This is a genomic window from Marinibaculum pumilum (assembly GCF_042646425.1).
Lineage (GTDB): Bacteria > Pseudomonadota > Alphaproteobacteria > Ferrovibrionales > Ferrovibrionaceae > Marinibaculum > Marinibaculum pumilum.
In genome coordinates this window covers 757-58427 of the sequence record NZ_JBHRTR010000046.1, presented here as the reverse complement: position 1 = coordinate 58427, position 57671 = coordinate 757, and the positions used below count along the sequence as shown (strand labels likewise).

The window sequence follows — 57671 nt, the reverse complement described above, 5'->3', positions numbered from 1 at the left end:
AGGGGCCGCTGCCACCGCTCTGGCGGAGTTCCAGGATCAGCCCTGGCGCCGCGGAGGCCGCCGGGCCTGCCGGTCCGCCGTCACCCTGCGCCGCCCGGATGTCCGCTGCCGGCTGGGCCAGGCCCCAGAGCATCGCGGTCGCAAATCCGGCAGCCAGATACAGCCTCGTCATCGTCGCTCTCCTAGCGTCCTACCGGGTCCCGCCCGGAGAATGCAAACCCGCGGGCCTCGCTTGCCGTTCCGGAGAGGGCCGGCGCTCCGGCAGAGGCCAGGGACCGATGACGGCACCGGCCCGCAGCGCCCACCAGATCACGAGCGGCTGAAAGGCCAGGCGCAGCCAGTAGTACCAGGCGGCCTGCGGCAGCCCGTCGACCGCCAGGCCATTGACGGCATTGGCGACGTTGGCGGGAAAGACGCAGACGAAATAGACCGCCAGCAGGATGGCCGCCGCACGCCGCGTGGCCGGCAGGAGGAGGCCGATCGCGCCCGCGATCTCGCAAAGCCCGGTGGCCGCCACCACGGCGGCCGGCCAGGGTACAAAGGCCTCGATCATCGGCAGGTACCGGCCGGGGCTGACCAGATGGTCGATGCCCGCCAGCAGCAGCGCGATGGCCAGGGCCGGCCGCATCCGCGCCGGCCAGGTGCGCAGGCCCGGCACCCCGATGCGCGACAATCCCCATGCGGCGAGCGCGATGCCGCCGAGCAGCGCAAAGAACATCATGGCCGCCTCCTCCGCTTGATGTTAGCGTTGCTTACATCTGCTCCTGAATGTAAGAAACGTCAACATGACGAAGCGCTATCATCACGGCGACCTGCGGCATGCCCTGGTCGCGGCCGCCATCGGGCTGCTGGACCAGCGGCCGGCGGCGGTGGTCGGCCTGCGCGAGGTGGCGCGCGCGGTCGGTGTCTCCAGCGCCGCGCCCTATCGCCATTTCCGAAGCCGCGAGGACCTGATGACCGCGGTCGCGGCAGAGGGCTTCGCCGCCCTGGCGGACCGGCTGCGGGCGATCGCCACCGGCGGGGCGGCCGCAGGATCGACGGCACAGCCGACAGCCCATCTGACAGCCCTGGGACGGGCCTATGTCGCGTTCGCGCTGGAGAACCGCAATCTGGCCGACCTGATGTTCCGGCAGCCCGGCCCGCACCCGGGTGCACCCGCCCTTGCGACCGCCGCGGAGGCGGCGTTCGCGCCGCTGCGCGCGGCCGTGACCGCGCTTTGCGGCCGGCCGGCCCGCGACGAGACAGTCGGGGCCTGGGCGCTGGTGCACGGCCTGTCGATGCTGGCCGCGGATGCGCGGCTGAGCGGCGATCTGCGCGAACCGGCACGGCTGGCGCAGATGGTCGACAGGGTCGTCGCCGCCTATGCGCGGGGCATTGCCGTCATGCCGGAAGCGGGCGGCGAAGACGCGGTGACCTGAGAATCGCCTATTCCGCCGCCTGCTTCTGGGTCATCTGCTTCGAGGCCGCGTCGCGGTCGGTATCGCCGATCCGCTTGCCGAAATTGCCCTTCGCCCGGTTGCCCAGCCAATGGCCGTAGGGCGGCTGCCAGTCCAGGAAGTCCGGGTCGGCGCCCAGCTTCTGCGCCGCGTGATGCGCCCAGTAGGGGTCGTAGAGCAGCTCCCGCGCCAGGGCGACGAGGTCGGCACAGCCGGCCCGCAGCACCGTCTCCGCCTGGCCGGGGTCGACGATCAGGCCGACCGCCTGGGTGGCGATTTCCGCCTCGCGGCGCACCTGGGCGGCGAAGCCGACCTGATAGCCCGGCGTCGGGCGCGGCATCGTGTTCTTCCCGTAGCCGGCAATGCCGCCGGAGGAGCAGTCGACAACGTCGACACCGAGGGACTTCAGCTCGCGCGCCAGGGCGACCGTATCCTCGATCTCCCAGCCGCCCTCCTTCCCGTCGCTGGAGGAGATCCGGTAGAACAGCGGCTTGCCCTCCGGCCAGGCGCCGCGCACCGCCTCCGTCAATTCCAGCGCGAAGCGCATCCGGTTCTCCCGGCTGCCGCCATAGGCGTCCTGGCGCTGGTTGGTGATCGGCGACAGGAAGGAATGGGTCAGGTAGCCGTGCGCGGAGTGGATCTCCAGCATGTCGTAGCCGGCGGCCTCGGCACGGCGGGCGGCGGCGGCCCAGCACTCGATCAGCTCCACGATCTCCGCCGGCGACAGTTCGTGCGGCACCAGCCAGCCATCGGCGAACGGGATCGGCGAGGGCGCGACGATGTCCCAGGGTATCTCGCCCTTGGCGAACTCGGTCTCGGTCAGCGCGGCATCGCCCTCCCAGGGGCGCTGGATGCTGGCCTTGCGTCCGGCATGGGCCAGCTGGACGCCGATCGCGGCACCGCCCAGCGCCTTCGCCGTCTGCACCACCCGGGCATGCGGCGCGATATGGTCGTCCGACCACAGGCCGCTGTCGCCATAGGTGATGCGGCCGCGCTTCTCCACCGCCGTCGCTTCGACGATGATCAGGCCGCAGCCGCCCATGGAGAACTGGCCCAGATGCACCAGGTGCCAGTCGTTCAGCATGCCCTCCACGGCGCTGTACTGGCACATCGGCGCGACCACGACCCGGTTCTTCAGGGTCAGGTCGCGGATCTGCATCGGCGTGAACAGCATCGGCGGCATGGGGGCTCCTCCTTCCGGTTCGGACAGATCCTGTCCATGCGGGCAAGTCTTCCGGGCGGCCCCCGGCCGGTCAATCGGCCCTGCGCCCCCGGCCGCTAAGTTGTGCGGCTGGCGCCTATCCGGACTTGTCCGCGCGCAGCCACAGCGCGGTCTCGGTGACCACGCCGTCGATCCGGTCGTCCAGCAGCGCCCGCACGCATTGCGCCGGGCTGTCGATGATCGGTTCCTCATGCGCGTTGAAGCTGGTGTTGACCAGCGCCTTCACGCCGGTCGCCGCGCCATAGCCATCGACGATGTCGTGATACAGCGGATTGTCGTCGCGGTGGATCAGCTGCGGCCGGGCGGTGCCGTCGACATGGACCACCGCCGGGATGCGGCTCCGCCAGTCCGGCTTCACGGCGCAGGTGATGGTCATGAAGCGCGCGGCATAGCGGGACTGCGGCGGCAGGTCGAACAGGTGATCGGCATCCGACGCCTTCGCCACCGGGGCGAAGGGCATGAATTCGGACCGGCCCAGCCGGTCGTTCAGGCTGTCGTTGATCTCCGCCCTGCCGGGTGCGGCCAGGATCGATCGCGCGCCCAGCGCCCTGGGCCCGTGCTCCATGCCGCGGGTGTAGATCGCGATGGCGCGGCCGGTCTGCAGGGCGGCGACGGTCGGTGCCACCGGCCCGCCCTCCTGGCGCACGACCCCGGGTGCGGCTGACAGCGCGGTATCGATGGCGGCGCCGTAGTCGCGGCCGAGATAGAGATGCTGCAGCCGCTGGCGCTGCGTCAGCCAGTGCGCCAGCCCGTCGCGTTCCAGCAGGTAGATCAGCACGCCGCCCGCGGCCAGGCCCTGGTCGGACATCGCCGGATAGACGAAGACCTCGTCGACCGGCAGTTCCTCCGCCAGCCGCTGGTTCAGCCGGACATTGGCGAAGACGCCGCCGGACAGGCCCAGCCGGCGGGAGCCGGAGACCCGCAGCAGCCGGCCCACCGCTTCCAGGATGTATTCCTCCAGCAGCGCCTGGGCGGAGGCGGCGACATCCTCCCGCTTCTGCCCCTGTGCCCAGTCCAGGACGAACTGCCGCAGGGCCGGATAGTCGGGGAAATCGGACTGGATGCGGCCCTCGCCGTCGACCCGGAAATGCGCCGCCAGCCGGTCCTTCAGCACCGGTTCGCCCAGCGCGGCGAGGCCGGTCAGCTTGCCCTCGTGGCGGTTGATGCGAAAGCCCAGCGCCTGGGTGGCGAAGCCGTAGACCAGGCCCAGGCTGTCGACGTTCGGCGGCAGCAGCAGCCCCTCGTCGCCGCCATAGAGGGTGGCGAGCTCGCCGTCGCGCAGGATGCGGTGGCTGTACTGCACATTGTCGCCGCCGCCATCCGCCGTGTAGAGCAGCGCGTCGTCCCAGTCGGTGTGGAACAGGGTCGCCATCGCATGGCTGCGATGGTGATTGTAGAAGGCCAGGTCGGCATCCGGCCGGAAGCCGTAATCGGCCAGGAAGCGGTCGCGGTCGAACATGGACAGGCTGTCGAGGCAGGCATAGCGCCGCGCCTCCCGCTCCATGCTCTTGTGCTTCTCCCGCCCCAGCAGGCGGCGCACCGCCTGTTCCGCCGCCCGCCCGCCGCGCAGATGGGTGAAGTAGCGCGACAGGAAGGCGCCGCGGCCCAGCACCACGGCGTCCACGTCCTGCAGGCCGACGCCGGCGATCGCCAGGCATTCGGCGATCGCCTCCACCGGCATGCGGCCGCCGTCGGTCTTGCGCCGGGTCATCCGCTCCTGCGCCACGGCAGCGAGGATGCGGTACTCGTCGGCCAGGACCGCGCCGGCATCGTGGTTGCCGGAATGGATGCCCAGGATCAGCATGGTGCTACGGCCAGCGGGGATACAGGCCTCATCCGCGCAGGGTGCCGCCGGTCGCCTTCGCCACCGCCGCGACCACCTTCTCCGACACGGCGGCGATCTCCGCCTCGGTCAGGGTGGCGGATTGCGGCTGCAGGCGGACCTCGATGGCGAGCGACTTCTGCCCCTCCGGGATCCCCTTGCCGGCATAGAGGTCGAACAGGCTGACCTGGTCGATCAGCACCTTGTCGGCACCGGCGGCCGCCCGCACCAGGTCCTGCGCGGCGACATCCTCGGCCACCAGGAAGGCGAAGTCGCGATGCACCGCCTGCAGGTCGGAGGCCTGCAGCGGGCCGCGGCTCTTCGTCTTGGCGCCCTTCGGCGCCGGCACCCGTTCCAGATAGACGGTGAAGCCGACCGCCGGGCCCGGCAGGTCCAGCGCCTGCAGGATCCGGGGATGGATCTCGCCGAACTCCGCCAGCACCAGCTTCGGCCCCAGGCGGAGGGTGCCGGAGCGGCCCGGGTGGAACCAGTCCGGCGCCTCGGTCCAGACCTGCAGGCTGGCGGCCGGCGCACCGGCCGCCTCCAGCGCGGCGATGGCATCGGCCTTGGCGGCGAAGACGTCCGGTGCCGGTGCCCGGCCCTGCCAGTGGCGCGGGCCGCCGGCACCGTGGCGCAGGCCGGACGCGACGATGGTCTGGCCGTCCACCGCGTCGCTGAAATATTGCGGCGCCACCTCCATCAGCATGGTGTCGGCATGGCCGCGATCGGCGTTGCGCTGTGCCGCCGCCAGCAGGCTGGGCAGCAGGCTGGGCCGCATCGTGTCCAGGCTGGGGCTCATCGGGTTGGCCAGCACCATCTCGTCCTGGCCGCCGCCGAACAGCATGGCGTGGTCGCGCGCGATGAAGGAGAAGCCGACCGTGTCGCAATAGCCGCGGCCCGCCAGGGCGCGGCGCACGTCGCGGCGGCGGCGCTGCGCCAGGGTCAGCGACGGCACCGGCACCGCGGATGCGGGCGGCAGGCTGACGGCGGGGATGCGGTCGTAGCCGTGCAGCCGCAGCACCTCCTCGATCAGGTCGTTTTCGCCGCCGATATCGGGGCGCCAGCTGGGCACCGAGACCTGCAGTCCGCCGGCTTCCTGGCGCACCTCGAAGCCCAGCCGCTCCAGGTAGCGCACGGCGTCGGCCTCCGGCAGGTCCAGCCCGCCGAAGGCATGCAGCCGGCCCGGCCGCAGGATGAAGCTGCGGCTGGTATCGGGGACCGCGCCGGAGACCACCAGTTCCGATGGCTCGCCGCCGCAGAGCTCCAGGATCAGGCGGGTCGCGGCTTCCATGCCCGGGATCGTGAATTCCGGGTCCAGGCCGCGCTCGAAGCGGTAGCGGGCGTCGGACAGGATGCCGAGCTGCCGGCCGCTGGCGGCCGTCCGCAGCGGGTCGAACAGGGCCGCCTCGACCAGCACGTTCACCGTGTCCGGGGTGCAGCCCGAGCTCTCGCCACCCATGATGCCGCCCAGCGAGAGCACGCCGTCATCGTCGCCGATCACGCAGATCCCCGGCGGCAGGTCGTAGGTCCGCTCGTCAAGGGCCAGCAGGCTCTCGCCGCCCTCCGACAGGCCGACCCAGAGGTCGCCGGCGATGGTATCGGCGTCGAACACGTGCAGCGGCCGGCCGAGCGCAAAGGTCGCCCAGTTGGTGATGTCCACCAGGACGGAGATCGGCCGCAGGCCGATGGCGCGCAGCCGGTCCTGCAGCCAGGCGGGACTGTCGCCGTTCTTCACGCCGCGGATCAGGCGGCCGACGAACAGCGGGCAGGGCGCCGGCCCGTCCTCGCCATGCGGCCGCAGGTGGATGCCGATCGGGCTGGCGAAGGCGCCCGGCACCGGGCTGGTGTCCAGCGGTTTCAGGGTGCCGAGCCCGGCGGCCGCGAGGTCGCGGGCGATGCCGCGCACGCCGAGGCAGTCGCCGCGGTTCGGCGTCACCGCGATCTCGATCACCGGATCGTCCAGGCCCATCACTGCGGCAAAGGGCGCCCCGACCGGGGCGCCCGCCGGCAGTTCGATGATCCCCTCATGCTCGTCCGACAGGCCCATCTCGCGCATCGAGCAGAGCATGCCGTTGCTCTCCACGCCGCGGATCTTCGCCTTCTTCAGCAGCATGCCGGTGCCCGGCACCGTGGTGCCGGCAGCGGCGAAGACGCCCTTCATGCCGGCGCGGGCATTGGGGGCGCCGCAGATCACCTGGACCGGCTGGCCGTCGTTCACACCCGGCCCGGCCTGCACCATGCAGACCTGGAGCTTGTCGGCATCCGGGTGCGGCGCGGCGGAGACCACGTCGCCCACGATGAACGGCGCCAGGTCGGCACCGCGATCCTCGACCCCTTCGACCTCCAGGCCGATGGCGGTCAGCCGCGCCGTCACCTCGGCGAGCCCGGCCTCGGTATCCAGATGTTCTTTCAGCCACTTGAGGGTGAACTTCATCGCGACAGCCCTCCGGCAAGGGTGGGCCAGTCGGTGGGCACGAAGCCGTAATGCTGCAGCCAGCGCTGGTCGGACTCGAAGAAGGCGCGCAGGTCCGGGATGCCGTATTTCAGCATCGCCAGCCGGTCGATGCCGATCCCCCAGGCAAAGCCCTGCCATTCCTCGGGGTCCAGGCCGCCATATTCCAGCACCTTCGGATGCACCATGCCGCAGCCCAGGATCTCCAGCCAGTCGTCGCCCTCGCCGATCTTCAGCTCGGCACCGTTGCGACGGCAGCCGATATCGACCTCGGCGCTGGGTTCGGTGAAGGGGAAGTAGGACGGGCGGAAGCGCATCTTCACCTCGTCCAGCTCGAAGAAGGCCTTGCAGAAATCCTCCAGCGCGCCCTTCAGATGGCCCATATGGATATGCCGGTCGATCACCAGCCCCTCGCACTGGTGGAACATCGGCGTGTGGGTCTGGTCGCTGTCGCAGCGATAGGTGCGGCCCGGCACGACGATGCGGTGCGGCGGCTTCTCCGACAGCATGGTGCGCACCTGCACCGGCGAGGTATGGGTGCGCAGCAGCTTCCGGCTGCCGTCCGCCTTCTCGTTGAAATAGAAGGTGTCGTGCATCTGCCGGGCGGGATGCTCCGGCGGGATGTTCAGGGCGGTGAAGTTGTAGAAGTCCTCTTCTATGTCGGGGCCTTCCACGATGTTGAAGCCCATGCCGGCGAAGATCTCGCCGATCTCGTCGATCACCTGGCTGACCGGATGGATGCTGCCCCTGGGCTCCGGCCGCACCGGCAGGGTGACGTCCACCCGCTCCGACGCCAGGCGCGCCGCCAGCGCAGCTTCGGCCAGATCGGCCCGGCGCATGTGCAGCGCCTCGGTCAGGCGGTCCTTCAGCAGGTTCAGTTCCTGCGCACGCTCCTTCCGAAGCTCGGGCGGCATCGCACCCAGCTCCTTCATCAGGAGGGTCAGCCGGCCCTTCTTGCCCAGCGCGCCGATCCGCGCCGCTTCCAGCGCCGCCTCGTCCTGCGCGGCCTCGACCGCCGCCATCAGGTCGGCCGAGAGCGCCGCAATATCGTCGCCGCCAGCCGCCGTGTCGCTTCCGCTCACCGTGTCATCCTCGCTGTCGCCTGCCGCCACCTTTTAGGGGGCGGGCTTGCGTTGCGCCAACAGAAACAGAAATGGCCGCCCCGCATCCTCCCGCAAGGGGAATCCGGGGCGGCCACGCATCGCGATGCGATGGGGAACAGACGCAGGCGCATGCCCGCGACTGCACGATTCTGGGAGGCAGCCGGCCGACCCCGAAGGTCGGCCCCGGCAGCTTGCCTGGACCGGATCGGTCCCGGACCCTACGCGACCTGAGAGGCCGGCGCGGGCTGGGCGTCGAGCGCGGTCTGGGCTTCCTGCGCCAGGGCCTTGAAGGCCTCCGGCTCACGCACGGCGAGATCGGCCAGGATCTTGCGGTCGACCTCGACGCCGGAGAGCCGGAGACCGCTCATAAATCGGGAATAGGTCAGGCCGTGTTCGCGGGCGGCGGCATTGATGCGCTGGATCCACAGCGCGCGGAAATTCCGCTTCTTCGTCCGCCGGTCGCGATAGGCGTATTGCAGCCCCTTCTCGACCTTCTCGATGGCGGTGCGGAAGGTACGGGAACCGGATCCCCGATAGCCCTTGGCCATCTTGAGGATCTTCTTGTGGCGGCGATGCGTGGTGACGCCGCGCTTCACGCGAGACATTGCGTCTTCTCCTGAACGATCGAAAGGCGGGACGGGACAGCCGGCCTCCTGCGGCGCAGGCAGGCCGCGGTCGTGGTCCCGGAGTTATCCGTTGGGCAGCAGGTGCCGTTTCACCCGGGGCTCGTCGGCCTCGGACATGATCTTGGTGCCGCGCAGGTCGCGGACCTGCTTCGGCGTGCGCTTGATCATGCAGTGACGCTTGCCGCTCTGCGTGTGCCGGACGCGTCCCTTCGACGTCAGGCCGAAGCGCTTCTTCGCGCTCGAATGGGTCTTCAGCTTGGGCATTTTGCTCTCTTCGACTGTCGGCGACCGTGTTGCTGCCGCCGGGGCGGCACACGGTTCGGTCGCGCTATGGGCTTTGCGGGCCGCCTCGGCATGCCCTGGCATCCTCCGGGAGACGTTCTCCACGGGAATGCCACGCCGGACCACCCATCCATCTGCTGCCTGCCGGGCCCCCGGCCGATATCCGGCCGGGCGTCACGGGCGCGCAGGGCCGCGAGATATAGCGACAGCGCGACCGGGATGCAAGCGGCAGCTTGGGACGGATCGGGACCTGGGCCCCTATCCGTAGAACAGCGACGGCAGCCAGAGCGACAGGCCGGGGATCAGGATGATGATCGCCAGGCGCACGATGTCGGCGCACCAGAACGGGGTGACGCCGCGGAAGATCGTGCCGGTGCCGACCTCCGGCAGGACGGAGCGCAGGACGAAGACGTTCAGCCCCACCGGCGGCGTGATCAGGCTGATCTCGGTCACCACCACCACCATGATGCCGAACCAGACCAGGTCGTAGCCCAGCCCGTCGACCAGGGGATAGAAGACCGGCACCGTCAGCAGGATCATCGACAGGCTCTCCAGCACGCAGCCGAGCACCAGATAGACGACCACCAGGAAGAAGATGACGAAGATCGGCGCCATCTCCAGCGACAGGGCGAAGGAGGTGAGTTCCTGCGCCATGCCGGTCATGTTGATGAAGTTGGCGAAGATCAGCGCGCCGATCAGGATCACGAACAGCATCGCGGTCGTCGCCGCGCTTTCGTAGAGCACGTCGAGGAAGCTGCGCCAGGTCAAGGAGCGGCGCAGGAGTGCCAGGACCAGGGCGCCGAAGGCACCGACCGCGGCCGATTCCGTCGGTGTCGCATAGCCGGTGTAGATCGCCCCCAGCACCACCAGGAACAGCACCAGCACGCCCCAGACGCCGAGCAGGGCGCGCGCCCGCTCGCCCCACGGCGTCTTTTCGCCGGGCGGGCCGGCCGCCGGGTTGCGCCAGGTGGTGAAGCGCACCGCCGCCATGTACAGCAGCACGCCCAGGATGCCGGGCAGGATGCCGGCGGCGAACAGGGAGGCGATGTCCTGTTCGGTCAGGATGCCGTAGATCACCAGGATCACGCTGGGTGGGATCAGGATGCCCAGCGTGCCGCCGGCGGCGATGGAGCCGGCCGCGAGCGAGGGGTCGTAGCCGTATTTCTTCATCTCCGGCATGGCCACCTTCGACATCGTCGCCGCGGTGGCCAGGCTGGAACCGCAGATGGCGCTGAAGCCGCCGCAGGCGACCACGGTCGACATCGCCAGCCCGCCGCTGCGATGACCGAGGAAGGAATAGGCCGCGCGATAGAGTTCCTGCGACATGCCGGAGCGGCTGACCAGGTTCCCCATCAGGATGAACATCGGCACGATGGAGAGGTTGTACTCGCTGCCGGTCTCGTAGGTGACGGCACGCACCATGGCGAGGGCCGCGCCGTAATTGTCGAGGAGGAAGGCGAAGCCGAAGAAGCCGACCAGGCCCATGGCAAAGGCGATGGGCACGCGCAGGAAGATCAGCGCGAGCATCACGGCGAAGGCGATGAGGGCGGTTACCATGGCCGGTCAGGTCCCGCCGCTGCCCATCCGTGCGGCCTGCTCCGCCGAGGCGCCGGTCGCTGCCAGGATGGCATTCACGAAAGAGATGAGGGCGGCAATCCCGGACAGGACCGCCATCGCGTAGGTGACCGGTCCCAGGGAGATCTCCAGCACCGAGGTGGTGTCGCCATAGCCGACCTGTTCCGCCGCCTTAACCCAGAGCTGCCAGCACAGCACCGCCAGCGCGATCGTGACCACCAGGTCGATGACGAGGTCGCCGGCGCGGCGCACCGCGCGACTGAGGAAGGGCTCGATCAGCTCGACCTGGACATGGCCGCGGCGCGCGGTGATCAGCGGCAGGCCGGCGAAGATGACCAGGGTCAGGCTCAGCTCCGTCAGTTCGAAGGCGGAGCCGATCGGCGAGGAAAACACCTTGCGCATGAAGGTGTCCACGACGGTCAGCGCCATCATGAAGAACAGAAGAAGGGAGGCGATATACTGCAGGAGCCGCCCGGACCAGATGGCCGGGCGGCTCCAACCTTTGGCATTCACAGCCGAACGTTCCGTGGATGTGCCTGTGTTGCGGCGATCACATGCCGCTCTCGTGCAGCTTCTTCGCCTCGGCCTGCATCTCCGACACGATCTTCATGCCGTCCAGGCCGTACTTCGCCTTCACCTCGTCCGCCCAGGCCTTCTGCAGCGGGTCGACCTTGCCCCGGATCTCACCGACGAAGGCGTCGTTGGCGGTGGTGACCTTGATGCCCTTCTCGTCCATCAGCGCCCAGCTGGCCTTGTCCGCCTTGTTCCAGGCCTCGCCCGCCAGCCGCGCCAGGGCCTCGCCCGAGACGCTCATGATCGCGTCCTGGTCTTCCTTCGGCAGGCCGTCGAACTTGGCCTGGTTCATGATCATCACGAAGGAGGTGTTGTACAGGCCGCCCGGCACCTTGGTGGCGAACTTGATCATGTCCTGCAGGTTGAAGCTCTTCACGCTCTCCGGCGGGAAGAAGACACCCTCGACCACGCCGTTCTTCAGCAACTCAAAGCTCTCCGGCGCCGGCTTCAGGAGGGAAGTCACGCCCATCGCCTTGGTGATGTCGTTCACCACGCCGCCGCCGACCCGGATCTTCAGGCCGTCGAAATCGGACAGGTCGTCGATCTCCCGGGTGGTGTTGAACATGGTGCCCGGGCCGTGGGTGAAGACGGACAGGACCTTCACGCCGTCATGCTCGCCGGCATCGGCCATGTATTTCTCGAACATCCGCTGATAGGCGATCGAGGTGGCGACCGCGTCATTGCCGAAGAACGGGAATTCCGCCGACTTGGTCAGCAGGAAGCGGCCGGGCGTGTAGCCGTGCACCACGAACGAGACGTCCATCACGCCGTTCTTCACCGCGTCGAAGGTCTGCGGAGGCTTCACCGGCGCCTTCGGCAGGACGTTCGCCTTCACACGGCCGTCGGTCGCCTTCTCCACCGCCTCGCCCCAGGGTACCAGCAGGTCCGCGGTCAGCGGATGGCTGGGCGGCACCCAGGACGACAGGGTCAGGGTCTCCGCCGCCTTCGCCGGGCCCGACAGGCCGAGCGCGAGCGCGGCAGGCAGCGCCACCGCCATGCCCGCCAGGACCGTGCGGCGGCCGATGCCGCGGAACGTCGCAAAACTCGTCATGATCTCTTGCCTCCCTCTAGGCCGGGCAGGTCGCCGCCTGCCCACGCAATGGTTTCCTGCATCTGGACCGCCCGCACGAGGCGGACCGCCATGGGCGCCAGCATGGTCGTTGTCATGCGCGGCGCCGGCGGTACCGGCGGACGGCTCCCCGGTCTTCGGCCGGGCTCCGGAAGCCGGGATGTTGCGCACTTTGCCTGCGCGGGGCAAGAGGGAACCCTTCCGCAGGCGCGAAGAGCGCGGCGCGGCAGGCGCAACGGGAAGGCAGGGAGAGAGGCGGCTGCGGCATCGCCTTGCAGCCGCCGGGACTGCTGCGGTCGGCCATGGCGGGGCATCGCGGACAGCCAGGGTTCCGCGATGAACGAGATCCGCCAAGAACGGGTGGCCGCCATGAAAGGGGGGCCGGTGGCACCGGGCCCCATGGAGCCACGATCGGTGCGACCGCAGTCCGCGCAGCCGCAATGTCCGCGCATCCGCAATCCGATCCGGCGGGGCGCCCCGCCCGGATCGGTCTACCCGGTCTTGGCCGCGCCGAAGCGGTTACTTCGGCGCGATCACCATGGTCATCTGGCGCCCTTCCATCTTCGGCGTCTGCTCGACCTTCACCCGGTCGGTCAGATCCTGCTGCACCCGGTCGAGGACGCGGCGGCCCAGATCCTGGTGCGCCATCTCGCGACCGCGGAAGCGCAATGTGACCTTGACCTTGTCGCCTTCGCCGAGGAACCGGTTCATCGACCGCATCTTCACGTCATAGTCGTGCTGGTCGATGTTGGGGCGCATCTTGATCTCCTTGACCTCGATGACCTTCTGCTTCTTGCGGGCCTCGGACGCCTTCTTCTGCGCCTCGTACTTGTACTTGCCGTAGTCGAGGAGCTTGCAGACCGGCGGGTCGGCGTTGGGGGAGATCTCCACCAGGTCCAGGCCGACCTGCATTGCGGTTTCCAGCGCAGCGTCGGTGGGCACAACACCGTGGTTGTTGCCTTCGTGATCGATCAGGCGAACCTTGGAGGAGGTAATGCGGTCGTTGACCCGGGGACCGTCGAATGACGGAGGTTGGGCGATCGGGGGACGGGCTATGTCATCAATCCTTCTGCTGCGGCGTGCGGAAGGTGTCGTGCGCCACAGTCAGAACCAGGAAACCGATGACCATGCGCCGAAACCTCCGTGCCGTTAACATACAAATCCGCGCCATCTGCAGGTGGTGTGTGCAACCGACTGGCTGCACCCCGAATACGGGCATGCCACGCCGCAGCTTGCGGATCTCCTGAATGTAACTCCGTTCCGGATCTGTGCAAGAGCGGCCGGCCGGGGCCCAGCGGCCGCCGGCAGCGCCCACAGGCGCGATCCGTACGGGGCCGGGTCCGCGGATTTGCTGGCATGTCCTGCCAGGATAGCGACCTCCGGTTACCGCTTGATGGCATCCAGGCCCATGCCGACCTCCGCCACTTCGAGTGACGAAAGCGCGGGTCGGCCGAGCACCGTGACCTTTCGGCCACGCGGCGCGCAGAGCGACGGGTCGGATTCGGCCGAGAACAGCACCACACTGGGGCAGCCGGCGGCGGCGATCAGATGCATCGGCCCGGTATCGTTGCCGACGGCGCCCCGCGCCGCCTGGGCCAGGCCGACAATGTCGCCCAGGTCGGTCTGGCCCGACAGGTCGAGGGCCGCCGGGCAGTCCGCGCAGATTTCGTGCGCCAGCTTCTGCTCCGCCACGCTGCCCAGCACCACCGGCCGCAGGCCGTCGGCGGCGAGCAGCCGCGCCAGCTTGGCATAGGATGCGGCGGGCCAGCGCTTGCCCGGCCGGTGGGCGGCGCCGCCCGGCACCAGCAGCACCGCATCCGGCCCGACGGCGAAATGGCGGATGTCGTGACGCAGCGGCCGCAGGTCCGGCGGCGGGACATGCGGGATGCCGGCCAGTTCCAGCTGCTCCGCCTGGCGGTCCAGGGTGTGCATGGAATCGCGGTCGGGATTGGCATGCGGGTGCGAGCAGCCGGCGGCGATCCCTGACCATTCCGGCCGCCCGCCGGGCGGCCAGAGCCGGAAATAGAAACCCGACCGGTCCGAGGTCTGCAGGTCGTAGACCCGGCGGAAGCCGGCCGCCAGCAGCCGGTTGCGCAGCGCCGCGATGCGGCCGAACTGCCACCATCTGGGCCGCCGGTCGAGCCAGATCTCATCGAAGATGTCGAGGTCCCGCGCCAGGCCCTCGAACGGCGCGGTGGTCAGCAGGGTCAGATGGGCATCCAGGTGATGCGCCCGGATCGCCTGGAACGGCCCGATCGCCTGGACCATGTCGCCCAGCGCGCCCAGCTTGATGACCAGGATGCGCTCGCTCATGCGCCCCGCTCGTCCCGGCCTCGCTCATTCCGGCGCCGCCGGTCATGGAGTTCGAGCACCTGGCGGTAGACCTGCAGGGTGGCGCCGGTCATGGACTCCAGGCTGCAGCGCTCCGCGACCCGCGACCGGGCGATCTCCGCGAGCCGGGCCAGGTGCCCGGCATCGAGCGCCAGGACCCGCTCGATCCCGGCAGCCAGGGCGGCCGGATCGTTCGGCGGCACCAGCCAGCCGGTGACCCCGTCGACCAGGTTCTCCGGCGTGGCGCCCAGCGACGTCGCCACCACCGGCCGGCCCATGGCCTGCGCCTCGGCCGTCACCCGGCCGAACGCCTCCGGCTCGGTGGAGGCGGAGACGACGACATCCGCCAGCAGGTAGGCCGCCGCCATGTCGTCGCAGCGGCCGGGCAGCAGGACCCGCTCGCCCAGCCCGGCCTGACGCACCGCCTCCTGCAGCTGCTGGCGGTAGGATTCGCGGCCCCGATCGTCCCCGGCCAGCACGCAGACCGCGCCCCTGTCGCGCAGCCGCGCCATCGCCTGCACCATCACCATCTGCCCTTTCCAGCCGGTCAGCCGGCCGGGGAGCAGGATCACCGGCACGCCTTCCGGCAGGCCCCAGTCCCGCGCCAGCGCCTCCTGGCGCACCCGGGCGACGGTCTGCGGGTCGTAGCGGTGCATGTCGATGCCGCGCGGGATCACGGTCATCGGCACCGGCGGGCGGCCGTAGACCGCCTCGATATGGCGGGCGGTGAAGGCGGAATTGGCGATCACATGGTCGGACCTCAGCATGACCGCGTTGTAGCGCCGCTTCAGGGCCGTGCGGGCGCCATAGGTGCCGTGGAAGGTCGTCACCAGCGGCAGGCCGGTCCGGCGGGCCGCGACCAGGGCGCTCCAGGCCGGGGCGCGGCTGCGCGCATGCAGAATCGAGATCCCCTCCGCCGCCGCGATCCGCGCCAGCCGGCGGCCGTTCAGCCAGATGCCCAGGGGATTCTTTCCCTCCAGCGGCAGGGTCAGGTGGCGGCTGCCGCCGGCCTCCAGGTCGCCCACCAGGCGGCCGCCGGCAGAGGCGACAAGGCTGCGCCAGCCGGCGGCGACCAGGGCCGCCGCCACGTCCACGGTGCCGGTCTCGACACCACCGGAATGCAAGGCCGGCAGGACCTGGAGTACGCCGGGCGGCGATCGGCCGGCAGCGTCCGGCACCGCTCCGGTCATGGCTGACCGGACAGAGTTGCCCTGACACCCCGGTCGGCGGCAGGCTGCGGGGCGGCCGCGGCCCTGTGCCGAGGCACCGGCGGACGCCGCACGACCGACTGATTGGGACGACAGGATTTCTTCATGGCAGAGACGGATGCACCGGCCTTTCTGGAAAGGCCCGACGGGACCGCCATCGCCTATCACAGGGCCGTGCCGGCGTCACCCGCGCCCGGGCCGGGCGTGATCTTCTGCGGCGGCTTCAAGTCCGATATGACCGGCACCAAGGCGACCGCCCTGGACGCGCATTGCCGCGCCGCCAACCGGCCGTTCCTGCGCTTCGACTATTTCGGCCACGGCCGGTCCGGCGGCGCCTTCGCGGACGGCACCATCGGCCGCTGGGCAGAGGATGCCGTCGCCGTGCTGGACGCGCTGACCGCCGGGCCGCAGGTGATCGTCGGCTCGTCGATGGGCGGCTGGATCATGCTGCTGGCGGCCCTGGCACGGCCGCAGCGGGTGGCCGGCCTGGTCGGCATCGCCCCGGCACCCGACTTCACCCAGCGGCTGATGTGGGAGCGCTTCTCCGACGCGCAGCGGGCGGCCCTGCGGCGCGAGGGAGAGTTGCGGGAACCATCCGAGTATGACGAGGAGCCCTATATCATCACCGCCCGCCTGATCGAGGAGGGGCGCCGCCACCTGCTGCTCGACGACGGCATCGGCCTGCACTGCCCGGTGCGCATCCTGCAGGGCATGCAGGATCCCGACGTGCCATGGCGCCATGCACTGCAACTGGTCGCCGCGCTGGCGACGGCGGATGTCCGCCTGACCCTGGTGAAGGACGGCGATCACCGGCTGTCGAAGCCGGAGGAGATCGCCCTGATGCTGGATACGGTCGAAGGTCTCTGCCGCCATACCGCGCCGGTCTAGCCGCCGCCCGCCTCAGTCGGCCGCCTCGCCCCGCTCTGCCGCCAGCACCGCGGCGAGCCCCTCGCGATAGGTGGGATAGGCCAGTTCCGGCAGCAGTTCCTGCTTGAGCCGGTCGTTGCGGACCCGGCGGTTGTCGGCCCAGAAGCTGCGCGCCATCGGGCTCATCTCCGCCGCCGCCGCCGCATAGTCCTGCAGCGGCGGGGGAGGCAGGCCCAGCAGACGGGCCGCATGGGCGGTGACGGCGGCCGGCTCCACCGGTTCGTCGTCGCAGAGATTGTAGATCCGCCCGGGCACCGGCCGCTCGATCGCGGCCTCCAGCGCGGCAGCGATATCGTCGACATGGATGCGGGAGAACATGTGCCCCGGCCGGTCGATGCGGCGGCCGCGACCCTGCCGCAGCGCATCGAAGCTGGAGCGGCCCGGACCGTAGATCCCGGCCAGGCGGAACACCTGCACCGGCAGGAAATGGTCGCTGCAGGCGGCGAGCCATTCCCCTTCCGCGGCCAGCCGGCGCTGGCTGCGGGCCTGGGTCGGCCGGCAGGGTGTCTCCTCGTCCACCCAGGCACCGCCGCTGTCGCCGTATACGCCGGTGGTGGAGAGATAGCCGAACCAGGCCGGCGCCTGGGCCAGGATCTGCGGCAGGCAGGCGGCGTGGACCGGATCGCCCTCCTCGCCCGGCGGGATGCTGTGCAGGATATGGGTGGCGCCCTGCAGCGCGCCCTCCGGCAGCGGCAGGCCGGGCCCGAAGGCATGGGCCTCGATCCCGGCTGCCGCCATCTCCTGCCGCTTCTCCGCCGACCGGCTGGTACCGGCGATGCGCCAGTCGCCCGCTTCCTGCAGCCGCCGCGCGAGCGCGGCGGCCGAGAAGCCGAAGCCGAAGCAGAACAGGCGGCGTGTCATGACGACTCCGGTACGCCGGCTCAGTCCTTGTCCCCGGCGTCGTCGGTGCCGGAACGGATGAACACCAGCGCCCGGACGGTGATCCGGTCCGACACGTTCATGCCGCCGCCGCCGGAGGAATCGGCGGCCTCCGCCATCATCATGCGCGGCGACGCCATCGCCTTCTCGCGCAGCATCACCGGTGCAACGGCGTCCGGCACGAAGTTGATCTGGCCGATGCTGAACTTCTGCTCCGGGAAGACCCGCTGCAGCTCCTTCAGCTCCGTCGCGGCGGCGGCGTAGATCTTGCGCCGCAACTCGGTGCGCAGGCGTTCCCGGTCGGCCAGCACCGGCGAGAAGTCGATATGGTCGATGGTGACTTTCATGCCAGGCTTGCTGACCGTCTCGGCACGGTCGCGCAGGCCCTCCAGCGCGTCCTGCTTCATCCGCGCCTCGGCCGAGATCTGCCAGCGGTCCAGACCGGCGGAATCCCGCACCTGGCCGAAATGCGTGAGCTTCCAGTCGGCGCCAGGCGCCAGACTCTCCAGCGCGCCGAGCACGGTGCCGCGCATGTTCTGGCCCGCCGTCTCGCCAGAGAAGGCGGCATCGACGGAGGCATGCACGGTCGCCAGGTCGGTCTCCGCCCAGCCTTCCTCCGACAGGTTCAGCACGATGGCGTCCAGCAGTTCGCCGCCATCGCCGTCCTGCGCCTGCGCCGTGCGGAGCCCGGCCGGCGCCAGCAGCAGCGCCGCCGCCAGGGCGAGAACGGCCAGGATGGGAAAGGTCCGGGCCGGGGTCGCCAGACCCGGAAACGCTCGACCCTGAATCGTCGGGGATATCGCTTGCATCGTCTCTCTCCGTCCAGTTCCGCCGTCTGCCGCCGGCAGGCAGCCCGGCCTGCCAACACCCTGCCTGGGCTGGCGTTCCGGCAGGACATGCCGGACTTTCGATACCGACATTGTCTCGACCAGGAGGGCAGGCTATCGCAAGGCTATGACCCCAGCATCATCCAGAATATGCCGAGATCGTGGCAGGCCGCGGACGAAACCATGGCAGGGCCGCCGCGGCAGCGCCTTTATCCTCGCCGTCGCGGCGGCATCGGCCGCCCTGTCCCTGCCGCCCGCAGCCATGGCGGTCGCCCAGGAAGGCCCGGCGGAACCGGCGGTGATGGCGCGCTATGCCGATTGCCTGGACGAGGCGGCGCGCAGTCCCGTGACCGCCGCCGACCGTGCCCGCGCCTGGCGCGAGGCGGCCGGCGACGGGGTGCCGGGCGCGCTGGCCGGCCATTGCATGGCGGTCGCCCTGACCGGCAGCGGCAGCTATGCGCAGGCGGCCACCATGCTGAAGACCCTGCTGGACGACCTGCCGCCGCCGCTGGCGCAGGACCCCGCGCTGCGGACGGAGCTGCAGGTGCAGACCGGCCATGCCTGGCTGCTGTCGCGCCAGCCGGACCTGGCGGAGGAGATGTTCGCCCGCGCCCTGGACGCCGACCCGCAGAACCCGGCCCGCTGGACCGACCGGGCCCGCGCCCGGGCCGATCAGGGCGACTGGGCCGGCGCCCGGGCCGACCTGGACCAGGCGCTGCGGCTGGACCCGGAGGATGCCGCGATCTATGCGCTGCGCGCCAGCGCCTGGCGGCACGGCGGCAATGGGGATCGCGCGATGGAGGATGTGCAGCTGGCCCTGGCCCTGGCACCGCGCCTGCCGGAGGCGCTGCTGGAGCGCGGCATCCTGCGCCGCGCCGCGGGCGACCTGGCCGGCGCCCGGGACGACTGGCTGCAGATCCGCATGGGCGCCCCCGACAGCGTGGCGGCGGAAACCGCCGGCCGGCTGCTGGAGCAGATGGATCTCAACACGTCGAAGTAGCGCCGCCCAGGGAATGAGTATCACCGAGGGCATCGGCCCATTCGGCCCTGACCATCGGCTCGGGATCCCGTGCCCGGACGGCAGCCTCTGCCGCCATGCCGGCGGCGCCGAGATGCTCTGCCAGCGCCCAGACCGCCATCGCGCGCACCGGCGCCGCGGCATCGTCCAGCAGCCGCCGCAGGGCGGCGATCGCGGCCGGCCGGTCGGCGCTGTCGGCGCGCATATTGCCCAGCGCCACCGCCACGTTGCGCACGAAGCGGTCGCGGCCGATGCGCTTCACCGCGGTCTTGCGGAACAGCGCGCGGAAGCCGGCATCGTCCAGCGTCGCGAGTTCGGTCAGCCGCGGCGCATGCAGCGCCGTGCGCGCCTGCAGCGCGGCTTCCGAGGCCTGCTGCGCAAAGCGGTTCCAGGGGCAGACCGCCAGGCAATCGTCGCAGCCGTAGATCCGGTTGCCCATCGCCCGCCGGTAGCGGCGGGGAATCGGGCCGTCCTGCTCGATCGTCAGGTAGGACAGGCAGGCCCTGGCATCGAGCTGGTAGGGCGCCGGGAAGGCGTCGGTCGGACAGACCTCCAGGCAGCGGCGGCAGGAGCCGCAGGCATCGCGGTGGCTCTCGTCGGGCGGCAGGTCCAGGTCGGTATAGAGCGCACCCAGGAACAGCCAGGAGCCGAAGCGGCGGCTGACCAGGTTGGTATGCTTGCCCTGCCAGCCGATGCCGGCCGCCGCCGCCAGCGGCTTTTCCAGCACCGCGGCGGTATCCACGAAGACCTTCAGGTCGCAGTCGAAGCGGCCGGCCATCCAGCGGCCGAGCCGCTTCAGCCGCTTCTTCAGCACGTCGTGGTAATCGTCGCCCTGGGCATAGACCGAGATCGCGGCCTGCTCGCTGTGCTGCAGGCGTGCCAGCGGATCCTCCGCCGGGCCGTAATTGGCACCCACCATGACGATGCTGCGCACCTGCGGCCACATCGCCCGCGGCGCCGCCCGCCAGTCCGCCTTGGCGGCAAGCCAGTCCATCCGGCCGTGGCGGCCGAGCGCCAGGAAGCTGCGGAAGCGGTCGCCGGCGGCGCCGAGCGCCTCTGGCCGGGTGACGCCGAAGGCTTCGAAGCCTTCGGCAGCCGCCCGGGCGGCGATCTCCTGCCGGATGGCATCCGGCACCCGGTCGGTACGGCTGGCTGCCCGGCTGTCGGCGGCCTCAGAAGTCCAGGTCGGCATAATGCGCCGGCGGCGACAGGCCGGGGAGCTGGTCGGACAGGAGCGACCGCATGCTGGGCCGCGACTTGAAGCGGGCGTACCAGTCCTTTGCCGCGGGGAAGTCCTCCCAGGGCACGTCGCCCAGATAGTCGAGGCAGGACAGGTGCGCGGCGGCGGAGATGTCCGCCACCGAAAGCTCGTCGCCGGCCAGCCAGCTGCGCCGTTCGCTGAGCCAGCCGACATAGTCCAGGTGGTAGCGGATGTTGTGGCGCGCCGCGCGCAATGCGCCGCTGTCGGGCTGGCCGCGGCGGGTGATGCGCTTCACGACCTTCTCTTCCAGCAGTAGCTCGCTCACCTCATGCGCGAACTTGTGCTCGAACCAGGACAGCAGCCGCCGCGCCTCGGCGCGGGCATAGGGGTCGGTGCCGATCAGCGGACGCTCGGGAAAGACTTCCTCCAGGAACTCGCAGATCGGCCAGAGTTCGGCGACCGGCAGGCCCTGATCGTCCTCCAGCACCGGCAGGGTGCCGGCGGGGTTCATGGCCAGGAAAGCCTCCCGCCGCTCCCACGCCTTCTCTTCCTGCAGGACGGCCTCGATACCCTTCTCGGCCAGCATGATTCGCACTGTGCGGCAGGGCGGGGACAGGGGGCTGTGATAAAGAGTCATCATGGCAGGCGCGGCGGATGCTAGCGGATCGGTGGAAGGGACGACAGCCCGCCGCTGGGGCGGAAGCGGCTGGCGGCTGCATTCTTGCCGTCGACGCAGCGCTGTGCCACACAAGAAATAGCCAAGCGGTCGGCCAACCGACCGCCCCCTCTCGTGCTGCGCCCTCTCCTGCTGTGCCGGCACATCCCATATCCAGGGCCCCGCCCGGGGCCCGAAACGGCCCTCCCGGCCCTCCCCCGCCAGGCGCGTCCCGCCCGGACCCGGCGGGCAGGGCGGCCGGCATGGCGCCCCCGGCCCGAAGGGATCGGTAGGTGACACTCCTGCAACTGCTCGTGCTGGCCCTGGTCCAGGGCATCACCGAGTTCCTGCCGATCTCCTCCTCGGGGCATCTGATCCTGATCCCGCTGCTGGCGGACTGGCCGGACCAGGGTCTGGCACTGGATGTCGCGGTTCATGTCGGCACCCTGCTGGCGGTGATGCTGTATTTCTGGCGCGACATGATCGCCATGCTTCTGGGGCTGCTTAACCTGCTGCGCGGCCGCCGTACCGACGGCGCCCGGCTGGTGGCGATGATCCTGGTCGCCACCCTGCCCGTCCTGATCGCCGGCTTCCTGCTGCAGCGCGCCGGCATGATGCAGGAACTGCGCAGCGTCCTTGTCATCGGCTGGGCGACCCTGGTGTTCGGCATCCTGCTGTGGCTGGCCGACTGGCTGGGCATGACGATCCGCCGGGTCGAGCATATGAGCCTGGGCGCCGCGCTGTTCATCGGCTGCGCCCAGGTGCTGGCGCTGGTTCCCGGCACCAGCCGCGCCGGGGTGACGATGACCGCGGCGCGGATCATGGGCTTCGAGCGCGACGACACCGCTCGCTTCTCCATGCTGCTGTCGATCCCGACGATCCTGGCGGCCGGGGCGCTGGCCGGCCTCGACCTGGCGGAGAGCGGCGACAGCCAGCTCGGCTTCAGTGCCATCCTGGCCGCCCTGCTGGCGTTCGGCGCGGCCCTGCTGTCGATCTGGGGCCTGATGTGGTGGCTGCGGCGTGCGACCTACGCGCCGTTCGTCGTCTACCGGGTGCTGCTCGGCGCCGGCCTGCTCGCCTGGGGCTACGGCCTGCTGTGAGCCGCGACGCGTCCGGCGAGCCGCTTCCGGGCGAGGAGCGCCTCAGGAGAAGCGGGGCGCCACCTTCCGGCCGCCGCGGCGGTAGCGGTACATGTAGGATTCGACCGTGCCCTCCACCGGGGTCAGCGCGGCCATCCCCAGCGCCTCGAAGCCCTTCGCGCCCTCGGGCACGACATTGTCGGTCTTCAGCAGGGTCACCTGGTCCGCGGTGATCGGCGGCTTCGGCAGCAGGCCCGCGAAGGTGCCGATCATGGACGCCAGGCCGAACGGCAGCGGCAGCAGCACGGGATGGCGCGCCGTCACCTCGCGCACGATCTCCATCAGTTCGCGGAAGGTGTAGACCCGCGGGCCGCCCAGGGAATAGGTTTCCCCGCGCAAGCTGGGATCGGCGATCGCGGCCATCACGGCATCGGCGACATCGCCGACATAGACCGGCTGGAAGCGGGTCTCGCCGCCGCCGATCAGCGGCAGGAAGGGGAAGGTCCGCGCCATCCAGCCGAAGCGATTGAAGAAGTCGTCCTCCGGCCCGAACACCACCGATGGACGGAAGATCGTGGCCTCCGGATAGACCTCGCGCACCGCCTGCTCGCCCACCGCCTTGGTGCGGGCGTAGCGCGATTCCGAGTCCGGATCGGCACCCAGCGCCGACATGTGCACGAAGGTGCGCACCCCCGCGGCCCGGGCGGCTTCGGCGACCGCGTGGGCGCCGCGCGCATGCACCGCCTCGAAGCTCTGCGCGCCCGACGGGTTGAGGATACCGACATAGTTCACGACGATGTCGGCGCTCTGCACCGCATGGGCGATCGAGCGCGGGTAGCGGATGTTGGTCTGCACCAGGTCGATCTGGCCGACCGCACCCAGCGGCTTCAGGAACAGGCCCTCGTCCGGCCGGCGTATCGCGACCCGCACCCGGGCGCCCTCATGCGCCAGGCGCTGGACCAGATAGCGTCCCAGGAAGCCGGCGCCGCCGAACACCGTCACCAGTTTGTCGCGCATCGGATGGGTCATCTCTTTCGGCCGCTCTGTTTGGTCATGCCGCTTCGGCGCGGCGGCAGCCATCGGCCGCCAGCGCCACGTTCGGGCGGACTATACCGGCGCTGCCGGCCGAGCCAAAGCGCGGATCGCCGCAGCGGCAGCCGGACCGCCGGCCGATGCCGCGTCCCGCCGCCGGGCGCGGCAGCGAATCGCGATGGCCGGCTTCGAAAAACGCCGATTGACAACCGTCGTCGCGGGAATTAAAAGCCGGCCTCCATCACGCCCCGATGCCCAGGTGGCGGAATTGGTAGACGCGCTGGCTTCAGGTGCCAGTGGCCGCAAGGCCGTGGAAGTTCGAGTCTTCTCCTGGGCACCACCGATCGCCGCGTTCCCCCGGCAGCCGCACCTTCCGGTCTGCGCCCCAGCGGAACCTGCGATCCCTCCGGCAGCATGGCCCCGCGGCAGGCCGCGGCCTTCGGGAAGCGCCGCAGCATGAGCGACACCTCCAAGTCCCCATCCAACAAGTCCGAGCCCAACAAGTCCGAGCCGGTGATCCACCTGCATCGCGGCGACCTGCCGGAAGGCCTGTCGTTCCCCGACGGGGTGGCGATCGATACGGAGACCATGGGGCTGAACCCGCATCGCGACCGGCTCTGCCTGGTGCAGCTGTCCGGCGGCGACGGCGTCTGCCACCTGGTGCAGTTCCCCGTCGGCGGCGGCTTCGATGCGCCGAACCTGCGGGCGCTGCTGACCGACCCCGCGGTGCGCAAGCTGTTCCACTATGGCCGCTTCGACATCGCGATGCTCTACACCTTCCTGGGCGTGCTGACGCAGCCGGTCTACTGCACCAAGATCGCATCCCGCCTGGTGCGGACCTATACCGACCGGCATAGCCTGAAGGAGCTGTGCCGGGAAGTGCTCGGCATCGACCTGTCGAAGCAGGAGCAGAGCTCCGACTGGGGCGCGGAGTTCCTGAGCGACAGCCAGCGCAGCTATGCCGCCTCCGACGTGCTGTACCTGCACCGGCTGGCGGCGGAGCTGGACCGCCGGCTGGCGCGCGAGGGCCGCACCGCGATCGCCGAATCGTGCTTCGCCTTCCTGCCGACCCGCGCGATCCTCGACGTCTCCGGCTGGCCGGACTTCGACATCTTCTCGCACTGAGCCCTCCGGCGCCGGGACCGCTCCGGCGGTGCCCGCGCCGCCGCGCGGCGCGCTTGCGTCAGGATAACGCAGGCCGCCCGCCTGCGTTGCCCGCCGGCCACGGATTGCAATTTCCGTCCAATCGGGCCATATCTGGCACGATTTTTGTTAGAGGATGCGCCTGAGCGCGCAGGACCGCCCTATGAGCTTGCGCGGCACCAGCACCAGACAGACAACCGGCCAGGCCGGCGATGACATCGCCTCCGCCCGCAGGGTCCTGCGCATGGAGGCGGAGGCCCTGCAGGGCCTCGCCGACAGCCTGGATGAAAGCTTCACCAAGGCGGTGGAGATCCTGGCCGCGGTGCGCGGCCGTGTGATCGTCTCCGGCATCGGCAAGAGCGGCCATGTCGCGCGCAAGATCGCGGCGACCATGGCCTCCACCGGCACGCCGGCGCAGTACGTCCACCCGAACGAGGCCAGCCACGGCGACCTGGGCATGATCACCCAGCAGGATGCCGTGCTCTGCCTGTCGAATTCCGGCGAGAGCCGCGAGCTGACCGACATGATCAGCCACGCCCGGCGCTTCCGGATCCCGCTGATCGGCATGGTGCGCCGGTCCGGCTCGACCCTGGCGCAGGAGGCCGACCACTACCTGCTGGTGCCCGAATATCCGGAGGCCTGCCCGCTGGGCCTGGCGCCGACCACCTCCACCACCATGATGCTGGCGCTGGGCGATGCGCTGGCGATCGCCCTGCTGGAACGGCGGGGCTTCACTTCCGACGATTTCCGCGTGCTGCATCCCGGCGGCCGGCTCGGCACCTCGCTGATCCGGGTGTCCGACATCATGCATGGCGGCGAGGAAATGCCCCTGATTCACAGCGGCGCGGCGATGGGCGAAGCGATCCTGACGATGACCGCAAAGAAGTTCGGCTGCGTTGGCGTTACCGGCGCGGGCGGCGCGCTGATCGGCATCGTCACTGACGGCGACCTGCGGCGTGCCATGGGCGACGACCTGCTGCAGCGCCCGGTCGACGAGGTGATGACCCGCAACCCGCTGGTGATCCGGCAGCGTGCCCTTGCCGTCGAGGCAATCAACCTGATGAACAGCAAGCCCTGCACCTGTCTGTTCGTCGTCGATGACAGCGCCGCCCCCCGGACGCCGGTCGGCTTCCTGGAGATCCACGACTGCCTGCGTGCAGGGGTCAGCTGACCGGGTCGGGAGGAATGCGACCGCAATGACCTATCCCGAGCTCCGCGCCGACCCAGGCAGCGAACCGGCGGGCTCCGGACAGGCCGGCCCTGCGCCCGCGGGGGAAGGCGGCGGCCTTCTGCGGCGGTCCCGGGCAGGCGGCGACTGGGCCGCACGCGGCGGCGCCGCGGCCCTGCAGGTGGCCACGCGGCGCAGCCGTTTCGTCAACCTGATGAAGGTGGCATTGCCGGTGCTGGCGGTCCTGCTGACGGTGGCGGTCCTGGCCTGGCCGCAGCTGCGGCGCACCACCGACGAGTTCCGGCTGTCCTTCAGCTCGCTGGAAACCGACAGCGGCGCCCTGACGATGGCGAAGGCGCGCTATCACGGCATCGACGACAAGGGGCAGCCCTATGTCGTCACCGCCGACAGCGCGACCCAGAGCCTGACCGACCGCGACCGCATCGACCTGGTCAACCTGACCGCCGACATCACAACCAAGAAGGGCGAGTGGTTCACCCTGTCGAGCGACAAGGGGATCTACCGCGAGGATACGCAGCGGCTGTTCCTGTCCGGCAATATCGCGATCTTCACGGACCTGGGCTACGAGTTCCACGGCGAGACGGCGGATGTCGACCTGGACGCCGGCACCGTGACCAGCGACGACATGGTCTGGGGGCAGGGCCCCTTCGGCCTGATGCAGGCGCATGGCCTGCGCGGCTATGACGGCGGCGACCGTATACGCTTCATCAACGGTGTTCACACCACCCTGTATCCAGGTTCCCGGAGCTGACGAGCCGACGATGCCTTCCTTCCGTCCAGAGTACAGACCTTCGACCGGCCCACGAGCCGCCGCCCTGGCCATGACCCTGGCCGCCGCGCTGGCCGTGGCGCTGGCCCTGCTGCCGTTGGCGCCGCCGGCGGTGGCGCAGCTGGGCACCGGCAGCCATGACAGCTCGCAGCCGATCGAGGTGATCTCCGACGAGCTGGAGGTGCAGCAGGCGAACAACCTGGCGATCTTCAGCGGCAATGTGGACGCCATCCAGGGCGAGATGCGGCTGCGCGCCGACAAGCTGACCGTCCACTATCGCAACAACGACCAGGCGGAGGCGCAGGCCGAGGCCGCCGGCGCCGAGGCGGGCGGGGCGATCACGAAGATCGTCGCCGAGGGCCAGGTCTTCGTCTCCTCGCCGAAGGAGACGGGACAGGGCGATGTCGGGGTCTATGACGTCGAGGGGCAGACCATCGTGCTGGAAGGCAAGGAAGTGGTGCTGACCCAGGGCGACAACGTGATCCGCGGTGCCCGCGCCGTGATGGACCTGGAGACCGGCCGCAGCGTCGTGCAGACCAAGCCGGGCGGCCGGGTCCGCGGCCTGTTCATCCCCAACCAGAACCAGGGGCAGACGCAGTAGCCATGGCCGACCGTCAGGACATCGGCGGCGGGCCACCCCAGGAACCGCCCCACGGTCAGGACCTCCGGGGCGGGCGAGAGGGCCCGGGGCCGCAGCTGGTGGCGAGCAATCCGGGCCTGCAGGCCTTCAACCTGGGCAAGACCTTCAAGAAGCGGCCCGTGGTACGCGATGTCAGCCTGACCGTACGGCGCGGCGAGGCGGTGGGCCTGCTGGGCCCGAACGGTGCCGGCAAGACCACCTGCTTCTACATGATCACCGGCCTGATCCGGGCGGATGTCGGGTCCATCATGCTGGACGGGCACGACATCACCGGCCTGCCGATGTACCGGCGGTCACGGCTGGGCCTGGGCTATCTGCCGCAGGAGCCGTCGATCTTCCGCGGCATGACGGTGGAGAACAACATCCGTTCGGTCCTGGAGGTGGCGGAGCCGCATCCGGAACGGCGGGAACAGCGTCTGGACGACCTGCTGGCGGAGTTCTCCATCACCCACCTGCGGCGCGCCCCGGCGATGGCCCTGTCCGGCGGCGAGCGCCGCCGGGTGGAGATCGCCCGCGCCCTTGCCGGGCAGCCCTCCTTCATGCTGCTGGACGAGCCGCTGGCCGGCATCGACCCGATCGCGGTGGGCGAGATCCGCGAGCTGGTCGCGCATCTGAAACATCGCGGCATCGGCGTGCTGATCACCGAGCATAACGTGCGCGAGACCCTGGACATCATCGACCGGGCCTACATCCTGCACGAGGGCCAGGTGCTGATGGAGGGCCGTCCGGACGAGGTGGTGGCGCATGACGATGTGCGCCGCGTCTATCTCGGCGAACGGTTCAGCCTCTAGGGCGGCGGGCGCAGGTCATGGCTCTTTCCCCCCGCCTGGAGCTTCGCCAGAGTCAGACTCTGGTCATGACCCCGCAGCTGCAGCAGGCGATCAAGCTGCTGCAGCTGAACAACCTGGAACTCACCGCCTTCGTCGAGCAGGAGCTGGAGCGCAACCCGCTGCTGGAGCGCGGCGCCGGTGACGAAGCCGGCCGCGGCGACGACCTGGACCGGATGGTCAATGGCGGCGAGCCCGAGGATGCGGGCCCGGCGCGCGAGGTGCGGCTGGAGAGCCTGCGCCTGGAAGACGACAAGCCGCCGTCGCAGGACGCCCGCAACGCGCTCGACACCGACTACGACAACACCTTCACCTCCGACGGCGGCGCCGATGCGGCACCCGGCCCGGGGGGCGGTGGCGAGGGCGACCCGGTCGGCTATGGCGCCGGCACCGTCTACGGCAGCGGCGGCTCGTCCCGCTTCGACGACCCGGACCTGCGGCTGGAGAACGCCCTGGGCGAGCAGCTGGGGCTGACCGAGCATGTGCTGCAGCAGCTGCATCTGCTGTCGCTGGACAATGTCGATCGCGCTGTGGCGATGCAGCTGATCGGCGCCCTGGACGAGGCCGGCTATATCCGCGAACCGCTGGACGACCTGGCGGCGCGGCTGAACTGTCCCCTGGAGCGGGTGGAGGCGGTGCTGGGCAGCCTGCAGACCCTCGACCCCGCCGGCCTGTTCGCGCGCTCCCTGCAGGAATGCCTGGCGCTGCAGCTGAAGGAGCTGGACCGGCTGGACCCGGCGATGGCCTGCCTGGTGGACAATCTGGAACTGCTGGCCCGGCACGACCTGGCGCAGCTGATGCGGCTGTGCGGCGTCGATGCCGAGGACATGGCCGACATGATCCAGGAGCTGCGCCGGCTGAACCCGAAGCCGGGGCTGGCCTTCGAGACCGAGACCGTGCAGACCGTGGTGCCCGACATCTTCGTGCGCCGCGGTCGCGACGGCGCCTGGGTGGTCGAGCTGAACAGCGACACCCTGCCGAAGGTCCTGGTCAACATGCGCTATTTCAAGCGGGTGAGCACCGGCACCGCCGACCGCGAGCAGAAGGCCTGGATCTCCGACCAGCTGAATTCCGCCAACTGGCTGGTGAAGTCGCTGGACCAGCGGGCCAACACGATCCTGAAGGTGGCGAGCGAGATCGTCCGCCAGCAGGACGCCTTCCTGGCGCACGGGGTGGAGCATCTGCGGCCGCTGAACCTGAAGGCGGTGGCAGAGGCGATCAGCATGCACGAGAGCACCGTCAGCCGAGTCACCGCGAACAAGTACCTGGCGACGCCGCGCGGCATCTACGAGCTGAAATATTTCTTCACGGCTGCGATCCAGGCGGTGGATGGCGGCGCCGCCCTGTCGGCGGAAGCGGTGCGCCACAGGATCCGCTCCCTGATCGATACGGAGCCGCCGACCGAGATCCTCTCCGACGACCGCATCGTGGAGCTGCTGCGCGATGCCGGAATCGATATCGCCCGGCGGACGGTGGCCAAGTACCGCGAGGCGATGGGAATAGCGTCCTCCGTCCAGCGTCGACGCCAGAAACGCATGCGTGCCTGAGCGGAAAAGCCCCCGAATGCCCCGCCGCGCATTGACCCTTTGGACGGTCCCCCATACTGTCCCGCGCGCTTGATCGCCTGGGCGGGCCGGCTCATCATCGATCCCGGCCGCACGGCGCAACCGGTGCCAGGTGCGGCCGATCGCCGACCAGCCTGGTAGGTAGGGAATGAAAGTTACGGTTACCGGTCGTCATATCGACCTGGGCGACGCGCTCCGCGAGCATGTCGACGGACGCCTTCAGAATGGGGTGGCCAAGTATTTCGACAAGGCCATAGAGGCCCAGGTGGTGGTCCGCAAGGAAGGGCCGCTCTATCACACCGAGATCTCGGTTCATGTCGGGAGCGACATCGACCATCAGTCCAAGGCGGAGGACGCAGATATCTACGCCAGCGTCGACCAGGCGGCGGCGCGGATGGAGAAACAGCTTCGTCGGGACAAGCGAAAGCGACGCAACCATCACGCCGGTCCGGCTTCGCCGGACCTGCGGTAGACGCGGCCTTGCCGGACCCGCACAGGCGGGCCGGCGAGAATGTCGGGCATGACCGGGGCCGGCACGGCGGCCCCATCGGCAGGAAAGACGCGCAGGACGGCGGCGGCAGCCGGGGGTGGGCCGCTGCGCAGGATGTCCGGCGCCGGCGCCACGACAGGTGACGCACACGACAGGTGATGCGGCGGAAAGTGATGTGGCGGCATGTGACGCGGTGGAAGACCGTCGCCGGCCCTGGCCGCCGGCGGGCCGCATCGACGGGATGGCGGCCCCCGATGCACGAACCGAACGAACAATGGGCAGGTGGCCGGTCGAAGGCCCGCCCGGACAAGATCAAGACCTGATGAGGTGGCGCGGATGGAACTGACAGATATTCTGACGCCCGAGGGCGTCATTCCGTCCCTGAAAGCGAAAAGCAAGAAACACGCTCTGCAGGAGATCTCCCATCACGCGGCGGAGGTGACGGGGATTGCCGACCGGCAGATCCTGGAGACCCTGCTGAAGCGGGAGAAGCTTGGCTCGACGGGAATCGGCAAGGGTGTCGGAATCCCGCACGGCAAGCTGGCCGGACTGGACCGGCTGCATGCCATGGTGGCCCGCCTCGACCATCCGGTGGAGTTCGACTCCGCCGACGATGTCCCCGTCGACGTCATCATCGTCCTGCTCGCCCCCGAGGAGGCCAGCGGCGACCATCTCAAGGCACTTGCCAAGTTCTCCCGCCTGCTGCGCGACCCGCCCCTGCTGGAGAAGCTGCGGTCGCAGACCACCGCCGACGGGATCATCTCGGTCCTGACGACGGAACGCGCCTCCAACGCCGCCTGAGCGCGACCATGACGGGCCCGCGGACAGGTGCTTCGGCCGGGCTCCCGCGCCGGGCCGCCCGCCTCGCCGCAGGGCTGCTCGCCGTCGCGCTGCTGGCCGGTCCCGCGGCCGGCCAGGACGGCACCGGCCCCTGGCTGTCCTTCCCCGTCGGCTGCACCCTGGGCAGCGACTGCTACATCCAGAACTATGTCGACCGCGATCCCGGCCCGGGCTGGCAGGACGTCGCCTGCCAGCATCTGGGCTATGACGGGCACAAGGGCACCGACATCGCACTGATCGACGAGGACAGCATTGCCCGCGGCATTCCCGTCCTGGCCGCCGCCGACGGCGTGGTCCTGCGGGTGCGCGACGGGATGGAAGACGCCCGCTACGGCGCGCCCGGCACCCCGGACGTGGCCGGCCGGCAATGCGGCAACGGCCTTGTGATCGACCATGGCGGCGGCTGGGAAACCCAGTACTGCCACCTGCGCAAGGACAGCCTGATCGTGCAGCCCGGCGCCCGGGTGAAGGCGGGCGACCCGCTGGGACAGGTTGGCGAGTCCGGCCAGGCCGCCTTCCCCCATGTGCATTTCGAGCTGCGCCACGATGGCCAGACCATCGACCCGATGGACGGGCGGCCGATGGGCGCGGCCTGCGAACCGGAAGCCGGCCGGGGCACGGCCCTGCCGGCCACCCTGTGGCGCGATGACGTCCCCTACAGCGCGACCGGCGTCATCGCGGCCGGATTTGCCGACCGGGAGCTGAGCCAGGACGACCTGCGCCGTGACAGCAGCGGCATCCCGGCCACCTCCGCCTGGGCACCGCTGCTGGTCTTCTGGGTACGGACCTACGGGCTGCGGGCCGGCGATATCCAGGACATCGAGATCCGCGGGCCGGACGGCGAAGTGGTCGCCCGTTCCCGCACCGAGCCGCTGGACGGCAACAAGGTGATGTCCTTCATCTTCGCCGGCCGCCGGCGCCCGGGCGACGCCTTTCCGCCCGGTCCCTATACCGGGATCTTCAAGCTGCTGCGCGACGGCGATGGCGGGCTGCAGACCGTGGCGTCGGCGGAGGCGCGGACGGAGATCGTCGCCCTGCGCAGCAGCGAGCCGCTGACACCGGGCCAGGAAGCGGCACCGCAACGCGGCGGCTCGGGGACCGATCCGGGCGGCAGCCGCTAGAGGGTTCCCGGAACAGATGGAAGCGGCGCCACATACCCAATCGTCATCCCCGACTTGATCGGGGTTCCATTCCGCCAGCCTCCCGGCTGCTGATCAGGTTGCGGAATGGGTTTTCGGGTCAAGCCCGAGAACGACAACGCTTCTACCAAAGATGGGAACGCTCTAGGCCGGCCCGCCGTCGCGCGGCTGCGGCACAGGTCCCGCCGGGGCGGCAGCTTCCGAAGGCGCACCGACATGATGGATCGTGCGGGTCGGGAACGGGATGCCGATGCCGGTCCGGTCGAAGGCCTCCTTCAGGCCCTTGGTGAGGTCCCACTGCACCGCCAGGAGATCGCCGCTCGCCACCCAGAAGCGGGCGGTCAGGGCGACGGCGCTGTCGCCCAGCGCGCCGACGAAGACCTGCGGCGCGGGATCGGCCAGGATGCGGCCGTCGGCAGCCACCATGTCGCGCATCACCGCCATCGCACGGTCCAGATCCGCGTCATAGTCGATGCCGATGGTGACATCCGCGCGACGGGTCGGCGAACGGGAATAGTTCTTCAGCACCTGGCCCCAGATCCGGCCGTTCGGCACCACCGTCTGGATGCCGTCGAAGGACCGCATTTCCGTGGCGAACAGGTCGATTCCCTGCACCGTGCCCGCGGTGCCGCCGGCATCGATATACTCCCCCACCCGGAACGGCCGCAGGAACAGCAGCATCACACCGGCCGCCACATGGCTGAGCGTGCCCTGCAGCGCCAGGCCGATCGCCAGGCCGGCAGAGGCCAGGACCGCAAGCAGGCTGGCCGTCTCCACGCCGAACTGCGAGAGGACGATCAACGCAGTCAGCGCCAGCACGCCATAGCGCGCCAGACCCGACAGGAAACCTTCCAGGGTCGAATCCACCCGGCCGCTGCGGCGCAGCAGCCAGGCTACCTTGCCCCGCGCCCAGCCGGCGATGACGATGCCGGCCACCAGGATGAGCAGGGCCGCCAGCAGGTTGCTGCCATAGACCACGGCAAGGTCCAGCGCCCGCGCCTGGAAGGCGTCCGCCCCGTCGATGATGTCGTCCATCCGTCCGTCCCTGTGCTGTTTCCGATTGTGCGACGCCCGATGCGGCGCCCCGGAGCCGCCGCCGGCAGCGCCTGCCTCGCCGGTTTGTCCCCCGCCGGCTGCGTGCTAGCGTCGGCCGGTCCGGCTCATCATGGGGGAAATAATATGTCGAAACGCGTCGCGTTCCTTGGCCTGGGTGTGATGGGCTATCCGATGGCCGGTCACCTGGCCTCGGCCGGCCATGAGGTCACGGTCTACAACCGCACGACGGAGAAGGCGGAGGCCTGGGTGAAGCAGCATGGCGGCCGCCATGCCGCCACGCCGGCCGCTGCCGCCGATGGCGCGGAATATGTCTTCGCCTGTGTCGGCAATGACGACGATGTGCGGACGGTCACCCTGGGCGACGACGGCGCCTTCGCCGGCATGGCCGGGGGCTCGGTCTTCGTCGATCACACCACCGCCTCGGCCGACCTGGCGATGGAACTGGACGGCATCGCCCAGGCCGCCGGCCTGCATTTCATCGACGCGCCCGTGTCCGGCGGCCAGGCCGGTGCCGAGAACGGCGCCCTGACCGTGATGTGCGGCGGCGAGCAGGCGGTGTTCGACAAGGCGAGGCCGGTGATGGACGCCTATGGCAAGGCGGTGACCCTGATGGGCGCGGCCGGCGCCGGCCAGCTGACCAAGATGGTCAACCAGATCTGCATTGCCGGCATCGTCCAGGGCCTGGCGGAGGGCATGAACTTCGCGCAGCGGGCCGGCCTGGACCCGATGCAGGTGGCGGATGTCATCGGCAAGGGCGCCGCCCAGTCCTGGCAGCTGGACAACCGCCACAAGACGATGATCGAGGACAAGTTCGACTTCGGCTTCGCGGTCAACTGGATGCGCAAGGATCTGGGCATCGCGCTGGGCGAGGGCTCGCGCCGCGGCGTGCCGCTGCCGCTGACCGCCCTGGTCGACCAGTTCTACGGCGAGGTGCAGCGCATGGGCGGCGGCCGCTGGGACACCTCAAGCCTGATACGCCGGCTGCGCCATGCGGAGAAGCCCTACGGCTGAGCGGGCGGCGCGCCGCCCTCCCCCGGCCCTGTATCGGCCGGCTGCGGGTCGGCTGCGGCCATCCGGTCGAGCACGCGGCCCAGGCCATGGGCGACCCGCATCATCGCCGAGGGGGGGCAACTGAGGGCCCGCTCCTCGCCGTCGCGGCGCACCGAGATCTCGAAGCCGGTGACGCCGAAGCGCAGCCGCAGGGCCACCAGTTCCTCGGCCACGACCTCGTCAAGACCGCGGAAATAGGCGTCGACCATCAGCCGGAACAGGGTCTCCGCCTCGTCGCGATGGATCACCGCGAACAGCGGATCGGCACCCGACGCCGGATCGGCATAGCCCGCCTCGATCCGCAGCAGCCCCTCCGGCGTGCCGACGAGGCACAAATGGGCCAGCGGCGCGATGCCGGACAAGCCTCCGGGACGGGCGAAGCTGCGTTCGTCGAGCACCACCGAGACGCGCGGCTCGGGTAGCGGCGGGGGGGAGACGTCCGCAGACGGCGCAGGCGAAGGCTTTGCTCCCGCCGCCGTCTCTGCCTCCGTCCTGCCGCCCTCAGTCCCGGCCATCTTCGTCCTCTCCGTGCAGGCGCCGCAGCGCGGGGCTCCGCCCCGCCTCCCTCGTCCGGAGGGCGGGCTTCGCAGCCGGGGCTCCCGGCGATACACTCGATGGGATCGACAAGCCGAAGGACCCGAGCGGCATGAGCGCTACCAAGCTGGTTGCCTTCCTCCGCGCGCTGCCGGAAAAGCAGCGGGAGGAGATGATTGCGCGGATGCAGCCGCAGGAACAGGCCATGATCCGGTCCCTGCTGATATCCGCGAAGGACAGCAACGCAGCGGACATCGACGAGGTCGCGCAGGAACTCGGCGGCGCCGGAAAGGGCCGTTAGGGCACCGCCCCCGCGGCGTGCCTTTCCGGACCCCGCCGTTCCCGGCGCCTGTCTTCAGGCCTTCTCCCGCATTGCATCCAGGTAGATCGAGTTCCGCGGCGCCGCGAACAGCCGCCGTACCATCGGCTCGAATGCGGACAACGGCATGATCTCCGCCTCCGGGTCGAAGGCCGGGCTGTCGTACTTCTCGCAGAATTCCGCGGTTGCCGCGAACCAGGGATGGCCGCGGAACTGCTCCCGCATGTTCCGGTCCAGGCCGATATGGTGGAAGAAGTAGTAGCCCTGGAAGATGCCGTGCTTCTCCACGATCCAGTGGTTCTGCTCCGACACGAAGGGCTTCAGCACGGCGGCGGCGATGTCGGGATGGTTGTAGGTGCCCAGCAGGTCGCCCATGTCGTGCAGCAGGGCGCAGACGACATATTCCTCGTCGCGGCCGTCCCGGTGCGCCCGGGTCGCGGTCTGCAGGCTGTGCTGCAGGCGGTCGATCCGCATGCCGCCATAATCGCCGGCGAGCTTCCCCAGTTCCCCCAGGACGCGATCGGGCAGGCCGGCCGCGAGCTGCTTGAAATGGGCGCCGATGACCTCCCAGTCCGCGCGGGTGCTCTTCGCCATGTCCGTGAAGCCGGCATGGCCCTCGCCGACGGTGTCGTGGGCGGCCGTCTCGCGAACGTCTTCCAGGGTGCTGCTCATCTTCCCGTCTCCTTCCCCTGCTGTGCCCGGAAGCCGGCCCCTGCAGGCCCTTCCGGGGCCCCCGCGGCCCGCATCCCCTCAGTGCATCGAGGCGACGGCGCGGGAGCGCGAGGGATGGATTTCCAGGATCCGCGAGAAGCCGCTGACGTCGAACACCTCGCGGATCGTGTCGCCCAGGGCACAAAGGGCCAGCCGGCCATGCGCGCTGTGCAGCCGCTTGGCGGCCATCAGCACCACCCGCAGGCAGGAACTGTTGATGTAGTCGACGCCGCCCATGTCCAGGACCAGCATCTCCTCGCCCTCGTCGAGATGCTGCAGCACGGAAATCTCGAACGGCTTTGTCGCTTCCGTGTCCAGCCGGCCGCTGATCTCCAGGATCATCACGTTGCCCTGCCGCGACTCGCTGATCTGCATATTCCGGAAACTCTGTCGCATTCCGCCGAACGGTTCTGACCACCGACAGCTTGCATAGCAGATCGCCGTAACGGTAGGAAGATCGTGCCGGACGCAAGCCGCTTTCCCTCCCCGACGGCGGCACGGCCGGCACTTCCTGGACAGGTGCGGGGCGACAGCAGCGATGGGCGGAAGGATCCGGACACGCATCGCCGTCTTCATCCTGGTGCTGCTGGCGCTGAGCGCGGCATCCTCCTGCTATGTCATAGCGCTGAATGCGCAAGCCGCCGTGGAGGCGGCGACCCGCGCCCGCCTGGTCGTCCTGGCAGGGTTCCTGCGGGACACGGTGGAGCGCAATGTCCGGCTTGGCGCCTCGCTCCGCGGGCCGGCGAGCCTGCAGGGCGTCCTGGACGCGGCTGTGGCGCGCGACCCCGACATCGACATGGTCTCCGTTCTGGGCCGCAACGGCACCGTCCTGCTGTCCGCCGGACGCGGCGAGACGGGCGGCCTTCTGAGCCCGGCGATGGCGGCCAGCGCGCCGCCGCCCGAGGCGCCGGAAATCCGGCAGACACCGGACGGGATCGTGATCAGGGTCGGCCTGAAGCTCGATCCGAACTCGCCGCTGAGCGAGATCGTGATCAAGGTGCCGAACGACCGCCTGGCCCCGGATGTGGAGCGGCTGATCGCCCTGCTCCTGCGGGGCGCGCTGATCCTGGTGCTGGTCCTGGCCCCGGTAATCCTTGCCGGGGCTTGGCTGATGCTGCATCCGGCGACCCGGAGCATCGGCATCGTGGCATCCGCCCTGCGCGCCATCGGTCAGGGCGAGCAGCCGCGATTCCCGAACGCCCTCGCCGGCCGCGGCGATCCCTACTGGGACCACGCCGATCCCGGCGAACTGGCCAGCCTTCAAGTGCGGATGATCGAGTGCCTGCAGGCCGCGCGCGGCGGCTACCGGGAGGCGGAGCGGCTTCTGGGCGATCTGGAGCGCCGGGTGATCCTGCTGGACACCGAAGGCCCGGCCGCGTTGGCGAAGGCGGAATCCAGCGGCAGATCCAGATCGGCAAGCGACGCCGCATCGGGGACGGACGCCGCCATGGCAGCGGACCGGACATCGTGACGGCGGCGGAACGACGGCGCATCCTCTGGCCGCTGGTCGGCTTCGCGGTGGTGCTGATGATGCTGCCGCCGCTGCTCCTGGGCGGTCTGACCCGTGTCACGCGGATCGAGATCGGCAACGACTCCCAGATCCGCCAGGCCAGCGCCGTCGCCGGCGACCTTGCCACCGAGCTGGGCCGCGCGGCGCAGGCCGGCATCCCGCTGGACCGGATCCCCGGCCTGGAAAAGCATCTTGCCGAGCTGCGCGCGCAATATCCGAGCATCCGCTTCTTTGCCCTGATATCCCCCAAGGGCGAGGTGATGCATTTCAGCGGCCCCCAGGACAGCCGCAAGTCGCTTGTCGGGCGGCTGGCCAGACTTGCGCTGGGGCCAGGGGACGATACGGCGGACCGCCCGATCGAGCGACGCACAGGGGGCGTCGCGATCAACCGGATCGCGGTGGAGACACAGGACGGCGATGCCACATTGCTGTTCGGCGTGGAACCGGCGATCCAGGCGCCGACCGTGACGCCGGAATACTTCATGCTCGCCTCTATGATGGCGGTGCTGTTCCTGCTGGGCCTGCCGATCCTGTACGACCTTTGCCGACGGTTCCTGTTCCGGCCGATCCGGCAGCTCGATTTCCTGTTCGCCGAGGCCGCCGCCGGCCGCTTCCACACCATGCCACTGCGAGAGGTGCATCCGGAGCTGCACGGCCTGCTGCGGCTCTGGAACAACGAGGTGCTGAGCCTGGAGGAACGCAACGCCCAGTTCGAAGCCTTTGCCGGCGAGGCGCGCGCCGCCGCCGACGACCCGGCGGTCGCCCGGGCGATCGAACGCCTGCAGCGGCCGGCGCTGCGGCCGTTCCGGGTGGAGAGCGGCCTTGACCTCGCCGACATCAGGTTCGGGGCCGAGATGCGCGTGCCGGCAATGATGCTGGCCTTCCTGGCCGCCGTGACGTTCGGCAACTGGCCGGGGGCAATCTCTGGCATCGTGATGGTCGCCAGCCTGCTTGCCGGCGGCCTGGGCGGGTATGTCCTTGCACAGCGCCACCGGATGCTGGTGCGCGGCCTGCTGTCTGGCGGCTGTGTCGCGATGGCGATCGTGATGCTGGTCAGCGCGGTGATGCCGTTCCTGCTGCAGGCCGACGATGTCCCGGGCGCCGTCTGGATCCTGCCGAACGCCCTGCTTCTGGGCTTCCTCCTCGGCGCCACCGTCCGTCAGCCGCCGTCGGGGGAGGGAGGCGATGGCGGGCCGGTCGGCATCACCGGCAACACCGTCAGCGCCACCTGGCACGAGATGCCGCGCCTGCTCGTCCACGTCGCTGCCGGCATCTGCGCCGCCGCAATCTGGTCCGTCAGCGGCCCGTCGATGGTCGCCGACACGCTGGAAGCCTGGATCGCCGCCGCCGCCCTGCCGATGATCGCCGCCAGACTGCAGTCAAAGCCATGATCCGGCGGGCCATCACCCTGAAGAACCGTATCGCCGCCTTCGTGCTGGTGACGATGGTGCTGCTGGGCGCCGGCATCTATATCGTCGGCAGCGAGCGGCTGCGGCTGCTGAGCGATGGCTATGTCCATCAGCTGCTGGAACATCAGGAGCGCCATTGGAGCGCCACCCTGAACATGCTGTCGCTGCGCCTGAACGACATCGCCGACATCCTGATCGAAGACCATGCCATGCAGGATGCAGTCTCCAGCCTGGACAGCGCCCGGGTCGCCGGGGCGGTGAAGGAGAAGCTCGAGACCCTGCGCCGCTATGTCCCGGTCTCGACGGTGGAGGTGATCGGCAGCAACGGCGCCGTCCTGTACCGCGAAGGCACCGGCCAGGAGACGCCGCTGATCACCGGCTGGCCAGCCACCAATGTGCTGCGCTTCGGCGTCTCACTGCACGGCCTGCACCGCTTCCCCAGCGGCGAGTACCGCCTGCTGTTCATCCTGCCGATCCCCGCCAGGGATTCCGAACTGCTGACGGAATCCCGCTGGGCGCAGCGTGCGGAAGATCCCGATCTCAGCCACCGCATCAGCGGTGCCGTGGTGTTCGGGATCCCTCTGGACGAGGGGATCAGCAGCCTGCGCTACCAGCTCGGCCGGGATGCAGTCCTCACCGCTCCCGGCAGCAAGGAGATCCTGAGCGATCCGCTCAACCAGGACCTCTGGCCGGTCCTGCTGGAAAAGATCGATACCAACAGCCCCGGCGACCGCATCGTGAGCTATGGCACGCGCAGCTACGAGATCACGAGCTTTCCCGTTCACCGGGTCGACGGGGAGGTGTCGGCCTGGCTGCATTCGATGCGCGACGTCACCGTGTTCGCCCTGCGCCGCGACCTTATGAACCTCGCCACCCTTGTGGTCTCCATCGTCATCGGTTCGCTGATGGTCTGGCTGCTCTACGGCTATCTCCGCCGCGCCTTCGAACCGCTGGACGCCGCCGTGACGGTCCTGGACCGCCTTGCCCGCGGCGATACCAGCCTGGGCCTGACAACGGATCGCAGGGACGAGGTCGGCCGCATCGCCATGGCGATCGAAGTGTTCCGCGCCCGCCTGCTGGAACTGCGGCGGGTGGACAAGACCCTGCGGCGGCAGCAACGCCGCCAGCAGGCCTTCATCCGGCGCCAGATGGAGACATTGGCCGCCACCCTGGAGAGCGAGGCCCGGCAGGCGGTGCTCGCCGACCTGGCCAGCATCGTCGAGCCGGACGGCCGGCACGGCGAGACCGGCGACACCCTGGCGCGGGAGCTGGGCCTGCTGGCCGTCGCCTTCCGCCAGATGAGCGAGCGGGTCCGGGACCAGCAGGTGAAGCTGGAGGAACTGGTGCGCGAACTGCGGGACGCGCTGGAGCACAAGACACGGCTGATCGCCCTGGAGCAGGAGCTGGAGATCGCGCGCAACATCCAGCTCTCGATCCTGCCGGCCGGCATGCCGCCCGAGGGCGGCTTCGAGGTCGCCGCCAACATGATCCCCGCGCGCGAGGTGGGCGGCGACTTCTACGACTTCTTCGAGATCGACGAGCGGCGTGTCGGCTTCGTGGTCGCGGACGTGTCCGGCAAGGGGGTGCCGGCGGCCTTCTTCATGCTGATCGCCCGGACATTGCTGCGGGCGACCGCGCTGTTCGGCATGTCGCCCGGCACCTGCCTGGCACGGGTGAACGAGCTGCTTGCGGCCGAGAACGAGGAGATGATGTTCGTCACCCTGTTCTATGGCATCCTCGACCGGTCCACATGGCGGCTGTCCTATGCCAATGGCGGCCACAATCCGCCCCTGCTGCGCCGGCGCGACGGCACCACGGCGGAACTGCCCTCGACCGGGGGGATCGCCCTGGCGGTAATTCCGGGCGCCGCCTACCAGGAGGCCGAGGTCGAGCTGGCGGAGGGGGACTGCCTGCTGATGTACACCGACGGCATCACCGAGGCGTTCGCCGGGGATGGCAGCGACTTCGGCGTGCAGCGCCTGCATGCCGCCCTGCCGGTGACGGGGACGGCGGAGGAGGTGCTGCGGAGCGTCCTGGCTCATGTGGAGGCATTCGTCGCCGGTGCCGAGCAGTCCGACGACATGACCGCCATGGTCCTGCGGCGGGGGCCGGCGACCGCACCGGATGCCGCCGGCGGAAAGCCGCCGGCATGACCCGGCTGTCGCGGCGAGCCGTGCTGGCGTCGGTCCTGATGGCTGGCGCGCTGCCGGCGCAGGCAAAGGCCCTGGCGCAGGCAGTGACCGGGGGCCAGACAGGGGCCACGGGGCGAACCGCTACTGCCGGACAGGTACCGATCGCCGAACAGCATCTTCCGGTGCGGATCGCGATGGTGCTGCCGGGACGGGAGGGGATCCAGGAAGCGGCGTTCCGGCAATACCTTCTGCATCTGGGCCTGCAGGTCACATTCGACGTCTACAGCACCGGCGACGACCCCAGCCGCCTGCCTGCCATCCTGGAGCGGCTGAAGGCGGACCGGCCCGACCTGATCTACACCACCGGTACACCCACGACCCTTGGCATCGCCGGCCGGTTCGATGCCGGCAGCGACAGCGGCTTCGTAGAGGACATCCCCATCGTCTTCACCACCGTCGCGGAGCCGATCGCGGCCGGCATCGTCGGGCCTGGCGACCCGCCGGTGCGCGACAATGTTACCGGGTCCAGCCATATCCCCCCTTTGGACCGCCAGGTCGAGACGATCCTGGCCTACCGCCCCGTCAGCACCATCGGCACCGTCTACAATCCGGCGGAACTGAACTCCGCCCTGACTGTGAAGGCGCTGGGATCCCTGATGGCGGACCGGGGCCTGGACCTGATCGCCGTCCCCGTGCCGCTGGACGCCGACGGCCTGCCGCAGGCGGAGCCGGTGGCGGACATGGTCCGCGGGCTGGCCCGCGACGGTGCCGAATTCCTCTATATCGGCCCGGATACCTTCATCGCCGCCCGGCTCGGGCCGATCGTCACGGCCGCCGCGCTCGACGCCGGACTGCCCAGCTTCTCCACCGAGGAGGTCTGCTTCCAGACCGCCCCCGGCGCCCTTGTCGGGCTGGTGAGCCGCCGCGCCGATCAGGGGACCGCCGCCGGCTACAAGGCGGAGCAGATCCTGCTGCATGGTGCCGAGCCGTCGCAGCTGCCGATCGATGCGCTGGCCCATTTCTCGCTGCTGGTGAATGTCACCGTGGCGGATGCGCTGGGGATCTATCCGCCGATGGGCCTGATCCAGGTCGCGGAATTCGTCAGGACCTGAACCTGCCGCGGCGCAGGCCGTCGGCCGGCATGCCGTCAGTGGCCGGGACATCGGCCGCCGTGTGTGGCGGCGGCAGCGCGGGCAGGGCCAGCGGGGCCGGCTCCGGGCCGGACGGCGCGGCAGCGGGGGATGCGGCAGCGGGGGATCCGGCAGCGGGGGATCCGGCAGCGGGGGATCCGGCAGCGGGGGATGTGACGGCTTCCCGCCATGCCGCGCGCCACTTCGCGGGATCCGGCAGCAGCAGGATCATCACCGCCCCGAAGCCGCTCGCCACTGCAGCGGCGATCAGCGGCAGCTTGTAGCTGGTCAGGATGTCATAGGCGAGCCCGGCGAGCGGCGGCCCCAGCAGCACGGCGAAGGTCACCGAGGAATAGAGCCAGCCCAGGATGCTGCTGATGCGGCGACCGCCGAAATAGTCGGCGGCCATGGCCGGGGACAGGGCGACGAAGGCGCCATATCCGGTTCCGAACATCAGCGCGAAGACATAGAGCTGCCAGGGTTCCTGCGCGAACAGCCAGACCAGGAAGGACAGGCCCGTCGCGATATAGGTGCCCGCATAGCCGACCCGGCGGCCGACGAGGTCGGCGACGAAGCCGACCAGGAACCGGCCGGCAATGCTGCCGATGGCGATCATCTGCAGCACCTGCACCCCGACATCCTTGTCGAAGCCCATGTCCTGCACCGCCGGCACGATATGGACATAGGGGATGAACAGCCCGACGGAGAGCAGGAATGCTGCCAGGTACATGAACCAGTAGGGGCTGGTCCGCACGGCCTGGCGCACCGTCAGGTCCACCGGCGGCAGGGCAGGCGCGGCGCGTGCGGGATCCTCCTCATCCCCGTCGCCCGCAGCGCGCCGCGGCGGCGGCAGGGGGCGCGCGGTATCGGGCGAGAGGCCGCGCCGGTCCGGCCGGTTCTCCATCAGCATGGCCGCCAGCAGGCCGACCACCAGGGCGGCGCCGGCCAGACCCAAATAGGTCACCCGCCAGCCGCCCCATTCGATCAGCCAGGCCGCGATCGGCGGCACCACCAGGGTGCCGACGCCGATGCCCGACACGGCAAGGCCGGAGGCGATGCCCCGACGCTTCTCGAACCAGGGCTGCACGGCGGCCACGGCCGGCACATAGACGAAGCCGACCCCGATGCCGAGGCCGACGCCGATCGCCAGGAAAAGCTGCCACAGGGTGCCGGAAAATGCGGCCAGGCAGAGGCCCGCGGCGATCACCACCACGCCGAAGCCGGTGACCACCCGCGGCCCGACGGAATCGGAGAGCGGGCCGCTGAGCATGCCCAGCCCGAAAAAGCCCGCCGTGGCGATCGAGAAGATCAGCGAGGTCTCTGCCCGGGTGGCGCCGAACTCGCTCTGCAGGGAATCGAAGAATGTGGTGAAGCTGTAGGCACAGCCGAATGCCGCCGTCATCAGGACGAAGGACCCGAGTACGACGAACCAACCGTAGAAGATGCCGCGATGCGGGGACCGGTAGATGCCGAGCCCGTCAAGTCCGGTGGTCATCGGACAGCCTGCAGCATGGCCATGCCGGCATCACAGCCGCCGGGTCGCGATGCCGGGCGGAAGGGCCGGTCCTGCCGCACCACGCGGCGCCCTGGCGGCCTGCAGGCCGCCACGGGGAGGATCTGGGGCATTCGGGCGTTCTTTCCTCCCGCTGGCCGGCGGACCGGACGGCATTGCGTCAGGCCATCGGCCGCGCTTCCGGCAGAGCTTTCCGCCGGTCTCCGCCCGCCCGGCAAGGCGGGCGCCATGGCGCTATTTCAGCTCGACCTCGACGAAGACGAACTCGAACGGGTTCGGATTGATGACGTCATGCTCGACGCCGACATTGCGGAAATAGGGCTGGCCGGTGGTGAGCTGGGCCTCGCTCTCTTCCCCGCCGGGGCCGACGAGCTTCAGCGGGCCCGTGGTCTGCGGCACCACCACATAGTCATAGTCGTGGCGATGCCAGCCGGTGGCCGCACCGGGCGGGAACCGCCATTCCGTCACCCTGGCTCTGTCATTGTCGATCAGGACCGTCGGTATCGCACTCTCGCTCACGCCATTTCCCTTCCCTCGCATGCCGGCGCCGGGCGCCGGGCGGCCGCTTGCACGGTCCGGTCGCGCGACTATGCCGGAAGCCGGGACGCAGGTGCAATCGGTGCATGGCAAGCCATGCGGAGGGCTCATGCCGCCTTGCGCGTATCGAGTTCCTGGGTGATCGACAGGATGATGGCATTGCCCTGGGCGGCCAGCTTCTTCTTGCCGGCGCGCGGCACCGGGATCCGGCGGAAGCGGCAATAATTGATCAGGATCGCCGCCACCTGGGCCATGGTCAGATCCATCGGCTGCGGCCCCAGCGGCGGCGGCTGCTTCAGCATCACCCGCAGCATCACCCCTTCCACGTCGGGGATTTCGTAGCGGACCACCGGCACCCGCGGCCCCTTGATCACGCCGGACCCCAGCGCGACCGTGACCGCATCGATCAGACTGTCGTCGGTGAATGCCAGACGCCGCGTCTCGATGATCATTGGTCAGACCTTGTCCGCTCAGATTCTTCCGCGGGAAGAATGTAATGCAAAGGGAAGCGGCTCTGGCGAGTCATTCCGGTATTCTGTGCCCGCCCTGCCGCGCGTGGCAGCGGAAGACCATGGCCGCGCATGACTACACCGAAGCCTGCCGGCGCGGCAACCGAAGTGCCGGCGGCGCTCAACCGACGGTCGAACCGGCCCATGGCGGTCCGGCGGAGAGCGATGCAGGCGGCCGTCGCTTGCAACTGGCAAGGACAAAGAAAAAGGCGCAACCCGCTGTTGCGCCTCCTGCTGGCCCCCGCCGGCGCGCCGCGATGGGCACGCCTGAACGCCACGTGTCTAGGGGCGGCGCGGTGGTCCGCCGCCACAGCCCGGAGCGCCGGGCGGGCAGCTGTGGCTGGGCGCGGCCGCACGCGCCTGGTCGATCCGGGTCACGGTCGGCGCAGCATAAATCGCCGCCGCCCCCAGGCCCAGGCGCGTCAGGGCTGCACGCCGCGACAGCGCACCAGCGGCGCCGCTTTCGCGGGTCGTCTGGTTTTCCTGTTCCATCGTGCGTCTCTCCGCTCCAGCGGTTATGCCCGACAAGAGGAACCCTGCCGGGCGAAACCGAAATCGCGCAAAATATGTGGCCAGCTTCATGAAATTGCAACCCTGCCCTGTTCTCCCGGCATCGCTGCCGGCCGCCGGGAGAGGCCGGGTCAGGGCGGTCCGGCAGGCCCGGCGCCGTGCCGCGCCTGCCGGACATTCGCCTGCCTACATCAGGTCGTCGATGGTATAGCCCAGGAAGTTGGTGCCGCCCTCGTCGTAGACGTCGTAGGTGGAACCGTTCCACTTCAGCACCTGGGTATTGCCCTCCGGTGCCGGGCCTTCGCGCAGATCGATCTGGACGATCTTGGTCGGGTCGAAGGTCACCGAAGTGCCGTCGTCGAGCGAGATTTTCCACATGCCCGGCCCCTTCTGGAAGGACAGGTCGGACAGCACGACGGTATCGGTGCCGCCGTTCAGCGGCCCGTAATTGCCGTAGATCGCCATGCACCCTTCGTCATCGTCCAGGATCATGTCGTCATTGGATCCGGTGCCGGGGTTCTTGCGGCCGATATAGTAGAAGTCGTGGCCTTCGCCGCCCATCAGCAGGTCGTCGCCGTCACCGCCGTCCAGGGAGTCGACGCCGGAACCGCCGAACAGGGTGTCCTTGCCGGCATAGCCCCACAGATGGTCGCCGTCCTCGCCGCCGTACAGCAGGTCGTCGCCGCTCCAGCCGGTCAGCCAGTCGGTGCCCTCGCCGCCATACAGGGTGTCGTCGCCGGCCTCGCCATGGATGGTGTCCCAGCCCGCGCCGCCGATCATCAGGTCGTCGCCGCCGCCATTGGCGAAGTCGCCGTCGTCGCCGTACATCCAGTCGTCGCCGGCATTGCCTTCGATCGTGTCGTGACCCTTGCCGCCGTAGATCAGGTCCCAGTCGTCGCCGCCGGCGATCTGGTCGTCGCCCTTCTCGCCGTAGATATAGTCGATGCCCTCGCCGCCCAGGATGGTGTCGTTGCCGTCGCCGCCATAAAGGTCGTCGAAGCTGCCGCCGCCATCGATGGAATCGTCGCCCTGGTCGCCGAAGACCACGTCGTAGCCGTCGCCGCCCTCGATCGTATCGTCGCCCTTGCCGCCATACAGCAGGTCGTCGCCGGCCTCGCCCAGCAGCAGGTCGTCGCCCTTCTCGCCATAGAGCTGGTCATAGCCGGTGCCGCCATACAGCACGTCATTGTCGTTGCCGCCGTACAGCAGGTCGTCGCCGGCATCGCCGTACAGGGTGTCGACCCCCTTGTCGCCGCGCAGCACGTCATAGTCCGCACCGCCGCGCAGCAGGTCGTCGCCGTCGCCGCCCTCGATCGTGTCGTCACCGGCACCGCCTTCCAGGCTGTCGTCGCCGGCATCGCCATAGAGCAGGTCATCGCCTTCGCCACCCAGCAGGGTATCGCTGCCGGCACCGCCGCGCAGCAGGTCATTGCCGGCATCGCCATAGATCAGGTCGTCGCCGTCGCCGCCCTCTATCGTGTCGTTGCCATCGCCGCCATGCAGGACGTCGTCGCCCTGGTTGCCGTAGATGGTGTCGCGACCTTCGCCGCCGAACACGGTGTCGTTGTAGGTGGCACCGATCGTCCGGGTGACCGAGACGTTCAGCGCGACATCGTTGAAGTCCTGGTCGCCACCGCCTGCCAGATCCTCCCAGTTGGAATTGCCGGCCAGCAGGTTGTCGGCCTCATGGTCGTAGCCGTCCGGATTGAGCGCGGCGTCGGTGAAGTAGACCGGATTGCCCGCGCCGGCCAGCGGCTGCCCGTCCACGAAGGCGGTCCAGACACCATTGACCTGCTGGAAGGTGACCTCCGCGCCATCGGTGAGCCCCGGATTGGCATTGGCACCGTCGGGGATGAGGAAGAAGCCGATCGATGCCGCGCCCGCCAGCTGCGCGGCGGTGAGGTTCAGGCTTGCCTGGTCGCCCTGCTTGACGTTCGACCAGATCACCTGGCCGCCGATCGGGTTGCCCGCCGCGTCGGCCAGATAGAAGCCGTATGAACTGTCATAGCCGGCGCCGCCACCCAGGGTGTCGTTGCCGCTGCCGCCGGCCAGGCCGTCGAATGCCGGGCCATAGGACCATTCGGCATCGACATGGTCGGCGAGCGGCAAATCCTCGCGCTCATAGCTGTCATCGACGATGGTCAGCTGGCCCTCGCCAGGCCCGGCCTGTGGGTCGTGATTGTTCCCCGCCTTGACGGCCACAGCCACAATCTCGGTCCCGGGATAGTTCGCCGCGACGAAGGCGTCGAGCGGCAGGCTGTTGGGGTCGTGGATCTCGCCCGAACCGCCGGGGAAGTCCTCGATCTTGACCTTGGAGATGCCGCCATTGCCGTCGTCGAGATAGAGGACGATGTTCGACAGCGCATGGTTGTAGACGGGGAGGTCGTAGCCCCCGCCATCGCCACCGCCTTCCCAGGGCAGGTACTCGACATCGATCGTCATGCTGTCCGCGCCGCCGATCGCGTAGAGGCCGCCGCTCTGGCTCACCGCCGTCTCGCTCGACTGCTCCGCCACGCCGTCGCCCTGGATCAGGTCGTCGCCGGTGCCGCCCTCGATATAGTCGTCGCCCTCGCCGCCGATGACGGTGTCGTCGCCCTGGTCGCCGTACAGCTGGTCGTCGTCGTTGCCGCCCTCGATGCTGTCATGGCCCTCCCGGCCGCGGATCACGTCCTCGCCGTCATTGCCGGCCAGGACATCGTCGCCCGCCCCGCCGTCGATGGAGTCGTCGCCATCGCCACCGGCAGCGCTGTCCGCGCCGGCACCGCCGAGGATCGTGTCGGCGCCGTCGCCGCCGGACATCGTGTCGTCGCCATCGCCGCCGGACAGGCTGTCCGCACCGTTGTCGCCGAACAGGTTGTCGTTGCCGGCGCCGCCCTCGAGCTGGTCGGCATCGTCGCCGCCATAGAGGCTGTCATTGCCGGCACCGCCCAGCAGGGTATCGGCACCGCTGCCGCCGGACAGCCGGTCGTCGCCGTCCTCGCCGTCCAGCAGGTCGTCGCCTTCGTCGCCGTAGAGGCTGTCGTCGTCATCGCCGCCCGACAGCAGGTCGTCGTCCAGGCCGCCCCAGATCTTGTCGGCGCCGGAACCGCCCTGGATGGTGTCGGTGCCGCTGCCGCCCTGGATGCTGTCGGCGCCAGCGCCGCCCAGAATGCTGTCGTCGCCGGAGCCGCCGTCGATGACATCGTCGCCGTCGCCGCCGTCGATCACGTCGTCGCCCAGCATGCCGTCGATCGTGTCGTCGCCGACCCCGCCGTCGATGGTGTCGTTGTAGCTGGCATCGGCCGGGATGGAGTGGGTGACCGTGCGCAGCGAGATGTTGTCCAGCAGCGCGCCGAACGTGTTCTCCACGCCGATGCCCTTGAAGGACAGGGTGTCGCTGCCGTCGCCGGAGCCGGCCTCCACCGTGTAGGTAAAGCGGTCCCAGTCGCCCAGGTCCGTCAGCTCCGCGACCAACTCGCCGTTCCAGTACACCTGCAAGCCGTCGGCGGCTGTGGTGTTCTGGGTCCGCATCGCCACGTCGAACGCCAGCTCCAGTTCCTGGCCGGCGGTCAGGCCGGCAATGGCCTGGCTGATCTGGGTGTGGCCCGGATGGGCATCCAGCTCGAAGACCTGGTGATGGCCGTCGTCAGAGCGGCCATAGACGCTCGCCAGATGCACCTCGTAGCCGCCGTCCGCGGTCCAGTGCGGCACGTCGGTGAAGCCGGCGCCGTGGCCGGTCCCGCCGGCCTCGAAATCCCAGTTCATGACCAGGTTGTTGCCGTAGGTCACCTCGTCGGGATGCTCGATCGGGCAGTCGTCGCCCTGGATATAGTCGTCGCCAGTACCGCCGGAGAGGCTGTCATCACCTTCGCCGCCATAGATGCGGTCGTCGTCGGCGCCGCCGTCGACGACATCGTCGCCGTTCTGGCCCGCCAGGGAATCGGCGCCGTCGCCGCCGGTGATCGTGTCGGCATCGTCACCGCCCCAGACCCGGTCGTCGCCGCTGCCGGCGTCGATCAGGTCGGCACCGTCGCCACCGTCGATCCGGTCACCGCCGGCACCGCCGGACAGGGTGTCCTCGCCCGCATCGCCGTCGATCGCATCGTCGCCTTCGCCGCCGGACAGGCTGTCATCGCCTTCCAGGCCGTACAGGCTGTCATTGCCCGCGCCGCCCTCGGCCGTGTCGTCGCCTGCACCGGCATCGATGCTGTCATGGCCGGCGCCGCCGTCGATGACGTCATTGCCGTCGCCGGCATCGATCCGGTCATTGCCTTCGCCGCCGGCAACCGTGTCGTCGCCCTCGCCCGCGTCGATCCGGTCGTTGCCGGTGCCGCCGTCGATGAGGTCGTCGCCCAGGCCGCCGCTGATCACGTCGTCGCCCTGGTTGCCCTCGATCACGTCGTTGCCGGCATCACCGGTGATCGTGTCGTTGTAGCTGCCCTGGACGATGCCGGTGACCTGGACGTTCAGGCCGATATCGTTGAAGTCCTGGTCGCCGCCGCCGGCCAGGTCTTCCCAGTTGGAATTGCCCGGCAGGGCGCTGTCGCCCTCATGGTCGAAGCCGTCGGCGTTCAGGCCCGCATCGGTGAAGTAGGCCGGATTGCCCTGACCCGCCAGCGGCTGGCCACCAGCAAAGGCGGTCCACTTGCCGGAGACCTCCTGGAAGCTGACATCGGTGCCATCGGCCAGGCCGGCATTCTTGTCCGCCCCGTCGGGGATGATGAAGAAGCCGACCGCGACCGCGCCGCCCAGCTGCGCCCGGGTCAGTTCGATCGTGGTGCTGTCGCCGTTCTTGACGTTCGACCAGATCACCTGGCCCGACAGCGGGTTGCCGTTGGCATCCGCCAGGTAGAAGCCGTAGGAGCTGTTGTAGCCGGCGTTGGACAGCAGGTACTCGACATCCAGCCGGACCAGGTCGGCATCGCCCACCGCATAGAGGCCGCCGGATTGGGACAGCAGGTCGGCGGTGTCGAGGTTCACCCCGTCGCCGACCAGCAGGTCGTCGCCGACACCGCCGTCGATCAGGTCGTCGCCCGCGCCGCCGGTCACCGTGTCGTCGCCGACCCCGCCATACAGCCAGTCGTCGTCCGCGCCGCCGTCGATCAGGTCGTCGCCGTCGCCGCCATCGACCGTATCGCGGCCGGTCCCACCGAAGACCTCGTCCGCACCGGCACCGCCGTCGATCGCATCGCGGCCCGCGCCGCCAGAGAGAGTGTCGGCGCCTGCACCGCCGTCCAGGGTGTCGTTGCCGGCACCGCCGTCGATCGCGTCATCGCCGGCATCGCCGTCGATGGAGTCCTTGCCGTCGCCGCCGGACAGAACGTCGTCGCCGTCGCCGGCGAAGATCCGGTCGTCGCCGTCGCCGCCGTCGATGGTGTCGGCGCCCGCGCCGCCGTCGATGGTATCGGCATCCGCGCCGCCATCGATGGAATCCGCCCCGTCGCCGCCGTCGATCGCATCGCGGCCGGCCCCGCCGGAGACGGTGTCGCCACCGGCACCGGCATCGATGGTGTCGTTGCCGTCGCCGCCGGCGATCAGGTCGTCGCCCGCATCGCCGTCGAGGGAGTCGTGGCCCGCGCCGCCATCCAGGGAGTCGTCGCCGTCGCCGGCATAGATCCGGTCATTGCCGTCGCCGCCGTCGATCGTGTCGTCGCCGGCACCGCCGTCCAGGGTGTCGTTGCCCGCACCGCCGGCAATCAGGTCCGCACCCGCATCGCCGTCGATGGAGTCATGGCCCGCGCCGCCGGACAGGACGTCGTCGCCGTCGCCGGCGAAGATCCGGTCATTGCCGTCACCACCGTCGACAGTGTCGTCGCCGTCGCCGCCGAAGATGGTGTCGTGGCCGGTGCCGCCGTCGATGCTGTCCGCACCCTCGCCGCCGTCGATGAGGTCGTCATCGGCGCCGCCGGACAGGACGTCGTCGCCCAGGCCGCCCAGGATCTCGTCCGCGCCGGTGCCGCCATCGATGGTGTCGTCGCCGGTGCCGCCCAGCAGGCTGTCACTGCCGGCATCGCCGCTGATGCTGTCGTCGCCGCCATCGCCGTAGACGGTGTCGTGGCCCGCGCCGCCGGCGATCGTGTCGTCGCCGCCCGGCGCCGGCATCTCCACCGGCAGGCCGGTGAAGCTGATCTGCTCGATCAGGTAGTCGGAGCTGTCGCCGCCGCCCGTCGCACCCTGGCCCGGATAGGGATCCGCCTTGAACACCAGCTTGTCGAAGCCGCCCTCGCCCGCCAGGTCGATGCTGAAGTCCAGCTCATGCCCGCTCAGCGCCTGGAAGGCGCCCTCGCCCACCAGGATCCCGGCGCGATAGGCGTACCAGTGGCCGGTCTCGCCGCCCGCGCCCTCGTTCCGGAACAGGCGACGGACGGAGACGTCGGAGCTGCCCACCAGCTGGTCGAAGTCGACGATGATCGCGTCGGATTCGCCGGAGCTGGTGTTGCGGCCGATCTGCACCGCCGGGCCGGCGGTGCCGCCCTTCACGCCGAAGCCACCGTCGCTGTAGGAGATGTCGCCCGCCGAGGGGGTCATCGGCTGGCCGCTGGGGTCCAGCTTCTGCGCCGTGACGGTGAAGCCGCCGCCGGTGCTGGCAACGTTCGCCGCCGTGATGGTGCCGGAGAAGTCGCCGCCGGTGGTGACGCTCTCCTCGCCGCTGTCGCCGTGGATCAGGTCGTCGTCGTCATCGCCCGACAGGCTGTCGTCGCCGCCCTCGCCGAGCACGGTGTCCGCGCCGCTGCCGGCCGCGACCAGGTCGTCATCGGCACCGGCATGGATCAGGTCGTCGCCGGAACCGCCATCGACCGTGTCGGCACCTTCGCCGCCCCCGATGGAATCCGCGCCCGCACCGCCCGACAGCAGGTCGTCGCCGTCACCGCCTTCAACGGTGTCGTCGTCATGGCCGCCGTCGATCACGTCGTTCCCGGCACCGCCCTGCAGCAGGTCGTCGCCGCGGCCGCCGGACAGGCTGTCATCGCCGGCACCGCCGGTGACCAGGTCGTCGCCCGAGCCGCCATCGACCGAGTCGTTGCCGGCATCGCCGGACAGGGTATCGGCACCGTCGCCGCCGGACAGGCTGTCGCCGCCCGCGCCACCGGACAGGCTGTCATCGCCCGCGCCGCCGGCCAGGACGTCATCGCCCGCACCGCCGTCCAGCAGGTCACCGTCGCGGCCGCCATCCAGGCTGTCATTTCCGTCGCCGCCGGACAGGCTGTCGGCGCCCTTGCCGCCAAGCAGGGTGTCGTCGCCGGCGCCGCCCGACAGGATGTCTGCCCCGTCATCGCCGTCCAGAAGGTCGTCGCCTTCCTCACCGGCCAGCAGGTCGTCGCCCTTGCCGCCGTCGATGGCGTCATCCCCGGCGCCGCCGGCCACCGTGTCGGCACCGTCGCCGGCGCGGACGGAATCCGCCCCTTCGCCGCCAAGGATGGAGTCGGCCCCGGCACCGCCAACCAGGGTGTCGGCACCATCGCCGCCCTCCAGCAGGTCGTCGCCCGCGCCGCCGTCCAGGCTGTCGTCGCCGGCATCGCCCGACAGGGTGTCGTTGTCGTTGCCGCCTTCCAGGGTGTCGTTGTCGGCGCCGCCGCTCAGCAGGTCGGCGCCGTCGCCGCCGCGCAGCAGGTCGTCGCCCGCGCCGCCGCCGATGCTGTCATCGCCGTCGCCGCCCAGGATCCGGTCGGCACCCGCGCCGCCGGACAGGCTGTCGGCGCCATCGCCGCCGGAGATGGTGTCGTCGCCCTCACCGCCCGCGATCGTGTCGTCGCCTGCATCGCCGCGGATGTCGTCGGCACCCGCGCCACCGGACACCAGGTCCGCGCCGGCACCGCCGCGCAGGATGTCGTCGCCGGCACCGCCGTCGATGCTGTCATCGCCGTCGCCGCCCAGGATCCGGTCGGCTCCGTCGCCGCCGGACAGGCTGTCGGCACCGCTGTCGCCGTCGATGGTGTCGTCGCCGTCACCGCCGTCGATCGTGTCGTCGCCGGCCTGGCCGCGCAGCTCGTCATTGCCCGCACCGCCCAGCAGGGCGTCTGCACCGGCGCCTGCCAGGATGGTGTCGTTGCCGGTCCCGCCAGCGACCGTGTCGTCGCCGTCGCCGGCCCGCACGAAGTCGTCGTCGGCACCGCCGTCGATGCTGTCATCGCCATCGCCGCCGTCGATCCGGTCGCTGCCGGCACCGCCCAGGATGGTGTCGGCATCGTCGCCGCCGTCCAGGGTGTCGTCGCCCGCACCGCCGTCGATGCTGTCGGCACCTGCACGGCCGCGGATGCGGTCGGCGCCTTCGCCGCCGGACAGAAGGTCCGCGCCCTCGCCGCCGTCGATGCTGTCATCGCCGTCGCCGCCGCTGATCGTGTCGTCGCCCGCATCGCCGCGGATGTCATCGGCGCCTTCGCCGCCTGCGATCACATCGGCACCGTCACCGCCACGCAGCAGGTCGTCGCCGGCGCCGCCATCGATGCTGTCGGCGCCATCGCCGCCGATGACCCGGTCGGCACCTTCGCCACCGGACAGGCTGTCCGCCCCGTCGCCGCCCTCGATCGTGTCGTTGCCTGCACCGCCGTCGATGGTGTCGTCGCCGGCATCGCCGCGCAGCTCGTCGGCACCTTCGCCGCCGCTCAGCAGGTCGGCGCCATCGCCGCCGCGAAGCACGTCGTCGCCGTCGCCGCCGTCCAGGGTGTCGTCGCCATCGCCGGCCAGGATGCGGTCGGCCCCCGCGCCGCCGGACAGGCTGTCGGCACCGTCGCCGCCGGAAATGGTGTCGTCGCCCTCGCCGCCCGCAATCGTGTCGTCGCCGGCATCGCCGCGGATGTCGTCGGCACCGGCACCGCCGGCCACGACATCGTCGCCGTCGCCGCCGCGCAGCAGGTCACCGCCGTCGCCGCCATCCAGGCTGTCATTGCCATCGCCGCCGATGATCCGGTCGGCACCCGCGCCGCCGGACAGGCTGTCCGCGCCGGCATCGCCGTCGAGGGTGTCGTCGCCCTCGCCACCGTCCATCGTGTCGTCGCCGGCCTCGCCCCGAAGCCGGTCATTGCCGGCGCCGCCCAGCAGGACGTCCGCGCCGGCACCGGCCAGCAGGGTATCGTCGCCGCTGCCGCCGGCCAGGCTGTCGTCGCCGTCGCCGGCCCGGATGAAGTCCGCATCGGCGCCGCCGTCGATGCTGTCATCGCCATCGCCGCCCAGGATCCGGTCGTCGCCTGCACCGCCCAGGATGGTATCGTCATCGTCGCCGCCGCTCAGCGAGTCGTTGCCGTCGCCGCCGTCGATGCTGTCCGCCCCGGCACGGCCGAGGACCATGTCGTCACCGGCGCCGCCGGTCAGGACATCGGCACCGTCGCCGCCATCGACGCTGTCGTCGCCATCGCCACCATCGATGGTGTCGTCACCGGCCTCGCCACGCAGGCGGTCCGAACCGGAGCCACCGGCCATGACATCGTCGCCGTCGCCGCCATTCAGCAGGTCGTCGCCGTCACCGCCATCCAGGCTGTCGTCGCCTTCGCCGCCGAGCACCAGGTCGACGCCTGCGCCACCGGACAGGCTGTCATCACCGGCTCCTCCTTCGACTAGGTCGTCGCCGGCACCGCCGTCGATCGTGTCGTTGCCGGCCTCGCCCAGCAGTTCGTCCGCACCGACCCCGCCGGCCAGGACATCGTCGCCGTCGCCGCCGCGCAGCAGGTCGTCGCCGTCGCCCCCATCCAGGGTGTCGTTGCCGGCACCGCCCAGGATGCGGTCGGCACCCTCGCCGCCGGACAGGCTGTCATCGCCTTCGTCGCCGTCGATGGTGTCGTCACCGGCACCGCCGTCGATCGTGTCGTCGCCGGCCTCGCCGCGCAGTTCGTCCGCACCGTCGCCACCCGACAGGCTGTCCGCACCAGCGCCGCCCAGCAGCGTGTCGTTGCCGGCACCGCCGGAGACGGTGTCATCGCCGTCACCGGCCCGCACATGGTCGGCGCCCTCGCCGCCATCGATGCTGTCGGCGCCGTCGCCACCGGTGACCTGGTCGTCGCCGGCACCGGCGGAGATCGTGTCGGCGCCGTGGCCGCCATCGATATCGTCCGCACCGTCACCGCCGTCGATGAGGTCATCGCCGGCGCCACCGCGCAGCACATCGGCACCAGCACCGCCCGCCAGGCTGTCATCGCCATCCTCGCCCAGCAGGGTATCGTCGCCGGCATCGCCGGACAGGCTGTCATTGCCCGCGCCGCCCTCGATCCGGTCGTCATCCGCGCCACCGGCAAGGAGGTCGGCACCGGCACCGCCATAGATGCTGTCGCGGCCTGCGCCGCCGGACAGGGTATCGTCGCCATCCTCGCCATAGAGGGTGTCATCGCCGGCACCGCCGGAGATCGCGTCATTGTCGGCGCCGCCCCAAATCCGGTCGGCGCCCTCGCCGCCATCGATGGAGTCGTCGCCGGCGCCGCCGGTGATGCGGTCGTCGCCATCGTCGCCGGAGATGGTATCGGCGCCGTCGCCGCCGTCGATGGTGTCGTCGCCGCTGCCGCCGGCGATCAGGTCGTCGCCCGCATCGCCATGCAGCTGGTCGTCGCCCTGGTTGCCGGCGATCGTGTCATCGCCCTCGCCGCCGAAGATGGTGTCGTTGTAGTCGCCCATGGCGACGCTGGTGACCTGGACGTTCAGGCCCAGATCGTTGAAGTCCTGGTCGCCGCCGCCCGGCTGGTCTTCCCAGTTGGAATTGCCGAGCACGGCATTGTCGACCTCATGGTCGAAGCCGTCCGGGTTCAGCCAGCTGGCCGTGAAGTAGGCGGGATTGCCCTGGCCGGCCAGCGGCTGGCCGTCGGCAAACGCGGTCCACTTGCCGCCCTGCATCTGGAAGGTCACGTCGGTGCCGTCGGCCAGGCCGGCATTCGCATCGGCACCATCGGGGATGATGAAGAAGCCGATGGAGACGGCGCCCGCCATCTGGGCGGCATTCAGCTCGATGCTGGCGCTGTCGCCCGTCTTGACGTTGGCCCATACGACCTGGCCCCCGATCGGATTGCCGGAGCTGTCGGCCAGGTAATAGCCGTAGGAGTTGTTGTAGCCGGCGTTGGACTGCAGGTACTCGATGTCCAGCCGCATCAGGTCGGACATGCCGATCGGGTACATGCCGGCGAATTCGGGGATAATCGCCGCATTGGTGTCGTCGCCGACACCGTCGCCGATCAGGCTGTCATTGCCGGTACCGCCCTCGATCAGGTCATGCCCGGCACCGCCGGTGACCGTGTCGTTGCCGGCATCGCCGGCCAGGACGTCATCCTGCTCGCCGCCGTCGATGGCATCGTCGCCGTCGCCGCCGGAGACGGAGTCCGCCCCCGCATCGCCGCTGATGGTGTCGGCGCCGGCACCGCCGTCGACCGTGTCGCTGCCGCCAGCGCCGGCGATCAGGTCGTCGCCGTCGCCGCCCGAGATCGAGTCGTTTCCGGCACCGCCATCGACTTCGTCATCGCCGGCACCGGCCTCGATCCGGTCATTGCCGAAGGCACCGTCGATCGTGTCGCTGCCATCGCCACCCTGAACCGTGTCGTGGCCCATGCCCGCATCGATCAGGTCGTCGCCTGCACCGCCAGCAAGGCTGTCGACGCCGTCGCCGCCGGCAATGGTGTCGGCATCGGCGCCGCCGTCGACCGTGTCGTTGCCCGCGCCGCCGAGGAGGGAGTCGCTGCCCGCGCCACCGGCCAGGCTGTCGGCACCCTCGCCGCCATCGATCGTGTCGGCGCCGGCATCGCCCGACAGGACGTCATCGCCCGCACCGCCAGCGATCAGGTCGGCATCCTCGCCGCCCGCGACGGTGTCGGCTCCGGCACCGCCCAGGATCGTGTCGCTGCCGGCACCGCCCGCCAGGCTGTCCGCGCCCTCGCCACCGTCGATATCGTCGGCACCGTCGCCACCATCGATCGTGTCGTCGCCGGCTTCACCGGCCAGGACATCATCGCCGGCACCGCCACCGATGAGATCCTCATCGTCACCACCGGCAACGGTGTCGTTGCCATCGCCGCCGCCGATCGTGTCGGCGCCAGCGCCGCCCAGGACGGAATCCGCCCCTGCACCGCCAGCGATGCTGTCGTCGCCTTCGCCGCCCTCGATCGTGTCATCGCCGGCATCGCCCGCCAGGACGTCGTCACCGGCACCGCCGGCGATCAGGTCGGCGTCATCGCCGCCGGCGACCGTATCGTTGTCGGCACCGCCCTCGATCGTGTCGGCACCCGCGCCGCCAAGGATCGAATCGCTGCCGGCGCCGCCGGCCAGGCTGTCGGCCCCTTCGCCGCCATCGATCGTGTCGGCGCCGGCGTCACCCGCCAGGACGTCGTCACCGGCACCACCGGCGATCAGGTCTGCGTCGTCGCCACCGGCAACGGTGTCGGCGTCATCGCCGCCTTCGATCGTATCGGCGCCTGCCCCACCGAGGATGGTGTCTGCTCCGGCACCGCCCGCCAGGCTGTCGGCGCCTTCACCACCGTCGATGCTGTCGGCACCTTCGCCGCCATCGATCGTGTCGTCGCCAGCGTCACCCGCCAGGACATCGTCACCGGCACCGCCGGCGATCAGGTCGGCGTCGTCGCCACCCGAGGCGGTGTCGTCGCCGGCATCGCCCGCCAGCACGTCGTCACCGGCGCCACCGGCGATCAGGTCTGCATCGTCTCCGCCCGAAACGGTGTCGGTGTCATCGCCGCCGTCGATCGTGTCGGCGCCTGCACCACCGAGAATGGAGTCGCTGCCAGCCTCGCCGGCCAGGCTGTCGGCGCCGTCGCCACCGTCGATGCTGTCGGCACCCGCGCCGCCATCGACCGTATCGTCGCCGGCATCGCCGGCCAGGACGTCATCACCGGCACCGCCGGCGATCAGGTCTGCGTCGTCGCCGCCCGAA

At 70.1% G+C, this 57671-nt stretch carries 46 protein-coding genes, 1 tRNA gene and 1 pseudogene (1 of these 48 running past the window's edge); 20 read left to right on the top strand and 28 right to left on the bottom strand.

Translation table 11 applies throughout. The annotated features are described in order from the left end of the window. Positions 1-172: the 5' end (the start) of a COG4315 family predicted lipoprotein gene (locus tag ACFOGJ_RS24625; RefSeq protein ID WP_379905640.1), read on the bottom strand. 344 nt of this gene lie to the left of the window's left edge; 172 of the gene's 516 nt are visible here — the first part of the coding sequence; it begins with the start codon at positions 170-172; the stop codon falls past the left edge of the window. 18 nt (positions 173-190) lie between these two features. Next, positions 191-721, bottom strand: coding sequence for a DoxX family protein (locus ACFOGJ_RS24620; protein WP_379905638.1), 531 nt, complete (start codon positions 719-721; stop codon positions 191-193). Between the two features lie 64 nt (positions 722-785). Between ACFOGJ_RS24620 and ACFOGJ_RS24615 the strand changes: the two genes are divergently transcribed. Further along, entirely contained in the window at positions 786-1418 is a 633-nt protein-coding gene (locus tag ACFOGJ_RS24615) for a TetR/AcrR family transcriptional regulator (RefSeq protein ID WP_379905636.1), read from the top strand. A gap of 7 nt (positions 1419-1425) precedes the next feature. Here the strand turns inward: ACFOGJ_RS24615 and ACFOGJ_RS24610 are convergent, their stop codons facing one another. The 12 genes from ACFOGJ_RS24610 to ACFOGJ_RS24555 form a co-directional block, all read right to left on the bottom strand. Further along, the gene (locus tag ACFOGJ_RS24610) at positions 1426-2619 is read right to left on the bottom strand and encodes an NADH:flavin oxidoreductase/NADH oxidase (RefSeq protein ID WP_379905634.1); all 1194 of its coding nucleotides are present in this window, start codon (positions 2617-2619) and stop codon (positions 1426-1428) included. A gap of 115 nt (positions 2620-2734) precedes the next feature. Continuing rightward, positions 2735-4462, bottom strand: coding sequence for a carbamoyltransferase C-terminal domain-containing protein (locus ACFOGJ_RS24605; protein ID WP_379905632.1), 1728 nt, complete (start codon positions 4460-4462; stop codon positions 2735-2737). A gap of 28 nt (positions 4463-4490) precedes the next feature. Then, on the bottom strand, positions 4491-6914 hold the full coding sequence (gene pheT / locus ACFOGJ_RS24600) for a phenylalanine--tRNA ligase subunit beta (protein WP_379905630.1): 2424 nt from the start codon (positions 6912-6914) through the stop codon (positions 4491-4493). Beyond that, positions 6911-7954, bottom strand: a complete 1044-nt coding sequence (gene pheS / locus ACFOGJ_RS24595; protein ID WP_379905787.1) for a phenylalanine--tRNA ligase subunit alpha — start codon at positions 7952-7954, stop codon at positions 6911-6913. Before pheS ends, pheT begins: the two co-directional genes overlap by 4 nt. A gap of 299 nt (positions 7955-8253) precedes the next feature. Then, the gene (gene rplT / locus ACFOGJ_RS24590) at positions 8254-8640 is read right to left on the bottom strand and encodes a 50S ribosomal protein L20 (RefSeq protein ID WP_379905628.1); all 387 of its coding nucleotides are present in this window, start codon (positions 8638-8640) and stop codon (positions 8254-8256) included. Between the two features lie 84 nt (positions 8641-8724). After that, positions 8725-8925, bottom strand: coding sequence for a 50S ribosomal protein L35 (gene rpmI, locus ACFOGJ_RS24585; RefSeq protein WP_379905626.1), 201 nt, complete (start codon positions 8923-8925; stop codon positions 8725-8727). A 276-nt stretch (positions 8926-9201) separates the two neighbouring features. Then, entirely contained in the window at positions 9202-10500 is a 1299-nt protein-coding gene (locus ACFOGJ_RS24580; protein ID WP_379905624.1) for a TRAP transporter large permease, read from the bottom strand. A gap of 6 nt (positions 10501-10506) precedes the next feature. After that, on the bottom strand, positions 10507-11031 hold the full coding sequence (locus ACFOGJ_RS24575; protein ID WP_379905622.1) for a TRAP transporter small permease: 525 nt from the start codon (positions 11029-11031) through the stop codon (positions 10507-10509). Positions 11032-11068: 37 nt separating this feature from the next. Further along, complete coding sequence (locus ACFOGJ_RS24570) at positions 11069-12142, bottom strand: TRAP transporter substrate-binding protein (protein ID WP_379905620.1); 1074 nt, start codon at positions 12140-12142, stop codon at positions 11069-11071. 537 nt (positions 12143-12679) lie between these two features. Then, a complete protein-coding gene (infC, locus tag ACFOGJ_RS24565; protein ID WP_379905785.1) occupies positions 12680-13201 on the bottom strand; it encodes a translation initiation factor IF-3 in 522 nt (173 codons plus the stop codon). A 342-nt stretch (positions 13202-13543) separates the two neighbouring features. After that, the gene (locus tag ACFOGJ_RS24560) at positions 13544-14473 is read right to left on the bottom strand and encodes a glycosyltransferase family 9 protein (protein WP_379905618.1); all 930 of its coding nucleotides are present in this window, start codon (positions 14471-14473) and stop codon (positions 13544-13546) included. Beyond that, entirely contained in the window at positions 14470-15669 is a 1200-nt protein-coding gene (locus ACFOGJ_RS24555) for a glycosyltransferase family 4 protein (RefSeq protein ID WP_379905616.1), read from the bottom strand. The genes ACFOGJ_RS24560 and ACFOGJ_RS24555 overlap by 4 nt, the downstream gene beginning before the upstream one ends. Positions 15670-15804: 135 nt before the next feature. On the opposite strand from ACFOGJ_RS24555, the gene ACFOGJ_RS24550 reads away from it, so the two are divergent. After that, positions 15805-16587, top strand: a complete 783-nt coding sequence (locus tag ACFOGJ_RS24550; protein WP_379905614.1) for an alpha/beta fold hydrolase — start codon at positions 15805-15807, stop codon at positions 16585-16587. A 12-nt stretch (positions 16588-16599) separates the two neighbouring features. On the opposite strand, the gene ACFOGJ_RS24545 is transcribed toward ACFOGJ_RS24550, so the two are convergent. Together ACFOGJ_RS24545 and ACFOGJ_RS24540 are read right to left on the bottom strand one after the other, a co-directional pair. Next, positions 16600-17487: an NAD-dependent epimerase/dehydratase family protein gene (locus ACFOGJ_RS24545; RefSeq protein WP_379905612.1), complete on the bottom strand. Its 888-nt coding sequence runs from the start codon at positions 17485-17487 to the stop codon at positions 16600-16602. A gap of 20 nt (positions 17488-17507) precedes the next feature. Continuing rightward, positions 17508-18314 (bottom strand): hypothetical protein, encoded by an 807-nt coding sequence (locus ACFOGJ_RS24540; RefSeq protein WP_379905610.1) that lies wholly within the window; start codon positions 18312-18314, stop codon positions 17508-17510. A 280-nt stretch (positions 18315-18594) separates the two neighbouring features. On the opposite strand from ACFOGJ_RS24540, the gene ACFOGJ_RS24535 reads away from it, so the two are divergent. After that, entirely contained in the window at positions 18595-19332 is a 738-nt protein-coding gene (locus ACFOGJ_RS24535) for a tetratricopeptide repeat protein (RefSeq protein WP_379905608.1), read from the top strand. Here the strand turns inward: ACFOGJ_RS24535 and queG are convergent. Together queG and ACFOGJ_RS24525 are read right to left on the bottom strand one after the other, a co-directional pair. Continuing rightward, positions 19316-20542 carry a tRNA epoxyqueuosine(34) reductase QueG gene (gene queG / locus ACFOGJ_RS24530; protein ID WP_379905606.1) on the bottom strand — a complete coding sequence of 409 codons (1227 nt, stop codon included), beginning with the start codon at positions 20540-20542 and terminating at the stop codon, positions 19316-19318. The genes ACFOGJ_RS24535 and queG overlap by 17 nt on opposite strands. Next, on the bottom strand, positions 20523-21188 hold the full coding sequence (locus tag ACFOGJ_RS24525; protein ID WP_449288609.1) for a glutathione S-transferase family protein: 666 nt from the start codon (positions 21186-21188) through the stop codon (positions 20523-20525). Before ACFOGJ_RS24525 ends, queG begins: the two co-directional genes overlap by 20 nt. A gap of 311 nt (positions 21189-21499) precedes the next feature. Here ACFOGJ_RS24525 and ACFOGJ_RS24520 point away from each other — a divergent pair, with 311 nt between their 5' ends. Further along, positions 21500-22306 carry an undecaprenyl-diphosphate phosphatase gene (locus tag ACFOGJ_RS24520; RefSeq protein WP_379905602.1) on the top strand — a complete coding sequence of 269 codons (807 nt, stop codon included), beginning with the start codon at positions 21500-21502 and terminating at the stop codon, positions 22304-22306. Between the two features lie 42 nt (positions 22307-22348). On the opposite strand, the gene ACFOGJ_RS24515 is transcribed toward ACFOGJ_RS24520, so the two are convergent. Next, a complete protein-coding gene (locus ACFOGJ_RS24515) occupies positions 22349-23302 on the bottom strand; it encodes a complex I NDUFA9 subunit family protein (protein WP_379905601.1) in 954 nt (317 codons plus the stop codon). Positions 23303-23570: 268 nt separating this feature from the next. On the opposite strand from ACFOGJ_RS24515, the gene ACFOGJ_RS24510 reads away from it, so the two are divergent. The 10 genes from ACFOGJ_RS24510 to ACFOGJ_RS24465 all read left to right on the top strand — a co-directional run bounded on the left by ACFOGJ_RS24510 (position 23571) and on the right by ACFOGJ_RS24465 (position 31901). Further along, positions 23571-23657: transfer RNA gene (locus ACFOGJ_RS24510), tRNA-Leu, on the top strand. A gap of 116 nt (positions 23658-23773) precedes the next feature. Next, positions 23774-24442, top strand: coding sequence for a ribonuclease D (locus ACFOGJ_RS24505; protein WP_379905599.1), 669 nt, complete (start codon positions 23774-23776; stop codon positions 24440-24442). Positions 24443-24623: 181 nt separating this feature from the next. Beyond that, entirely contained in the window at positions 24624-25631 is a 1008-nt protein-coding gene (locus ACFOGJ_RS24500) for a KpsF/GutQ family sugar-phosphate isomerase (RefSeq protein WP_379905597.1), read from the top strand. A 25-nt stretch (positions 25632-25656) separates the two neighbouring features. Continuing rightward, a complete protein-coding gene (gene lptC / locus ACFOGJ_RS24495) occupies positions 25657-26400 on the top strand; it encodes an LPS export ABC transporter periplasmic protein LptC (RefSeq protein ID WP_379905595.1) in 744 nt (247 codons plus the stop codon). 70 nt (positions 26401-26470) lie between these two features. Then, entirely contained in the window at positions 26471-27019 is a 549-nt protein-coding gene (lptA, locus tag ACFOGJ_RS24490; protein WP_379905594.1) for a lipopolysaccharide transport periplasmic protein LptA, read from the top strand. Positions 27020-27117: 98 nt separating this feature from the next. Then, complete coding sequence (lptB, locus tag ACFOGJ_RS24485) at positions 27118-27849, top strand: LPS export ABC transporter ATP-binding protein (RefSeq protein ID WP_449288607.1); 732 nt, start codon at positions 27118-27120, stop codon at positions 27847-27849. 17 nt (positions 27850-27866) lie between these two features. Then, positions 27867-29432 (top strand): RNA polymerase factor sigma-54, encoded by a 1566-nt coding sequence (gene rpoN / locus ACFOGJ_RS24480; RefSeq protein ID WP_379905590.1) that lies wholly within the window; start codon positions 27867-27869, stop codon positions 29430-29432. Between the two features lie 166 nt (positions 29433-29598). Then, the gene (hpf, locus tag ACFOGJ_RS24475; protein ID WP_379905589.1) at positions 29599-29922 is read left to right on the top strand and encodes a ribosome hibernation-promoting factor, HPF/YfiA family; all 324 of its coding nucleotides are present in this window, start codon (positions 29599-29601) and stop codon (positions 29920-29922) included. A gap of 354 nt (positions 29923-30276) precedes the next feature. Beyond that, positions 30277-30741, top strand: coding sequence for a PTS sugar transporter subunit IIA (locus tag ACFOGJ_RS24470; RefSeq protein WP_379905587.1), 465 nt, complete (start codon positions 30277-30279; stop codon positions 30739-30741). Positions 30742-30749: 8 nt separating this feature from the next. Continuing rightward, positions 30750-31901, top strand: coding sequence for a M23 family metallopeptidase (locus ACFOGJ_RS24465; RefSeq protein ID WP_379905585.1), 1152 nt, complete (start codon positions 30750-30752; stop codon positions 31899-31901). A 162-nt stretch (positions 31902-32063) separates the two neighbouring features. On the opposite strand, the gene ACFOGJ_RS24460 is transcribed toward ACFOGJ_RS24465, so the two are convergent. Beyond that, the gene (locus ACFOGJ_RS24460) at positions 32064-32954 is read right to left on the bottom strand and encodes a mechanosensitive ion channel family protein (RefSeq protein ID WP_379905584.1); all 891 of its coding nucleotides are present in this window, start codon (positions 32952-32954) and stop codon (positions 32064-32066) included. A 144-nt stretch (positions 32955-33098) separates the two neighbouring features. Here ACFOGJ_RS24460 and ACFOGJ_RS24455 point away from each other — a divergent pair, with 144 nt between their 5' ends. Further along, positions 33099-33986: an NAD(P)-dependent oxidoreductase gene (locus ACFOGJ_RS24455; RefSeq protein ID WP_379905582.1), complete on the top strand. Its 888-nt coding sequence runs from the start codon at positions 33099-33101 to the stop codon at positions 33984-33986. Here ACFOGJ_RS24455 and ACFOGJ_RS24450 read toward each other — a convergent pair. Beyond that, a complete protein-coding gene (locus ACFOGJ_RS24450) occupies positions 33977-34540 on the bottom strand; it encodes a hypothetical protein (RefSeq protein ID WP_379905580.1) in 564 nt (187 codons plus the stop codon). The genes ACFOGJ_RS24455 and ACFOGJ_RS24450 overlap by 10 nt on opposite strands. Positions 34541-34671: 131 nt before the next feature. Here ACFOGJ_RS24450 and ACFOGJ_RS24445 point away from each other — a divergent pair, with 131 nt between their 5' ends. Next, positions 34672-34860, top strand: coding sequence for a hypothetical protein (locus tag ACFOGJ_RS24445; RefSeq protein ID WP_379905579.1), 189 nt, complete (start codon positions 34672-34674; stop codon positions 34858-34860). A 54-nt stretch (positions 34861-34914) separates the two neighbouring features. Here ACFOGJ_RS24445 and ACFOGJ_RS24440 read toward each other — a convergent pair whose 3' ends face one another. Both ACFOGJ_RS24440 and ACFOGJ_RS24435 read right to left on the bottom strand, forming a co-directional pair. Then, positions 34915-35550, bottom strand: a complete 636-nt coding sequence (locus tag ACFOGJ_RS24440; RefSeq protein ID WP_379905577.1) for an HD domain-containing protein — start codon at positions 35548-35550, stop codon at positions 34915-34917. Between the two features lie 78 nt (positions 35551-35628). Then, entirely contained in the window at positions 35629-35964 is a 336-nt protein-coding gene (locus ACFOGJ_RS24435; protein ID WP_379905576.1) for an STAS domain-containing protein, read from the bottom strand. A 163-nt stretch (positions 35965-36127) separates the two neighbouring features. Here ACFOGJ_RS24435 and ACFOGJ_RS24430 point away from each other — a divergent pair, with 163 nt between their 5' ends. Genes ACFOGJ_RS24430 through ACFOGJ_RS24415 form a run of 4 tightly spaced genes read left to right on the top strand, consistent with a single transcriptional unit; the run spans position 36128 to position 41752 of the window. Further along, on the top strand, positions 36128-37060 hold the full coding sequence (locus tag ACFOGJ_RS24430; protein WP_379905575.1) for a hypothetical protein: 933 nt from the start codon (positions 36128-36130) through the stop codon (positions 37058-37060). Continuing rightward, positions 37057-38490: a hypothetical protein gene (locus tag ACFOGJ_RS24425; RefSeq protein WP_379905573.1), complete on the top strand. Its 1434-nt coding sequence runs from the start codon at positions 37057-37059 to the stop codon at positions 38488-38490. The genes ACFOGJ_RS24430 and ACFOGJ_RS24425 overlap by 4 nt, the downstream gene beginning before the upstream one ends. Next, positions 38487-40661, top strand: coding sequence for a SpoIIE family protein phosphatase (locus ACFOGJ_RS24420; protein WP_379905571.1), 2175 nt, complete (start codon positions 38487-38489; stop codon positions 40659-40661). Before ACFOGJ_RS24425 ends, ACFOGJ_RS24420 begins: the two co-directional genes overlap by 4 nt. After that, positions 40658-41752, top strand: a complete 1095-nt coding sequence (locus ACFOGJ_RS24415) for an ABC transporter substrate-binding protein (RefSeq protein WP_379905569.1) — start codon at positions 40658-40660, stop codon at positions 41750-41752. Before ACFOGJ_RS24420 ends, ACFOGJ_RS24415 begins: the two co-directional genes overlap by 4 nt. Here the strand turns inward: ACFOGJ_RS24415 and ACFOGJ_RS24410 are convergent. The 5 genes and pseudogenes from ACFOGJ_RS24410 to ACFOGJ_RS24390 all read right to left on the bottom strand — a co-directional run. Beyond that, the gene (locus ACFOGJ_RS24410; protein ID WP_379905567.1) at positions 41742-43265 is read right to left on the bottom strand and encodes an MCT family MFS transporter; all 1524 of its coding nucleotides are present in this window, start codon (positions 43263-43265) and stop codon (positions 41742-41744) included. The two genes, ACFOGJ_RS24415 and ACFOGJ_RS24410, sit on opposite strands and share 11 nt — an antisense overlap. Positions 43266-43517: 252 nt before the next feature. Continuing rightward, complete coding sequence (locus ACFOGJ_RS24405; RefSeq protein WP_379905565.1) at positions 43518-43802, bottom strand: cupin domain-containing protein; 285 nt, start codon at positions 43800-43802, stop codon at positions 43518-43520. A 125-nt stretch (positions 43803-43927) separates the two neighbouring features. Then, positions 43928-44272 carry a hypothetical protein gene (locus tag ACFOGJ_RS24400; protein WP_379905564.1) on the bottom strand — a complete coding sequence of 115 codons (345 nt, stop codon included), beginning with the start codon at positions 44270-44272 and terminating at the stop codon, positions 43928-43930. A gap of 753 nt (positions 44273-45025) precedes the next feature. After that, positions 45026-56338, bottom strand: a complete 11313-nt coding sequence (locus ACFOGJ_RS24395) for a DUF4114 domain-containing protein (protein ID WP_379905783.1) — start codon at positions 56336-56338, stop codon at positions 45026-45028. A 3-nt stretch (positions 56339-56341) separates the two neighbouring features. Next, positions 56342-57619: pseudogene (locus ACFOGJ_RS24390) on the bottom strand (calcium-binding protein); the annotation flags it as partial. Positions 57620-57671 lie beyond the last annotated feature (52 nt).

Coding starts and splice junctions, on each gene's coding strand:
- ACFOGJ_RS24430 (WP_379905575.1), top strand. CDS start 36,128: ATGGGCGGAAGGATCCGGACACGCATCGCCGTCTTCATCCTGGTGCTG.
- pheT (WP_379905630.1), bottom strand. CDS start 6,914: ATGAAGTTCACCCTCAAGTGGCTGAAAGAACATCTGGATACCGAGGCC.
- ACFOGJ_RS24550 (WP_379905614.1), top strand. CDS start 15,805: ATGGCAGAGACGGATGCACCGGCCTTTCTGGAAAGGCCCGACGGGACC.
- ACFOGJ_RS24535 (WP_379905608.1), top strand. CDS start 18,595: ATGGCGGTCGCCCAGGAAGGCCCGGCGGAACCGGCGGTGATGGCGCGC.
- ACFOGJ_RS24605 (WP_379905632.1), bottom strand. CDS start 4,462: ATGCTGATCCTGGGCATCCATTCCGGCAACCACGATGCCGGCGCGGTC.
- ACFOGJ_RS24525 (WP_449288609.1), bottom strand. CDS start 21,188: ATGACTCTTTATCACAGCCCCCTGTCCCCGCCCTGCCGCACAGTGCGA.
- rpoN (WP_379905590.1), top strand. CDS start 27,867: ATGGCTCTTTCCCCCCGCCTGGAGCTTCGCCAGAGTCAGACTCTGGTC.
- lptA (WP_379905594.1), top strand. CDS start 26,471: ATGACCCTGGCCGCCGCGCTGGCCGTGGCGCTGGCCCTGCTGCCGTTG.
- ACFOGJ_RS24505 (WP_379905599.1), top strand. CDS start 23,774: ATGAGCGACACCTCCAAGTCCCCATCCAACAAGTCCGAGCCCAACAAG.
- ACFOGJ_RS24465 (WP_379905585.1), top strand. CDS start 30,750: ATGACGGGCCCGCGGACAGGTGCTTCGGCCGGGCTCCCGCGCCGGGCC.
- hpf (WP_379905589.1), top strand. CDS start 29,599: ATGAAAGTTACGGTTACCGGTCGTCATATCGACCTGGGCGACGCGCTC.
- lptC (WP_379905595.1), top strand. CDS start 25,657: ATGACCTATCCCGAGCTCCGCGCCGACCCAGGCAGCGAACCGGCGGGC.
- ACFOGJ_RS24515 (WP_379905601.1), bottom strand. CDS start 23,302: ATGCGCGACAAACTGGTGACGGTGTTCGGCGGCGCCGGCTTCCTGGGA.
- ACFOGJ_RS24435 (WP_379905576.1), bottom strand. CDS start 35,964: ATGCAGATCAGCGAGTCGCGGCAGGGCAACGTGATGATCCTGGAGATC.
- ACFOGJ_RS24580 (WP_379905624.1), bottom strand. CDS start 10,500: ATGGTAACCGCCCTCATCGCCTTCGCCGTGATGCTCGCGCTGATCTTC.
- ACFOGJ_RS24440 (WP_379905577.1), bottom strand. CDS start 35,550: ATGAGCAGCACCCTGGAAGACGTTCGCGAGACGGCCGCCCACGACACC.
- ACFOGJ_RS24500 (WP_379905597.1), top strand. CDS start 24,624: ATGAGCTTGCGCGGCACCAGCACCAGACAGACAACCGGCCAGGCCGGC.
- rpmI (WP_379905626.1), bottom strand. CDS start 8,925: ATGCCCAAGCTGAAGACCCATTCGAGCGCGAAGAAGCGCTTCGGCCTG.
- ACFOGJ_RS24470 (WP_379905587.1), top strand. CDS start 30,277: ATGGAACTGACAGATATTCTGACGCCCGAGGGCGTCATTCCGTCCCTG.
- ACFOGJ_RS24450 (WP_379905580.1), bottom strand. CDS start 34,540: ATGGCCGGGACTGAGGGCGGCAGGACGGAGGCAGAGACGGCGGCGGGA.
- ACFOGJ_RS24445 (WP_379905579.1), top strand. CDS start 34,672: ATGAGCGCTACCAAGCTGGTTGCCTTCCTCCGCGCGCTGCCGGAAAAG.
- ACFOGJ_RS24570 (WP_379905620.1), bottom strand. CDS start 12,142: ATGACGAGTTTTGCGACGTTCCGCGGCATCGGCCGCCGCACGGTCCTG.
- ACFOGJ_RS24620 (WP_379905638.1), bottom strand. CDS start 721: ATGATGTTCTTTGCGCTGCTCGGCGGCATCGCGCTCGCCGCATGGGGA.
- ACFOGJ_RS24420 (WP_379905571.1), top strand. CDS start 38,487: ATGATCCGGCGGGCCATCACCCTGAAGAACCGTATCGCCGCCTTCGTG.
- queG (WP_379905606.1), bottom strand. CDS start 20,542: ATGCCGACCTGGACTTCTGAGGCCGCCGACAGCCGGGCAGCCAGCCGT.
- ACFOGJ_RS24455 (WP_379905582.1), top strand. CDS start 33,099: ATGTCGAAACGCGTCGCGTTCCTTGGCCTGGGTGTGATGGGCTATCCG.
- ACFOGJ_RS24610 (WP_379905634.1), bottom strand. CDS start 2,619: ATGCCGCCGATGCTGTTCACGCCGATGCAGATCCGCGACCTGACCCTG.
- ACFOGJ_RS24400 (WP_379905564.1), bottom strand. CDS start 44,272: ATGATCATCGAGACGCGGCGTCTGGCATTCACCGACGACAGTCTGATC.
- ACFOGJ_RS24415 (WP_379905569.1), top strand. CDS start 40,658: ATGACCCGGCTGTCGCGGCGAGCCGTGCTGGCGTCGGTCCTGATGGCT.
- pheS (WP_379905787.1), bottom strand. CDS start 7,954: ATGGCGGCGGTCGAGGCCGCGCAGGACGAGGCGGCGCTGGAAGCGGCG.
- ACFOGJ_RS24410 (WP_379905567.1), bottom strand. CDS start 43,265: ATGACCACCGGACTTGACGGGCTCGGCATCTACCGGTCCCCGCATCGC.
- rplT (WP_379905628.1), bottom strand. CDS start 8,640: ATGTCTCGCGTGAAGCGCGGCGTCACCACGCATCGCCGCCACAAGAAG.
- ACFOGJ_RS24545 (WP_379905612.1), bottom strand. CDS start 17,487: ATGACACGCCGCCTGTTCTGCTTCGGCTTCGGCTTCTCGGCCGCCGCG.
- ACFOGJ_RS24540 (WP_379905610.1), bottom strand. CDS start 18,314: ATGCAAGCGATATCCCCGACGATTCAGGGTCGAGCGTTTCCGGGTCTG.
- ACFOGJ_RS24560 (WP_379905618.1), bottom strand. CDS start 14,473: ATGAGCGAGCGCATCCTGGTCATCAAGCTGGGCGCGCTGGGCGACATG.
- ACFOGJ_RS24615 (WP_379905636.1), top strand. CDS start 786: ATGACGAAGCGCTATCATCACGGCGACCTGCGGCATGCCCTGGTCGCG.
- ACFOGJ_RS24460 (WP_379905584.1), bottom strand. CDS start 32,954: ATGGACGACATCATCGACGGGGCGGACGCCTTCCAGGCGCGGGCGCTG.
- ACFOGJ_RS24395 (WP_379905783.1), bottom strand. CDS start 56,338: ATGGGCCACGACACGGTTCAGGGTGGCGATGGCAGCGACACGATCGAC.